We start from the raw sequence: 55,777 nt of genomic DNA, 5'->3' as shown, positions 1-55,777 counted from the left end.
TGCGCTGTTCTCCGCGCAAGGGCCCGCGATCGCCGCGGCGCTGATCGCCGGCTTCAACCAGATGCTCTATGTGCAGGCGCGCATCGCGATGCTCGACATCTTTGCGCTCGGCTTCGGCCTGCTTGCGATCGCCGCCTTCATGCATGGTTTTCGAAGAGAGCGGCCGCAGGCGATGTTTGCCGCCGCAGGCGCCCTGTTCGGGCTTGCCGCGGCATGCAAATGGAGCGGCCTGTTTCCGCTGGGCGTCTGCATCGTCATCGTCGCGGTGATCCGCCTGATGCAGGGCTGGCGCACGCTGTTCGCGGACGCGAGGCCGGACGACTGGTATCGGCCGGAGCTGTGGCCCGCCCTGAAGCTGCATCACCTCGCGCTCTGCTTCGCGGTCCTTCCGATGGTGGCTTATCTTGCCGCCTTCGTTCCGCTTCACGGATTTTCGCTGGCTGGCCTGATCGAGGCCCAGCGGCGCATCTTTGCCGACAACACCACGACCGCCATCGCAGGCCACACCTATATGAGTTCATGGCCGTCCTGGCCGCTGCTGGCGCGCCCGGTTTGGTTCCTGTTCGACAAGACCGCAGAGGACCACGTCGCTGCGATCGCCTTTCTGGGCAATCCGCTGGTCCTATGGCCGGCTCTGCCTGCCCTCGCCGTGGCGCTGCGCGATTTCGTCGTGGCGCGGCGCTGGGATGCGTTTCTGATCGCAGCATTCTATTTCGGCCCCTGGCTCGCCTGGGCATTGCTGCCGCGCACGCTGGGCTTCATCTATTACTATCTGCCCGCAGCGACCGCGGCCTCGCTCGCGCTGGTCTATGTGCTGCGCCGCGAGGGGCTGCCGCGGTGGCTGCTGTGGGCCTATGTCGGCGTCGCCGCGGCCGGCTTTGCAGTCATGCTGCCGATTTCCGCAGCGTTCGTCGGCACCTCGATGAGGTGGTTCAACCGGCTGATGTTGTTCCAAAGCTGGATCTAATGCCCGCTCGCGTGCATTGGCCCGGCAAAATTGGGCTTGCGTGAATCAATCGGCGCGTGTGGATTACCCGACATCGCCGGGATCGGAGAAACAGCAGGTGGGCACGAGGGACGGCGTTGCGGGTCCGGATCATTCCAACGCGGACTGGCTGCGTGCCGTGGTCGACACCGCCGTCGATGGGGTGATCCTGATCGACGCCCGGGGCGGCATCCTGATGTTCAATCCGGCCTGCGAGAAGTTGTTCGGCTATTCCGCCGGCGAGGTCATCGGACGGAACGTCAAGGTGCTGATGCCCTCGTCTTACCGCGACGCCCATGACGGCTATCTTCACAACTATCATGTCAGCGGCGAACGCAAGATCATCGGTATCGGCCGCGAGGTGGTGGGACAGCGCAAGGACGGCTCGACCTTCCTGATGCATCTGTCCGTCGGCGAGACCAAGCAGGCGTCGGGCGAATCGATCTTCGTCGGCATAGTCCACGACCTCACGGAGCGCGAGCGGGTCGAGCGCGAGTTGCGCGAGAGCGCGGTGCGGCTGCGTGCGGTGGTCGACACCGCCGTCGACGGCGTGATCCTGATCGATTCCAACGGCACCATCCTGAAGTTTAATCCGGCCTGCGAAAGACTGTTCAAGTACCGGGCCGACGAAGTTCTGGGAGAGAACGTCACGATCCTGATGCCGGAGCCCTACCGATCCGAGCACGACGGCTACGTCCGCAACTTCCTGACCACCGGTGAGAAGAAGATCATCGGCATCGGCCGCGAGGTGGTGGGCCGGCGCAAGGACGGCACGACCTTTCCGATGGACCTTTCGGTCGGCGAGGCGGAGCAGGACGGCTCGCCGATCTTCGTCGGCATGATCCACGATCTGAGCGACCGCAAGCGCACCGAGGCCCAGCTGATCCAGGCGCAGAAGATGGAGGCGGTCGGCCAGCTCTCCGGCGGCATCGCCCACGACTTCAACAATCTACTCACCGTGATCGTCGGCAACGCGGAATTCCTGGCGGAGCAATTGCTGTCGCGCGCCGACCTGAAGCGGCTCGCTGAGGACATCTGCAGCGCCGGCGAACGCGGCGCCGAGCTCACGCAGCGCCTGCTCGCCTTCAGCCGCAAGCAGTTGCTGCGGCCGGTCGAGACGGAATGCAACAAGCTCGTCGAATCCATGCACAAGCTGCTGCGGCGGACGCTGCGTGAGGACATTGCCATCGCTACCCAGACCGATCCCGCGCTCCGACACGCCTTTGCCGATCCCGCGCAGCTCGAATCGGCGATTCTCAACCTCGCGCTGAACGCCCAGGACGCGATGGGATCAGGTGGACGTCTGACCATTTCGACGGCGAACGCATCGCTCGATCCGGGCGATCACAACGCTCATCCCGAGGTCGGGCCGGGCGAGTATGTCGTGATCGCGGTGACCGACACCGGTTCCGGCATGCCGAAGCCGGTGCTTGAACGTGCGTTCGAGCCCTTCTTCACCACCAAGGAGGTGGGCAAGGGCAGTGGGCTGGGGCTCAGCATGGTCTACGGCTTCGCCAAGCAGTCCAACGGCCATGTCACGATCTACAGCGAGCCCGGCCTGGGGACGACGGTGCGGATCTATCTTCCGGCCGTGCTGGCGAAGACGCAGGACGTACCGCTTGCGGTCGAAAAGGAGGTGACAGATAGCGGATCCGAGACCGTGCTGGTCGTCGAGGACGATCCGTTCGTCCGATCCTACGCGGTCATGAGCCTGGAGAGCCTGGGTTACAAGGTCGTCTCCGCCGTCGACGGCAGGGAGGCTTTGCAGACGCTTGCGACGACGGCGCACATCGACCTGCTATTCACCGATGTGGTCATGCCCGGCGGAGTCAATGGCTGGGAGCTCGCGGGGGTCGCACGCAAGGACAGGCCTGAGCTGCGCGTGCTGCTGACGTCGGGCTACGCGCTCGAGACGCTGGCGGCAAACGGCCATGTCCGGCAGGGCGCTCTGATCCTGGAAAAGCCCTACCGCAAGGCCGAGCTCGCACGGCTGGTGAGAGAGGCGCTCGTCGCGCCGGTGCCGGTGTGAGCCGCCTGCCGGTGGGCGGCAGGCGGCGAACCCTCGAGTGATCACTTCGACGCGGTCTTGGTGTCCATGTTGACGACCTGGACGCGGCGGTTGGCTGGGTCGGTGCCGTTGGCGGCATCCTTCAGCTTGGTCTCGCCGTACCCGACGGTGACGAGATCGGTACCGTTGAGGCCGTAGTTCTGCATCAGGTATTTCTTGATGGTGTCGGCGCGCCGTTCGGAGAGCCCCTGATTGTACTGTTCGCCGCCGGTCGCATCGGTGTGGCCGGCGACCACGATGGTCGAGCCCTTCAGCGCCGGATCCGACAGCGCCTTGCCGAGCGCCTGCACCGATGCCATCGAAGTCTTGGCGATGTCGGCCGAGTTATAGTCGAACTGGATCTCCAGATCGATCTTCGGCTTGGTCGCAGCTAGCTCGGCGATCTGCTCGCGCTCGCCGGTCGAGAGCGACCGGGTCGAGCGGTTGCGCACGGTGTTCAGGAAGCTCGCTTCCTTGGCCTGCACGGTCGTGTCGACCTGCGGCGCAACGGACAGCCCGCGGGTCAACGGCTTCGGCTTCAGCGCATCGACGATCTGGCCGGCGGTGACGTTGTTGTCACCCGCCAGCGCAAGGCCTGCCGTCATCGTCAGGGCGGCGGAGAGAGTTATCGCCTTCAGTCCAAAAAACTTATCAAAACGGGTCATTGTCGTATCCTCGCTGTTACGCCTGATGGCGATTTGATGCTCTGAGCCTAGCGCAGGTTCAAAGGCCTCGATGTGACTTTCGTCACGCTCGGGCAGAACTCCGATCAGGTTCGATCGTCTGCGCCTGGTCGGGGGCAAGAAGCTCGAACCTGCGGGAAGGCCTCCAGTGAGCCTGAAGTCGCAATCGGCAGCGTCGGGGAGCGCCCAAAAGTCGCACGCTGAAAGCGGTCTAATGCGGCAACGCAGCAACGAAACTGTCTTCTCCTTGAAAAGTTTGTCGCTGAAAAATGACCGGCGCGGTGGCCGGCATCAAGCCGGCTTCCTTTTTGGAGGAGAGAATTTGATGAAGACCCTGTTACTTGCGACGGCATTCGTGGCACTCGCTCTGACTCCCGCATCGGCCGCCAAGATGGCGTGCACAAGTGCAAACATGGCAAAGCTCGTTGCCGGGATGGGTGGCGAAGACACGCCGGGCAAGATCGCAGCGAGGAAGTCGATGGCGGCGGCCAATTCCGACATGAGCAAAGGCAACATGCGCGGCGCCTGCAAGCATTACATGAGCGCCGAAAAGGCGATGGCGATGAAGTAACGTCCGCCGATTTCCCACGTCATGGCCGCGCTGGCAGCAGATGGCAGCGCGGCTTTTTCGTGTCCCTTGCGTCTTTGCCTCGGCACGAATCCCGCTACATTACCGCCTGCAATGTCCCGTACGTCGAAACCGTTTCCGATCACCACGACAGAAGCTCGGCGGATCTGGCTGCACGCCCAGCGGCTCGACGAGCGTACCCCGTTCGGCGATGGCACGCAGGCCGTTGCGGACGCGGTCGCGCATCTCGGCTATGTCCAGATCGACACCATCAACGTCATCGAGCGCAGCCATCACCACATCCTGTTCAGCCGGATCCCGTCCTACCGCCGCGCCGATCTGCGCCAGGCCCAGAGCATCGACAAGAGCGTGTTCGAATACTGGACCCACGCGCTCTCCTACGTGCCGGCGAACGACTTCCGCTTCTTTCTCCCCGCAATGCGCGAGCACCGTCGCGAGGGTCACAAATGGTTCGCTTCCGTGACGCCGGCCGACATGCGCAAGGTGATGCGGCTGCTGCGCGCCGGTCCGCTGACGATCCGTGACATCGAGGACGACGTGCTCGTCGAGAAGGAGCATCTGTGGCAGAGCCGAAAGCCCTCGAAGCGGGCCTTGCAGCTCGCCTTCTATACCGGCGCGGTCACCATCAGCGAGCGCCAGGGCATGCTCAAGACCTACGAGCTGATGACGCGCCATTTCGACTGGGACAAGCTGCCGAGGCCGGCCTCGAGCAGGGAGATCACGGCCTATCTGCTCGATCGCGCGCTGCGCGCGCAGGGCGTGGTCAGCCTCGATTCGATCTGCCATCTCGACGCGCCGAGCAAGAAGCCGGTCGCACGCCTGATCGCTTCGCGCGTCCGCCGCGGCGAACTCGTGCCCGTCGCGATCGACGGCTCCAGCAAGCAGGAGCATTGGGCCGCGCCTGCGGCGCTCGAAGCGAGCGGCGAGGTGTCGCCGGATCTCGTCCACATCCTCTCGCCGTTCGACCCCCTGATCATCCAGCGCAAGCGCACCAATCTCATCTTCGGCTACAATCATCTGTTCGAAGCCTATGTGCCCAAAGCCAAGCGCAAGCTCGGCTATTTCGCGCTGCCCGTGCTGGTCGGCGACGAGATCGTCGCCGCGCTCGATCTCAAAACCGACCGGCAGAACAAGAAGCTGTTGATGCAGAAATGGACCTGGGTCGGGCAGGGCAGGAAGACGGCGGGACGCAAGGAGCTCAAGCGGAAGATCGAGGAAGAGCTCGATCGCTTCGAGCGGTTTCAACTGGCGGAGTGACACTCGGCTTCGGTCTTGTAGGGTGGGTAAAGGCGCATTAGCCGCCGTGCCTACCATCTGCTCGTGGTGGGCACGCTGCGCTTTGCCCACCCTACAAGAGCGTGCATCGTGGCGAGTCGCTCGATCCAAACGCCGAACGCAATCCCGACCGCATAGGCCACCAGGTTCCACGGCGAGAAGAGGCGCCCGAGCAGCAATGCGCCGGCCGTCGTCAGCCGGAATGCATCGAGCCAGGGCGTATGCACCAGGCGCGAGAATTCCACGACCACCGCGATCAGCGTCGCGATCACCACAAGCTGGCCCCGCGTCAGCCGTGGCAACAAGGCTCCGACCAGCAGAAGCACCATGGTCGCCCACAGCAGCGAGCCGCCGTACTTCACGACTAACGCCGGCAGCCCGAGCGGGAATCCGTACCAGCGCAGCGACAGTCCGCAGACGATCACGGCGAGCGCGAGGGTGGCGCGGCGCAGCGACGTCCGTACAGGCGCAACAGGCGTGCCCGGCTGCGTCTCGTGCATTGCTTGCTCCATTGACTCTTTGCTCTCGATGCTGAAAACGGCCGCAGACCCGAAAAAAGCAACAACCCCGGGGAGGAAGCCATGAGCCAGACCACCACCTATGCCGGTTCCGCCGGCGGCGCCAAAAACTTCAACAAGTCGGAGATCGAAACTTCGACGATCCGCGCAATCTCCTGGCGCCTGATTCCGTTCCTGGTCCTGGCCTACTTCTTCTCCTATCTCGACCGCGTCAATCTCGGCTTCGCCGCGCTGACCATGAACGCGGACCTGAAATTCACGCCGCTGATCTTCTCCTGGGGCGCCGGCATCTTCTTCATCGGCTATTTCATCTTCGAGGTTCCGAGCAACCTCGCGCTGGAGAAATTCGGCGCGAGCCGCTGGATTGCCCGCATCATGGTGAGCTGGGGCATCATCTCGGCGCTGATGGCGATGGTCAGCGGCGTCACGAGCTTCTATGTCCTGCGCTTCCTGCTCGGCGTTGCCGAGGCCGGCTTCTTCCCCGGCATCATCCTCTATCTCACCTATTGGTATCCGGCCGAATATCGCGCCCGCTTCCTGGCGGCCTTCGCCATCGCCGTGCCGGTCTCGACCGTGATCGGCGCGCCTATCTCGGGCCTCTTGCTCGGCCTCGACGGCATGATGGGGATGAAGGGCTGGCAGTGGCTGTTCATCATCGAGGGCATCCCTTCCGTGCTGCTCGGCATCGTCACCTGGTTCTATCTCACCGACAGACCGGAGAAAGCGGACTGGCTCTCGGCCGAGCAGAAGGCCTGGCTCAAGGCCAAGCTCGATTCGGAAATAGCGGCCAAGCAGGCGGTGAAGCATTTCTCGCTCGGCGAAGCGCTGTCCTCGCCGAGGGTGATCGCGCTCAGCCTGATCTATTTCGGCTTCGTCGGCGCACTCTATGGCATGCAGTTCTGGCTGCCGCAGATCGTCAAGGCGTTCGGCCTCACCAACGCCCAGACCGGTTTCGTCACGGCGATCCCGTATCTGTTCGGCACGCTCGCCATGATCCTGTGGGCGCGGCACTCCGATGCGACGCGCGAGCGCGTCATGCATGTCGGTGCGCCGCTGCTGCTCACGGCGGTTGCGCTCGGCGCGTCCTCCTATCTCACCGATCCTACGGCGACGATGGCGGTGTTGACCGTCGCCGCGATCGGCGTGTTCTGCTGCTTCGGCGTGTTCTGGACCCTGCCGACCGCGTGGCTCTCCGGGACTGCAGCCGCCGGCGCCATAGCGCTGATCAACTCGATCGGCAATCTCGCCGGCTTCGGCGGGCCGTATCTGATCGGCTGGGTCAAGGAAGCGACGGGCCAGACCTCGACCGGGCTCCTGGTACTCGCCGTGCTGCCTCTGATCGCAGGCATCCTCACCTTGATCGGAGGCCACGACAGCAAGCACGAGTTCGTCGGGCAGGGACGGTGAGGCAATAGGCTCGTAGAAGGGACAAAGGCGCGCCGTTGCGCGCCGTGCCTACCAACTTCTTTCTCTGACGCTGGCTGGGTAGGTGGGTAGGCTTCGCTTTGCCCCGCCTACAATTTCACTTCCCTGATGATCGCCTCCTAATCGTTACCACCCTTTAACGATCACGGATTCCTGATGACTGACGATTATTGACTTTTATCAGTGATTATTCGACATTCCTCTCATTCGAGAGGAGTGTCCTTCATGTTCGTCCGATCCGTTTTGTCGAGCTATTCCAGGCTGTTGGCAGGCGTTTCGCTGGCCTTCATGGCTGCAGCCCTTGCTGGGTGCAATGACACCGTTGCCGAAAAGGCGGAACCGCCGCGGCCGGTTTTGGTCGCGACCGCGCATTATGGTGCAGAGACGCCGGAGCGCAGCTTCGTCGGCACCATCCGCCCCAGGATCGAGAGCGATCTCGGCTTTCGCGTCGCCGGCAAGGTCGCAAAGCGCCTCGTCGAGGTCGGCCAGACCGTCGAAGTCGGCCAGCCATTGGCGACGCTCGATGAGATCGACCTGAAGCTCCAGGCCGAGCAGTCCGTCGCCGAGCTGACTGCGGCGACTGGCGTCCTGGCCCAGGCCGCCGCCGCCGAGCAGCGCGCCAAGGACCTGAAGGCCAAGGGCTGGACCACCGATGCGCAGCTGGATTCGAGCCGTGCCGCCGCCGACGAGGCCCGTGCCCGCCTGAACCGGGCCGAACGGTCGGTCGAACTGACCAAGAACTCTCTTTCCTACGCGACGCTCAACGCCGACGCCCGCGGCGTCGTCACCGCAACGCTGATCGAGCCCGGCCAGGTGGTTGCCGCGGGCCAGGCTTCGATCCGCGTCGCCCGCTTTGCCGAAAAGGAAGCGGTCGTCGCGATCCCTGAGACGCTGGTCGGACGCGCCAAGTCGGGCGTCGCCAGCGTCACTCTTTGGTCCGAGCCGAACAAGAAGTATATGGCCAAGCTGCGCGAGATCGCGCCGGCGGCCGATCCGGCCACGCGCACTTATCTCGCAAAGTTCTCGCTTCCCGAGGCCGACGACAAGGTCGCGCTCGGCATGACGGCGACGCTGACGCTGTCGGATGCAGCATCTGAGCGCGTCGCCCGGCTGCCGCTCTCGGCTTTGTTCAATGAAGGCGGCAAGCCGTCCTTCTACGTCGTCGACGACAGCGGAGGCGTCTCGCTGAAGCCGGTGACTGTGAAGTCCTATGAGAGCAAGGACGTCGTCATTACCGGCGGCGTGGAAGAGGGCGCCAAGATCGTTGCACTCGGTGTGCAGAAGCTCGATCCGGGTCAACGGGTGCGGATCGTATCGTCGCTTTCCTTTTAACTACCGTCATTCCGGGGGCACGCGCAGCGTGAACTACGGTGCGCAATTGCGCACCTGAGAAACTTGAGATTCCGGGTCTGGTCGTTCGGACCACCCCGGAATGACAAAGAGAAATAGAGCTACGTCGTGCGAGGCGAGTTTCTGCCTTTGTCCCTAAGCAAAGGCTGAAGCGGCGAAGCGATCCAGAACCTGCCCAGCCCCCTGGATTGCTTCGCTGCCTCGCGACGACGGTTTGAGCAGAGCGGCTGTCCTTGTTGCAACTGGATCGTCTTTCGGAGAGTGCGATGAAGCGCTTCAACCTTTCGGCCTGGGCAGTCAGCCATCCGACGCTGGTTCTCTTCCTGATGATCGTGCTCGGCGCTGCCGGCTTCTTCTCCTATGAGAAGCTCGGCCGTGCCGAGGATCCGTTCTTCACGGTGAAGGTGGTCAACGTCTCCGTGATGTGGCCAGGCGCGACCGCGCAGGAGATGCAGACCCAGGTCGCCGACCCCATCGAGAAGAAGATCCAGGAGCTGCCCTATTTCGAGAAGGTGCAGACCTATTCCAAGCCCGGCTTCACCGCGCTGCAGGTGACCTTCCGCGACAACACGCCGCCGAAGGACGTGCCCTATCTCTTCTACTTGCTGCGCAAGAAGCTGGTCGACGTGCAAGGCCAGCTGCCGTCCGGCATCCTCGGGCCCGTCGTCAACGACGAGTTCTCCGACGTCGATTCCATCCTCTACATGTTGACCGGCGAGGGCGCCGATTATGCCCAGCTCAAGAAGGTCTCGGAAGGTTTTCGTCAGCGCCTCCTGAAGGTGCCCGGCGTGACCAAGGTCGACGTCTACGGCAACCAGGACGAGCGCATTTTCGTCGAGTTCAGCCACGCCAAGCTCGCCACGCTCGGCATCACGCCGCAGGCCCTGTTCGACTCGCTCGCCAAGCAGAACAACGTGACGCCGGCCGGCACGGTTGAGACCTCCTCGCAGCGCGTGCCGCTGCGCGTCACCGGCGCGCTGGACGGCGCCAAGGCGGTCGCCGAGACCCCGGTCGAGAGCAACGGCCGCGTGTTCCGCCTCGGTGACATCGCCACCGTCACCCACGGCTTCGTCGATCCGCCGAGCTTCGTCGTCCGCCAGGAAGGCAAGCCCGCGATCGGCATCGGCGTCGTCACCGCCAAGGGCGCCAACATCCTCGATCTCGGCAAGGAGGTCCAGAAGGCGACGGACGACTTCATGAAGGCAGTGCCGCAGGGCATCGACGTCAAGCTGATCGCCGACCAGCCCAAGGTGGTCGAACACGCCGTCGGCGAGTTCGTGCGCTCCTTCATGGAAGCACTCGTCATCGTGCTGTTCGTCTCGTTCCTGGCGCTGGGCTGGCGCACCGGCATCGTGGTCGCGCTGTCGGTGCCCTTGGTCCTCGGTATCGTCTTCATCGTCATGAACGCGATGTCGCTCGACCTGCATCGCATCACGCTCGGCGCGTTGATCATCGCGCTCGGCCTGCTCGTCGACGACGCCATCATCGCGGTCGAGATGATGGTGGTGAAGATGGAGCAGGGCTGGGACCGCATGCGCGCGGCGTCTTTTGCCTGGGAATCAACTGCGTTTCCGATGCTCACGGGAACGCTGGTCACGGCCGCTGGCTTCCTCCCCATCGGCTTTGCCAATTCCGCGGTCGGCGAATATGCCGGCAGCATCTTCTGGATCGTGGCGATCGCGCTGGTCGCCTCCTGGTTCGTGGCGGTGATCTTCACGCCCTATATCGGCGTCATGCTGCTGCCCGAGATGAAGGCGCATCACAATCACGATCCGCATGCGGTCTACGAGACTCGCATGTATCGCGGCCTGCGCGCCGTCGTGCAATGGTGCGTCAACCACCGTATCACGGTCGTCGTCGCGACCGTCGTCGTTTTCGTCGCCTCCATCGTCGGCTTCGGTAAAGTCCAGCAGCAGTTCTTCCCGTTGTCGGAGCGGCCCGAGCTGTTCTTCCAGCTGCGCCTGCCCGAGGGCACCGCCTTCAACGTCACCGAAAAGGCGGTGAAGAAGGCCGAGACCCTGCTGAAGGATGACAAGGACATCGAGACCTACACGTCCTATGTCGGCCAGGGATCGCCGCGCTTCTGGCTCGGCCTCAACCCGCAGCTTCCGAACGAGGCCTTTGCCGAGATCGTCATCGTCGCCAAGGGCGTCGAGGCGCGTGAGCGCATCAAGGCCAAGATCGAGAATGCGGTCGCCGACGGCATGCTGACCGAGGCCCGCGTTCGCGTCGACCGCTTCAATTTCGGCCCGCCGGTCGGCTTCCCCGTGCAGTTCCGCGTGATCGGTCCGGATGCCAACAAGGTGCGCGAGATCGCCTACCAGGTCCGCGACGTCATGCGCGAAAACAAGAGCGTCAAGGACGTTCAGCTCGACTGGAACGAGCAGTCGCCCTACCTCAAGCTCGTCGTCGACCCGGACCGCGCCCGTGCCATGGGCCTCACGCCGCAGGACGTCTCGCAGGCGCTGGCGATGCTGATCTCCGGATCGCAGGTCACCACCGTGCGCGACGGCATCGAGAAGGTCGGCGTGGTCGCCCGCGCGATCCCCTCCGAGCGTCTCGACCTCGGCGGCGTCGGCGATCTCACCATCACCTCGCGCAATGGTGTGGCCGTGCCGCTGCAGCAGATCGCCAGGATCGAGTACGCCCATGAGGAGCCGATCATGTGGCGGCGCAACCGCGACATGGCGATCACAGTGCGCTCCGACGTCGTCGACGGCGTGCAGGCCCCTGATGTCACCAATCAGATCACGCCGAAGCTCAAGCCGATCATGGATCACCTCGAGCCGGCCTACCGGATCGAGCCGGGCGGCGCATTCGAGGAATCAGCCAAGGGCAATGCCTCGATCTTCGTCCTTTTCCCGATGATGGTCATGGTGATGCTGACGCTGCTGATGATCCAGCTGCAGAGCTTCTCGCGCCTTATCCTGGTGTTCCTGACCGCGCCGCTGGGCATCGTCGGCGCCTCGCTCGGCCTCAACGTCGCCAACGCACCGTTCGGCTTCGTGGCGCTGCTCGGCCTGATTGCGCTCGCCGGCATGATCATGCGCAACACGGTCATCCTGGTCGACCAGATCGAGACCGACGTCAGCCACGGCCTGCCCCGGCGCGAGGCGATCGTGGAAGCCACCGTCCGCCGTGCCCGTCCGGTGGTGCTGACGGCGCTCGCCGCCATCCTTGCCATGATCCCGTTGTCGCGCTCGGCCTTCTGGGGGCCGATGGCGATCACCATCATGGGCGGCCTGTTCGTCGCGACCTTCCTGACCCTGCTGTATTTGCCGGGCCTCTATGCACTTTGGTTCCGCAAGAGCCTGGACGAGGCGGGTTCACCCGAGCAGCCCGCCGCATCGCAGCATGGCAGCGATGACCATCCGGCAATTCCGCTTGCTGAAGCGGCTGAATAAGTGAGATGAAGTGCTGATTGATGAGTCCTGACTGATGGCCCTTATTTCGGAACATATCGAAGGCGACACCCGGGACCGCATTCTCGAGGTGGCCGAGCGGCTGTTCCGCCAGATCGGCTACCAGAAGACCACGGTCGGCGACATCGCCAAGGAGCTCAGAATGAGCCCCGCCAACGTCTATCGCTTCTTCGAATCGAAGAAGGCGATCCACCAGGCGGTAGCTCGTTCGCTGATGGGCGAGGTCGAGCTCGAGGCCCAGCGGATCGTGGCGGAGCCGGGTCCGGTCAAGGAGCGCTTCCGCGAGCTGCTCACCACCATCCATCGCATGAACACCGAGCGCTATGTCGGCGACAACAAGCTGCACGAGATGGTCGCGATCGCGATGGAGGAGGACTGGGACGTCTGCGTCGCCCATATGGAGTGCATCGCCGGCGTCGTCGGCCACATGATCGGGCAAGGCGTCGCCTCCGGCGAGTTCGAGGCGCCGGACCTGCAGCTGGCCGCGCTCTGCTCGTGCACCGCGATGCTCCGCTTCTTCCATCCCCAGATGATCGCCCAGTGCGCCACCAAGCCTGGCCCGACCATCGACCAGATGATCGATTTCGTCATCGCCGGTCTGTCCCCGCGCCACTGACGGGGCGGGAAGTTTCTCCTATAACGTCCTTGCCGTCATTCCGGGGCGGTCCGTAGGACCGAACCCGGAATCTCGAGATTCCGGGTTCGATGCTTCGCATCGCCCCGGAATGACGGAGAGCGGAGAGCCAGCGTGACCGACAAAGACCTGTATTTCTACGAGCCCTCCAAGGGCCACGGCCTCAAGCACGATCCCTTCAACGCCATCATCGCGCCGCGGCCGATCGGCTGGATCTCCTCGCGTGACAGCAAGGGCCACGTCAACCTCGCGCCCTACAGCTTCTTCAATGCGTTCTGCTACGTGCCGCCGATCATTGGGTTTTCTTCCACCAACTGGAAGGACACGGTCTCGAACATGGAGCAGACCAGGGAGTTCGTCTGGAATCTCACCACCATGGATCTCGCAAAGCACATGAACGCGACCGCCGCGCATGTCGGGCCCGAGGTCGACGAATTTAAGCTCGCCGGCCTCACCGCTGTGCCCGGCAAGCTCGTCAACGTGCCGCGCGTGGCCGAGAGCCCGGTCGCCTTCGAGTGCAAGGTGTCCGACATCGTCCGCCTCAAGGGCGCCGACGGCAAGGAGGCCGACGCCTGGCTGACGCTCGGCGAGGTCGTCGCCGTCCACATCGACAAGACATTGATCAAGGACGGCGTCTACCAGACCGCTGACGCCCGCCCGATCGTCCGCGCCGGCCGCCGCGGCGACTATTTCGAGATCAAGCCGGAAAACATGTTCGAGATGGTGCGGCCGGATTAGGCCGCTTCGTCATTCCGGGGCGACGCGCAGCGTCGAGCCCGGAATCCATTCATCCACCGACACTGCCGCCTGATGGATTCCGGGCTCACGCTTCGCGTGCCCCGGAATGACGGCGGAGAGACATTCAGCTCCCCACCCCCTCCCGGAACTGTCGTCGCACCCTGGCCGTTAGGGTCCAGGGCCGCTTGGCCGCGTCAATTTTGCAGCCGAACCTGTCACGCACCCCCGCCACTTTCCGCTAAAATGCCCCGCAACCGCGCCGATGCATGAGGTCCGCGATGAGCTTCCGCCGCGACAAAATCACAAAGCCGATCTTCTCCTGGGCGCGCGGCGTGCTGCCGGCGATGTCCGACACCGAGCGCGAGGCGCTGGAAGCCGGCGACGTCTGGTGGGATGCCGACCTCTTCACCGGTGATCCGGACTGGTCGAAGCTGCTGAAGGTCCCGCAGGCGACGCTGACGGACGAGGAGAGGGCCTTTCTCAATGGCCCCGTCGACGAGCTCTGCGCCATGCTCGACGAGTGGAGGATCTTCTGGGAATGGCGCGACCTGCCGCCGGACGTCTGGCACTTCGTCAAGCGCGAGAAGTTCTTCGGCATGATCATTCCGAAGGAGTTCGGCGGGCTCGGCTTCTCGCCCTATGCGCATTCGGAAGTCGTGCGCAAGATCTCGACCCGCTCGATTGCCGCCGCTGTCACCGTGATGGTGCCCAACTCGCTCGGGCCCGGCGAGCTCCTGATGCGCTTCGGCACGAAGGAGCAGCAGCAGCGCTGGCTGCCGCGCCTCGCCGACGGCCGCGACATTCCCTGCTTCGGCCTCACCAGTCCTGAAGCGGGCTCCGATGCCGCCTCGATGGTCGACACGGGAATCATCTGCAAGGGCGATTTCGAGGGCCGCGAGGTGGTCGGCCTCAGGCTCAATTGGCACAAGCGCTACATCACGCTCGGCCCGGTCGCAACGCTGCTCGGTCTCGCCTTCAAGGCCTATGATCCCGATCATCTCGTCGGCGATCAGGACGAGCTCGGCATCACCGTGGCGCTGATCCCGACCAATCTGCCCGGCGTCGAGATCGGCCAGCGCCATCTGCCGTCGATGCAGGTGTTTCAGAACGGCCCGAACTGGGGGCGCGACGTCTTCATCCCGCTCGACTACGTCATTGGCGGCAAGGAGCGCCTGGGGCAGGGTTGGAAGATGCTGATGACGGCGCTGGCCGCCGGCCGCGGCATCTCGCTGCCGTCGCTGTCTGCCGCGGGGGCCGCCTATGCGGCGCGCACCACCGGCGCCTATGCCCGCATCCGCGAGCAGTTCGGCATCTCGATCTCCAAGTTCGAAGGCGTCGAGGAGCCGCTCGCCCGCATCGTCGCGACCGCTTACCAGCTCGATGCGGCGCGGCGGCTGACCTGCGCGGCGCTGAATGCCGGCATTCATCCCGCCGTCATCTCCGGCATCATGAAGCTGCACGCGACCGAGCGGATGCGCATTGCGGTCGACGACGCCATGGACATCCATGGCGGCAAGGCCGTGATCGACGGTCCGCAAAACTATCTCGGCAATCTCCATCGCGCCGTACCGGTCGGGATCACAGTGGAAGGCGCCAACATCCTGACCCGCAACCTGATTGTGTTCGGGCAGGGCGCGATCCGCGCGCATCCTTTTCTGCTCGACGAAATGAACGCGCTGGCGGACAGCGACCGCGATCGCGGGCTCACCGCGTTCGACAAGGTGTTCTGGAAGCATGTCGGCCATAGCGTCCGGACGCTGTTCCGCGCCTTCGGGCACAGCTGGACTTTTGGCGCATTCGCGCCGGCGCCCGACGCGGGCGGTGCCACGCCGTTCTATCGCCAGCTCTCGCGCTACTCCGCAGCCTTCGCGCTCTGCGCCGACATGGCGCTCTTGACTCTCGGCGGCGCGCTCAAGCGCAAGGAAATGCTGTCGGCCCGTTTTGGCGACATCCTCTCCGAACTGTATCTGCTCTCGGCTGCGCTGAAGCGATGGCAGGACGAGGGTCGGCAGAAGGAGGATTTTGCCGCGCTGGAATGGTGCATGGCGAGCGGCTTCAAGACCATCGAGAACCGGTTTGCCGAAATTCTCGCCAACCTGCCGAACCGCTTCGTCGCAATTGTCCTCAAGCTCGTGGTCCAGCCGTTCGGCGCCCGCGTGCTGGGCCCGTCCGACCGTGTCGTGCATCAATGCGCCGGCATCGTGCTGGAGCCCTCGGCGGCCCGCGATCGCCTGACCCCGGATCTGGCCCATGTCGACGACGACGGCGGCTTTGCCCGGCTGGAGCGGGCCTTCAAGCTGGTCGTCGGTACGGACGCTATCGCGAGGCGCCTGCGTGCCGCGCAAATCCGCGACTGGAAGGAGGCGGTCGCCAAGGGGGTGATCACGCAAGCCGAGGGCGAGCAGCTCGCCGCGGCCCGCGAAGCCGTCAATGCAGTGATCGAAGTCGACGATTTTGCGCCGGAGGCGCTGTCGCCGATTTACAAGAAAGCCGGCGATGTGCATCAGTTCTTCCAGGAACTCGGTGAACAGAGGGCGGCGAGCTGATGGCACGACCGGTTTTCATCGTCGACGGCAGCAGGACGCCGTTCCTGAAGGCACGTTCGGGACCCGGTCCGTTCACGCCGGTCGATCTTGCCGTGCAGTGCGGCCGGCCGCTGCTGGCGCGCCAGCCGTTCTCGCCCGAGAGCTTCGACCAGGTCATCCTCGGCTGCGTGAACGTGATTGCGGACGAGATGAATCCGGCCCGGGTCGCCGCGCTTCGGCTCGGCATGGGCGAGGACATGGTCGCCTTCACCGTGCAGATCAATTGCGGCTCCGGCATGCAGTCGATCGACACTGCCTACCGCTACATCCGTGAAGGCCATGCCGATATGATCCTTGCCGGCGGCACCGAGGCGCTGAGCCACGCGCCGCTGGTCTGGCCGAATTCCGGCGTGCGCTGGTTCGCCGGCCTCGCCACCGCCAAGGGCGTGGCCGCCAAGCTCGCGGCGGCCTTCAAGCTGCGCCCGCGCGATCTCAAGCCGGTCATCGGCCTCGAGCGCGGGCTGACCGATCCCGTCACCGAGCTGAACATGGGCCAGACCGCCGAGGTGGTCGGCCATCTCTTCGGCATCACGCGCGCACAGTCCGATGCCTATGCCGCCGAGAGTCATCGCCGCCTCGCGCATGCGCAAGGCGCGGGTTTTCTCAAGGGCGAGGTCGAGACCGCGTTCTCCCGCGACGGCAAGTTCTTCGACCATGACGACGGCGTGCGCCCGGATTCCACGGCCGAGTCACTCGCAAAGCTTCGACCAGTCTTCGAGCGCCCCTGGGGACAGGTCACCGCCGGCAATTCCTCGCAGATCACAGACGGTGCCTCCTGGGTAATCCTGGCCTCCGACGCCGCCGTGGCAAAACACAAGCTGACGCCGAAAGCGGCGATCGTGGACAGCAATTGGGCCGCGCTCGATCCCAGCATCATGGGACTCGGTCCGGTGATGTCGGTGACGCCGCTGCTCCAGCGCAACGACCTCACCCTCAAGGATGTCGAGACCTGGGAGCTGAACGAGGCGTTCGCAACGCAAGTGCTCGGCTGCCTCGCCGCCTGGAACGACGACAAATTCTGCCGCGAGATCCTCGGGCTGGACGGCGCCGCCGGTGAGATCGACCGTGACAGGCTCAACGTCGACGGCGGCGCCATCTCGCTCGGCCATCCTGTCGGCACCTCCGGCAATCGCATCGTGCTGCATCTCGTCAATGCGATGAAGCGGCTTGGCACGCGGCGCGGAATTGCCACCGAGTGCATCGGCGGCGGGCTCGGCGGCGCCATGCTGATCGAGGCGGTGTGACCATGGATTCCAGGATCATGACCGCGCTCGGCGATCGCGTGCTGGAGCTCGGGCCCAAGCCCGCCACGGACAGTCCGTACAAGCATTTCAAGCTGACGCGCGATGCCGATGGCATCGCCTGGCTGCTGTTAGACCGTGCCGATGCCAGCGCGAACACGCTGTCCTCGGATGTGATGGAGGAATTCGACGCCGTGCTCGCGGCGATCGAGACCGAGCGCCCCGCCGGTCTCGTGATCCGCTCGGCAAAGCCGTCCGGCTTCATCGCGGGCGCCGATGTCAACGAGTTCCGCGGCGCATCCGACCCGGGCATGGTGGAGACGCGTATCCGTGCCGCGCATGCGGTGGTCGACCATCTGGAAGCGCTCAAGCTCCCGACGGTCGCGGTCATCCACGGCTTCTGCCTCGGCGGCGGGCTCGAGGTGGCGCTCGCCTGCCAGGCCCGCATCGCGATCGACGGTGCGCGTTTCGGATTCCCGGAGGTGATGCTGGGCCTGCATCCCGGCCTCGGCGGTACCGCGCGTTTCACCGCGCTGGTCAATCCGACCCAGTCGATGGCGCTGATGCTGACCGGGCGCACCGTCGATGCGCGCCGTGCCAAGGCGCTCGGCCTCGTCGATACCGTGACGCAGGAACGCCATGTCGAGGGCGCCGTGAAGGACGCGCTGTTCGGACGCCTGAAGCAAGCCAAGCCCGGCTGGCTCACGCGCGCCGCCAATCTCGGCCCGGTGCGTGGTCTGCTTGCCAAGCGCATGCGCTCGGAGGCGGCGAAGGCTGCCTCGCGCGAGCATTATCCAGCGCCTTACGCGCTGATCGATCTCTGGGAGGCGCATGGCGGCAGCAAGGTCGCGATGCTGAAGGCCGAGCAGGCCTCCTTCGCCAGGCTGATGGTGACGCCGACCGCGCAGAATTTGATCCGCGTCTTCCTCCTGCGCGAGCATATGAAGAAGACGGCCGGCTCCGGCAACGCGGTCAAGCATGTCCACGTCATCGGCGCCGGCGCCATGGGCGGCGACATCGCGGCTTGGGTCGCCGGGCAGGGCTTTCGCGTCTCGCTCGCTGACATGAAGGCGGGGCCGATCGCGGGCGCGGTGAAGCGGGCCAATGGGCTCTACGGCAAGATCATCCGCAAGCGAACCGAGGTGCGCGACGCGCTCGACCGCCTGATCCCGGACATGGACGGCGAGGGCGTCCGCAACGCCGATCTCATCATCGAGGCGGTGCCGGAGAAGCTGGAGCTGAAGCAGAAGGTCTATGCCGGCCTTGAGCCACGTATGAAGCCGGACGCGATCCTTGCGACCAACACGTCCAGTATTCCGCTGCAGGACCTGCGCACCACGCTGGCGCGGCCGGAGCGGCTGGTCGGCCTGCATTTCTTCAACCCGGTGTCGCGGTTGCAGCTGGTCGAGGTAGTCAGCCATGACGGCAACGATGCACAGGTGCTGAAACAGGCGCTCGCCTTCGTCGGCGCGATCGACCGCCTGCCGCTTCCCGTGAAGAGCTCGCCCGGCTTCCTCGTCAACCGGGCGCTGACGCCCTACATGCTGGAAGCCATGGTCATGCTGGACGAGAAGATCGACCAGCGCCTGATCGACGCCGCCGCCGAGCAGTTCGGCATGCCGATGGGGCCGATCGAGCTCGCCGATCAGGTCGGGCTCGACATCTGCCTCGACGTCGGCGACATGCTGCGCTCCAAGTTCGGCGATCTCCTGCCGCCGACGCCGGCCTGGCTGCGCGAGAAGGTGGCCAAGGGCGAGCTCGGCCGCAAGACTGGCAAGGGCTTTTACACCTGGAAGGACGGCAAGGCGGAGAAGGCCCAGCTTCCCGAGACCGGGCCGCGCGTCACCGACCAGATGATCGACCGCCTGGTGCTGCCGATGTCCAATGTCTGCGTCGCGGCGCTGCGCGAAGGCATCGTCGACGATGCCGACGCGGTCGACGGCGCCATGATCTTCGGCACCGGCTATGCACCGTTCCGCGGCGGCCCGCTGAACTATGCGCGCACGCGCGGCGTCGAGAACGTCGTATCCACCCTGCGCGCGCTGGCCGAGCGATTTGGCGAGCGCTTCGCGCCTGATCCGGGCTGGGACAATTTCAAGTGAGAGCGATATGAGCGAACAAGCCACGGCCGGGCCGAGCGGCGATCTCTGCATCCGCACGCTGGCGATGCCGGCCGACACCAATGCCAACGGCGACATCTTCGGCGGCTGGCTGCTCAGCCAGATGGACGTCGGCGGCGGCGTGTTCGCCTCGAAGGCTGCGCGGTCGCGCACGGTGACGGTCGCGATCGAGGCGATGAACTTCCGCAAAGCGGTTTATGTCGGCGATCTCGTCTCGGTCTACGCCAATCTCGTGCGCGTCGGACGCACCTCGCTGACGGTGCATCTCGAGGCCTGGGCATTGCGGCGCAAGGAGCTGCATCCCTTCCTCGTCACTGACGGCAACTTCACCTATGTCTCGATCGACGACCAAGGCCGGCCGCAGCCGATCGAGCGAAACGATCCGCCCATTGCGACGTAATCGCGCGCGGCGCTCTGCCTCATCTCGCGACGTGGCGGCGCAGTTCGCAAAGGCGGCGCATCCCGCCACTCCCGTCGGGGCTTCGCCAAAAACCAGTCAAGAACCAGTCATAAAACGGATGAGGTCCCCGTGTACTACCTAGCGTGTCGATTCGGGGTTGGGTACGGCCTCTAATGCCTGGGAACCTTCAGGCACGATTGCCGTTATTTGCCCGCACTGAGGGATCAACGGACCATGCCGGACAGCTACATCATCGAAGTCAATTCGCAGACCGCAGGTATCGTCGTTCGCTCTCAAGGAGGCTATTGCTTTTTTGCCTCATCCCATCGCTTCAACCGCCTCGAAGGCCAGCTCTTCCGCAACGCCCGCGAAGCCGAGCGCGCCGCGCGCAAGCTGGTTAACGGCGATTTGAAAGAGGCGGCGTAGCTGCCGTCATTCCGGGGCGCGCGGAGCGCGAACCCGGAATCTATCGTGCTGCAGAAATTGCCGACCAATGGATTCCGGGTTCGCGCTCCGCGCGTCCCGGAATGATGTCGTTGGTCACAACTTCGTCGCAGCCCGCGACAGCAGCTTCCAGTCGTCGCCCTGCTTCTGCCAGTTCATCAGGATGTGAAGATTGGTCGACACTTTCTTCCCGTCGGCAGCCATTTCCTGCTCGCCCAGCCAGTGAAAACGCACGATCGCCGCGGGGCCGACGACCTTGATGGTCGGGTCCTTGTATTCGATCGAAAGGAATTTCGACTTGCCGTCGGTGGCGTTGGCGATGAAGGTTGCCTTGTCCTCGACCTTGCCGCTGGAATGACTGTAGCTCAGCTCCTCCGCGCACAAGCCGCCCAGCGCCTTCGGATCGGCCGCGATCTGGGCAAGGCGGAAGGCCTCAACTTTCTTTGCAACGGCTTCCTCATCCGGCGAAGCAGCGAGCGTGGGCGTCGCAAACGCCAGTGCGGAGACGGCGAGGGTCGAGAGCGCCAGATCGCGTCTATTGATCGTCATGGTTTCCTCCTTTTTGATCTTGCACCGAGTGTTGCAGTCGCGTGCGGCTTTGTCGAGTGTCGCATGGCCGGTCATGCGCATGCGTCGTTGCGCGATCGGGGCGGTATTGATACGTCTTCCGCATCGATGTGCCGCGCATTCGGGAAAGTACGGAAATGATCGAGGCCAAACATGATGCGATGGGCAAGGCGTTGCTGTTCGACATCGACGGCACGCTTGCCGACACCGATCCGTTGCACTTGCAGGCTTTCAATCAGGTGCTCGGCCCTCACGGTCATGTGTTCGATCACGCGCGCTTCTCCAGGGAGCTGCAAGGCTTCGCCAATGTCGCGATCGGCGAGCGCTTTCTGCCGGATGAGGCGCCGGAACGGCGCGCCCTGATCCTCGACGAGAAGGAGGAGGTCTTCCGCACGCTGGTGGCCGGGCAGATCGCACCGCTGCCGGGCCTGATGGCGCTGCTTGATCGCGCCGACGGCGCCGGCATTCCCATGGTCGCCGTGACCAACGCGCCGCGTCTCAACGCCGAACTGCTGCTCTCCGGCCTCGGCATCACGCATCGCTTCAAGGCGCTTGTGATCGGCGCCGAGCTGCCGCACGGCAAGCCGCATCCGCTGCCCTATCAGGAAGGGCTGCGCTTCGTCGGCGCGAGCCCGCAAGCCTCGATCGCATTCGAGGACTCCCGCACCGGCGTGCAATCCGCAACGGCGGCGGGAATCCCGACCATCGGCATCCGTACCAGCCTCAGCCATGCTGACCTAGTTGCAGCAGGCGCGGTCACGTCCGCCAGTGCCTTCGACGACCCGGCGTTGCTTGCACGTCTTGCGAGCGCCATGGGGTGGTAAGACATGGCGTGGCAAGAAGCGGCCCTTCATTCGTTAACCGTGATCGGCGCGCATTGACCGAAGGCGCAAACCGCCGCACCATGCGTCCCCTGATTTGAGGCCGTTGCCGTGACCGGATTGACCCATCGCCAAGCTGAAATCCTCAACCTCGCGCGTGCTTCCGGCCGCGTCATGGTCGAGGAGCTCGCGCGCCGCTTCGAGGTCTCGGCCCAAACCATCCGAAAGGATCTCAACGATCTCTGCGAGCGGAGGTCGCTGACCCGCATCCATGGCGGCGCCATCATCGCCTCGGGCGTGGAGAACCTCGCCTATGAGGCGCGCCGCTTTGTCGCCGCCGACGAGAAGAAGGCGATTGGGGCTGCCGCCGCCTCGCTGATCCCGAACGGCTGCTCGCTGTTCATCAACATCGGCACCACGACGGAGGAGGTCGCGAGCGCGCTGACCTCGCACGAGGACCTGCTCGTCATTACCAACAATCTCAACGTCGCGATGCTGCTCTACCGCCATCCCCGCATCGAGGTGGTGGTCGCCGGCGGCACGGTGCGGCGCGCCGATGGCGGGGTGGTCGGGTCGACCGCGACGCAACTGATCGGTCAGTTCAAGGTCGACTATGCCATCATCGGCGCGTCCGCGATCGACGAGGAGGGCGCCTTGCTCGACTTCGACTATCGCGAGGTGCAAGTGGCGCAGGCCATCATCGCCAATGCCCGCAGCGTCATGTTGGTCGCCGATTCGACAAAGCTCCGCCGCAGCGCGCCGGTGCGCATCGCCCATATCACTCAGATCCAGACCTTCGTCACCGACCAGGAACTGCCCGAGCGCCTCGCCACCATCTGCCACAGCAAGGGCATCGAAGTGGTGGAGGCGATGCCGAAGGGGGCGGATATCGATGATGCGCCGGCCGAAGTGCAGGATGCGGCGCCGGAGGCCGCACCGGTGGTGCGGCTGAGATAGGGGCTAAGCGTCGTCCCACGGATTGAGCAGCGCGACGCCGAAGGCCGCAAAATCCTTCACGTTACGTGTGACGAGCATGAGATCGTTGACCAGCGCAGTCGCCGCAAAGAAGCCGTCCATGACGGACAATGCGACGCCGCTCCTGCGGCTCTGCGCCATCAGGTCACCCCAGCGCTCGGCCACTGTCTGGTCTATCGGCAGGACGCGCTCGGCAAACCGCGCAGGCAAATCGTGGGCAAGCCAGGCGGCCAGCGCGGTGCGCCGGCGGCCGTCCTCGAGCAATGCGATGCCGCGGCGAAGTTCGGCGATCGAGGCGACGCCGATGAATGTACGGTCCTCATCGATCGTATCGAGCCACGCCACAACTTTCGGCGAAGGCACGGGCCGCTGAATCTCCGAGAGCACGTTGATGTCGAGCAACAGGTTCATGGCATTTCATCGCGTGGTGCGTCGTGCACGCGCTCAAGGTCGAGGTCCGCGCCGCGTTGCCGGGTGATCATCTGCGGGCCGGCTTGAGCGCGGTCGATCTTGTGCGTCTGACTATTCAAGGGCGCGGTTAGCCGGCGCCCCAAGGATTGAGCAGCGGAACGCCCGTCGGTTCGAAATCCCCCACGTTGCGCGTCACGACTGTCAAGCCGTGAACGAGCGCAGTCGCCGCAATGAGGGCGTCACGTTCGGCTCGCGGGTTGGGAACGTGGAGCTGTGCGCAGCGCTGAGCCACGGCCGTATCGATCGCCAGAATCCGCCCCTCGAAGCGGGCCAGAATTTGGCCATCGATCCAGGCGCGCAAGACAGCACCCTGCGTCGCGTCTTTGCGTTCAATCAGGCGTGCTCCGACTTCAATTTCAAGGATCGAGATGGCGGACATGAAGAAGTTTGTCGCAGGCACAGCGTTGGCCCAGGCGAGCACGTTGCGATCCGCTCTATCCGGCCGCCGCAGTTCGGAAATGACGTTGGTGTCCAGGAGGAACATCAGTCGAGATCAACGGGCTTGAATATTCCGCCGTCCATACGAGGCGGATCGAAATCGAAGTCCGCGTTCGCCTCCGCCAAAGCTTGGGCAAGGCTCATCTGTCCGCCGCTCAGGCGCAAATATTCCTCGATCGTCAGCAGGACATGGGCGGGGCGGCCACGATCCGTAATGAAGACTGGACCCTGCGAGGCCGCCTTTTTCGCGCCGCTCGTATCCTGATTGAATTCTCGGCTAGTCAGTGTGGTCACCATCCGTCAGCGCCTCTTTGCCTTCGCGTACCTCATGGCCCGAACTTATGTAGATATGTTTCTACATTCAAGACTCGGTGCGTGTCCGCAGGGGCCGGGCCGACGCCCTCCAGTTAAGTTTGCCTCGAATTGTGTCCGGCCTCCTGCTGATCTCTCCGTCTCGCTGCCGCGGCAAAGCCAATTCTTTCGCTTCCTTTCGCCTATCTTTCATCTTGCTTTCGTTTTTCGGTGTGATCTAATCAAAAACGAAAGTAGCCGCTCGACGGAACGAGCGGTCGCGGGGGGATGCGTCTGTTGGAGCGTATTTTCGATCTCGCCATCATTGGAGGCGGTGTTAACGGTTGCGGCATCGCGCGCGATGCGGTGGGCCGTGGCAACACGGTTTTCCTGTGCGAAATGAACGATCTGGCGAGCGGGACGTCGTCCTGGTCGACCAAGCTGGTGCATGGCGGCCTGCGCTATCTCGAATATTACGAGTTTCGGCTGGTCCGCGAGGCGCTGATCGAGCGCGAGATCCTGTGGGGCATCGCGCCCCATATCATCCGTCCCTTGCGTTTCGTTTTGCCGCATCACGCCGGCCTGCGCCCGGCCTGGCTGCTGCGGCTGGGTCTGTTCCTCTATGATCACATCGGCGGCCGCCATCTGCTGCCCCCCACGCGCTCGGTCGATCTTGGGCGTGACGAGGTCGGCAAGCCGCTGATCCCCAATCGCTACAGCCGCGCCTTCGAATATTCGGACTGCTTCGTCGACGACGCCCGTCTCGTCGTGCTCAACGCCCGCGATGCCGCCGACAAGGGCGCCGAGATCCGTACCCGCACGCGCGCCACCGAAATTCGCCAGTCGGAGGGCGCCTGGACCGTCAGCATGGTCAACACGCTGACCGGGGAGCGCTCGTCGATCCAGGCCCGCGCGCTCGTCAATGCCGGCGGTCCCTGGGTCGAGGACGTGCTCGGCCGCGGCGCCGGCATTAATGCGAAAGCCAAGGTGCGCCTGGTGCAGGGTTCGCACATCGTGGTCAAGAAGCTTTACGACCACGACCGCGCCTACATGTTCCAGAATGCCGACGGCCGCATCATTTTCGTCATTCCCTACCAGGACGATTTCACGCTGATCGGCACCACCGACCGCGACTACGACGGCGATCCCGCGAAGGTGAAGGCGACGGCGGAAGAGATCCAGTATCTCTGCGCTGCGGCCAGCGAATATCTCGCCAAGCCCGTGACGCCGGACGACGTGGTCTGGACCTATTCCGGCGTGCGGCCGCTTTATGACGATGGCGCGAGCGAAGCCAAGGCCGCGACGCGCGACTACGTGTTCGAGCTCGACACGCCCGGCGGGGTGCCGCTGCTGTCGATCTACGGCGGCAAGATCACGACCTATCGGAGACTCGCCGAAGAGGCCCTGGAACGCCTTGCGCCCTATCTTCGCAGTGCGAAAGCGCGCGAGGGCTGGACCGGAAAATGGCCGCTACCCGGCGGCGACATGAATGTGTCGGACATCGACGGCCTGATCGCCGAGCTCCAGCGCGGCTATCCGTTCCTCAGCCACGAGCATGCGCGGCGGCTCGCGCGCGCCTATGGCACGCGGGCGATGAAGCTGCTCGGCGATGCGAAATCATTGGCCGATCTCGGCCAGGCTTTCGGCGCGACGCTGACCGAGCGCGAGGTCCGTTATCTCATGGCCCATGAATGGGCCGTCACCGCCGAGGACGTGGTCTGGCGTCGTTCCAAACTCGGCCTGCGACTATCTGCCGACGAGATCGCGGCGCTTGACGACTGGATCAGGAGCCATGCCGTGCAGCAAACTCCCCTGCGGGAAGCGGGAGGACGCTCATGACCGTGACACTCGATCACGTGACCCGGACCGTCGAGGGTATCGAGCACATCCGCGATGTCTCCCTGACTCTCGAGAGCGGAACCCTCAACGTCCTGCTCGGGCCGACGCTGTCGGGCAAGACCTCGATCATGCGGCTGCTCGCCGGGCTCGACAAGCCGAGCACCGGCAAGGTGGTGGTCAACGGCAAGGACGTCACCGGCGCCGACGTCCGCAAGCGCTCGGTCGCCATGGTCTATCAGCAGTTCATCAACTACCCCTCGCTGACGGTCTACGAGAACATTGCTTCGCCCTTGCGCGTGCAGGGCAAGCCGCGCGACGAGATCGAGGCGCGGGTCGCCGAGGCGGCGAAGCTGCTCCGGCTCGAGCCGTTCCTGAAGCGCACGCCGCTCCAGCTCTCGGGCGGACAGCAGCAGCGGACCGCGATCGCGCGTGCGCTGGTCAAGGGCGCCGACCTCGTGCTGCTCGACGAGCCGCTCGCCAATCTCGACTACAAGCTGCGCGAGGAGTTGCGCGCCGAGCTGCCGCGGATCTTCGAGGCCTCGGGCGCGATCTTCGTCTATGCCACCACCGAGCCGACCGAGGCGCTCCTGCTCGGCGGCAACACGGTCTGCATGTGGGAGGGCCAGGCGCTGCAGATAGGCGAGACCACCAGCGTCTACCGCCGGCCGCAGACCTTGCGCGTCGCGCAGGTGTTCTCCGATCCGCCGCTCAACCTCGTCGGCATCGAGAAGAAGAACGGCTCCGTCCAATATGCAGGCGGCACGGCCTCCCCGGCCTCCGGTCTTTACGCTGGCCTTGCCGACGGGACCTATCGCGTCGGCTTCCGGGCGCATCAGCTCGCCCTCGCCAATGGCGAGGCCGATCGTCATGCCTTCCACGCCACCGTCACCGTGACCGAGATCACCGGTTCGGAGAGTTTCGTGCATCTGACCCGGGGCGGGTCGAACTGGGTGGCGGTGCTGCACGGCGTGCACGAGTTCGAGCCCGGCCAGACGCTCGATGCCGTGCTCGACCCCAATGATATCTTCGTCTTCGACGCCGCCGACCGCTTGGTCGCGGCTCCCGGCATGGCGTTTTCAAGCGAAGCGCCTAGCGGTTCGCGCGAAGAAAACGCCTCAACAGTCAGAAGCGCCTGAGGGAGATGCGCCATGGCCCGCATTGACCTCGTCGATCTCGCCCATTCCTACGGCGGCAACGATGCGCCGCCGGAAAGCTTTGCGCTCAAGCCTGTAACCATGACCTGGCGGCAGGGCGGCGCCTATGCGCTGCTCGGGCCCTCCGGCTGCGGCAAGACCACGCTGCTCAACGTCATCTCCGGCATCATTACGCCGTCGCGCGGGAAGATCCTGTTCGACGGCAAGGACATCACGCCGCTGTCGACCCAGAAACGCAACATCGCCCAGGTGTTCCAGTTTCCGGTGATCTACGACACAATGACGGTGGGGCAGAACCTGGCGTTCCCGCTGAAGAACCGCGGCGTGCCGAAGGCCGAGATCGACAAGCGCGTCGCCGAGATTGGCCGCCTGCTCGATCTCGAGCCCTATCTCAATCGCAAGGCGACGCGCCTCACCGCCGACGCCAAGCAGAAGATCTCGCTCGGCCGCGGCCTCGTTCGTTCCGACGTCGCCGCCGTGCTGTTCGACGAGCCGCTGACGGTGATCGACCCCGAGCTGAAATGGCAACTGCGCTCCAAGCTGAAGGCGCTGCACCGCGAGCTCGATCTCACGATGATCTACGTCACCCACGACCAGACCGAGGCGCTGACCTTCGCCGACACCGTCGTCGTCATGCATGATGGCCGCGTGGTGCAGAGCGGCACCCCGGCCGAGCTGTTCGACAAGCCGGCGCACACTTTCGTCGGCTATTTCATCGGCTCGCCCGGCATGAACATCCTGCCGGCCGAGGTGAGGGGACGCGAGGCGAAGGTCGGCGGTCACGTCATCGCGCTGAACCGCGCCTACGACAATCTGCCTTCAGGCGCGAAGATCGAGATCGGCGTGCGTCCCGAATTCGTCGAGGTCGTTGCGGCGGCGCCCGGCCTGCTGACGGCGAAGATCGAGCGCCTCGACGATCTCGGCCGCATCCGCTTTGCGCGCGCGCGCTTCGGTGACGCCAAGCTCGCTGCACGCGCGCCGGCCGGCTTCTCGAGTGCGGACGGCAATGCCGGGCTGAAATTCGATCCGTCCCACGTTCACGTCTATGCCGACAGCCTTCTGGTGGAGGGAGCCGCCTGATGGACAAGACCGTCAACCAAAAAGCCTGGTTCCTGGTGCTGCCGGTGTTCCTGGTCGTCGCCTTCTCGGCGGTGCTGCCGCTGATGACCGTGGTGAACTATTCGATGCAGGACACCTTCGGCAACAACCAGTTCTTCTGGAACGGCGTCGGCTGGTTCAAGGAGCTGCTCGATCCCTCGACCGATCTCGGGGGGCGCTTCCTCGCCTCGCTCGGCCGCAACCTGTTCTTCTCGCTGGTGATCCTCGCGATCGAGGTGCCGCTCGGCATCGTCGTTGCGCTGTCGATGCCGCGCGAGGGCTGGACCGTCGCGGCCTGCCTGGTGATCCTGGCGCTGCCGCTGCTGATCCCCTGGAACGTGGTCGGCACGATCTGGCAGATCTTCGGCCGGCCCGACATCGGGCTGCTCGGCTATACGCTCAACGCCATGGGCATCGACTACAACTACGTCTCCAACGACGTCGACGCCTGGGTCACCGTCATCGTGATGGATGTGTGGCATTGGACCAGCCTCGTCGCGCTGCTCTGCTACGCCGGCCTGAAGTCGATTCCGGAGGCCTATTACCAGGCGGCCCAGATCGACGGCGCCTCGCGCTGGGCGGTGTTCAAGGCGATCCAGCTGCCGAAGATGAATCGCGTGCTGCTGATCGCGGTGCTGCTGCGCTTCATGGACAGCTTCATGATCTACACCGAGCCGTTCGTCGTCACCGGCGGCGGGCCCGGCAACTCCACGACCTTCGTGTCGATCGAGCTCGTCAAGATCGCGCTCGGCCAGTTCGACCTCGGCAAGGCCGCGGCGCTGTCGCTGGTCTACAATCTGATCATCCTGATCGTCTGCTGGATTTTCTACACCGTCATGACCAACGCCGGCACCGAACGCGCCGTCAAGGAAGGAGCCGCGTGATGCATTCGATCCCCGGCCGCCGCCTCATCATGGGGCTGTTCCTGGTCTTCCTGCTGTTGCCGATCTACTGGCTCGTCAACATGAGCTTCAAGACCAACAGCGAGATCGTCTCGACGATGACGCTGTGGCCGCACACCCCGACGCTGCAGCACTATCAGCGCATCTTCACGGACGAGAGCTGGTATTCCGGCTACATCAACTCGCTGACCTATGTGGTCCTCAACACCGTCATCTCGATCGCGGTGGCCTTGCCGGCGGCTTACGCCTTCTCGCGCTACCGCTTCCTCGGCGACAAGCATCTGTTCTTCTGGCTGTTGTCGAATCGCATGGCGCCGGCCGCGGTCTACGCGCTGCCGTTCTTCAACCTTTATTCGGCGATCGGCCTGTTCGATACGCCCTGGGCGGTCGCGCTGGCGCACTGCATCTTCAACGTTCCGCTCGCGGTGTGGATCCTAGAAGGATTCGTCTCCGGCGTGCCGCGCGAGATCGACGAGACCGCCTTCCTCGACGGCTATTCCTTCCCCCGCTTCTTCATCAAGATTCTGGTGCCGCTGATCGCGAGCGGCATCGGCGTCGCCGCCTTCTTCTGCTTCATGTTTTCGTGGGTCGAGCTCTTGCTCGCGCGCACGCTGACCTCGGTGCATGCCAAGCCGATCGCGGCGATCATGACGCGCACGGTGTCGGCGGCCGGCATGGACTGGGGTCTGCTCGCGGCGGCCGGCGTGCTCACCATCATCCCGGGCGCGCTCGTGATCTGGTTCGTCCGCAATTACATCGCGCGCGGTTTCGCGCTCGGCCGGGTCTAAGGAGGCGATCATGGAGTCAATCGCATGGATGGCCTGGACGTTGCCGACGGCGATCTTCTTCGCCGCGCTCGGCTGCACGCTCGCGGTCATGACCTGGCTGGCCGCGGTCTATCCGGAGGCCGAGCGGGTCGGCGTGCTGCGCATCCCGACCACGCGCGGCGATCGCCTGTTCGTCTCGTTGATCGTGGCCGCCGTCATTCACCTCGCGTGGATCGGTCTCGTCGGCACGGATCCGCTCGCCACGCTGCCGATCGGCGAGGAGGGGTTCGAGATTTCGAGCCTGTGGCTCGCAAGTGGAATTTCGCTTGTAACGGCCGTGCTCATCTTCCGCACGGTCTGAAGCTCGCGAAGGGACGGCCAGGTCCGGGACCAACCCGGGCCTGTATAAAAGTTTGTCGCTGCAACGGAGGAACACCATGCGACAGTTTAGGAGAAGGAAAGGTCCATTGACCAAGAGCAGTTTTCTGACGATGTCGAGCGCTGCCGCGATCGTTGCGGTCTCGTTCGCCCTCTCGGCTCCGGTTCGCGCCGCCGACGAGGCGACGATCCAGAAGTGGATCGCCGAATTCCAGCCCTCGACGCTGTCGAAGGAAGACCAGAAGAAGGAGCTGGAGTGGTTCGCCAAGGCCGCCGAACCCTTCAAGGGCATGGAGATCAACGTCGTCTCCGAGACCATCACAACCCACGAATACGAGGCACAGACGCTCGCCAAGGCATTCTCCGAGCTGACTGGCATCAAGCTCAAGCACGACCTCATCCAGGAAGGTGACGTCGTCGAGAAGCTGCAGACCCAGATGCAGTCCGGCAAGAACGTCTATGACGGCTGGATCAACGATTCCGACCTGATCGGGACCCACTTCCGCTACGGCCAGACCGTCGCGCTGTCGGACTACATGACCGGTGAGGGCAAGGACGTCACCAATCCGATGCTCGACGTCAACGACTTCATCGGCAAGTCGTTCGGCACCGGGCCGGACGGCAAGCTCTATCAGCTGCCCGACCAGCAGTTCGCCAACCTCTACTGGTTCCGCTACGACTGGTTCACCAACCCCGACTACAAGGCCAAGTTCAAGGCCAAGTACGGCTACGAGCTCGGCGTGCCCGTGAACTGGTCCGCCTACGAGGACATCGCCGAGTTCTTCACCAACGACATCAAGGAGATCAACGGCGTCAAGGTCTACGGCCATATGGACTATGGCAAGAAGGACCCCTCGCTCGGATGGCGCTTCACCGACGCCTGGCTGTCGATGGCCGGCAACGGCGACAAGGGCATTCCGAACGGCCTGCCGGTCGACGAATGGGGCATCCGCATGGAAGGCTGCCGCCCCGTCGGCTCCTCGGTCGAGCGTGGTGGCGACACCAACGGCCCGGCGGCGGTCTACTCGATCACCAAGTACCTCGAGTGGATGAAGAAGTATGCGCCGCCGCAGGCGCAGGGCATGACGTTCTCCGAGTCCGGCCCCGTGCCGGCGCAGGGCAACATCGCCCAGCAGATGTTCTGGTACACCGCCTTCACCGCCGACATGGTGAAGCCGGGCATCGCCGTGATGAACGCGGACGGCACGCCGAAATGGCGCATGGCTCCCTCGCCGCACGGCTCCTACTGGAAGGAAGGCATGAAGCTCGGCTATCAGGACGCGGGCTCCGTGACGCTGCTGAAGTCGACACCGCCGGACCGCCGCAAGGCGGCCTGGCTCTATCTCCAGTTCATCGTCTCCAAGACGGTGAGCCTGAAGAAGAGCCATGTCGGTCTCACCTTCGTCCGTGAATCCGACATCTGGGACAAGTCGTTCACGGAACGTGCGCCGAAGCTCGGCGGCCTGATCGAGTTCTACCGCTCGCCCGCCCGCGTGCAGTGGACCCCGACCGGCAACAACGTGCCCGACTATCCGAAGCTCGCGCAGCTCTGGTGGCAGAACATCGGCGACGCGTCGTCCGGTGCGAAGACGCCGCAAGCCGCAATGGACGCTTTGGCTGCCGCGCAGGACTCCGTCATGGAGCGCCTGGAGAAATCCGGCGTGCAGGGTGCCTGCGGTCCGAAGCTCAACAAGAAGGAGAAGCCGGAGTACTGGTTCGCGAAGGCCGAGAAGGACGGCACCATCGCGCCCCAGCGCAAGCTCGCCAACGAGAAGCCGAAGGGCGAGACGGTGGACTACGACACCCTGATCAAGTCGTGGCCCGCCACCCCCCCGAAGCGCGCGGAAGCGAAGTAGGCGGCGCGTAGCATCTCCAAATACGAAAGGCCGGGAGCAATCCCGGCCTTTTTTCTTTTGGCGCTTGTGATGGCAAGCTTGTGGCACGCACGTTCTGCATTCTCGGTGTCATTGCCCGCCTGGTGCGCAATGGCGCACAGGGGCGGGCAATCCAGCACGCCGCGACCCATCGGTTGAATCTCGCCACCGGTGATTACTGGATGCCCCGCCTTCGCGGGGCATGACAGCGTCATGTGTGGAGAAGAAACTACTCCGCCGGCTCGGCCGCCAGCGTCGGATAATCGGTATAGCCCTTGGCGCCGCCGCCGTAGAACGTGTTCTTGTCCCAGTCATTCAGCGCGGCGCCCTGCTTCAGCCGCTCGACGAGGTCGGGGTTGGAGATGAACGGCTTGCCGAAGGCGATGAGGTCGGCCGCGTTCGCGTCCAGCACCTTGGTGGCGAGATCGAAGTCGTAGCCGTTGTTGGCGACGTAGGCGCCCGAGAAGCGCTTGCGCAACGACGCATAGTCGAACGGCGCGACGTCGCGCGGCCCGCCGGTGGCGCCTTCGACCACGTGGAGATAGACCAGCTTTAGCGCGCTGAGGCCGTCGACGATGTGATCATACAGCGCCTGCGGGTTGGAATCCGAGATGTCGTTGGCCGGCGTCACCGGCGAGATGCGGATGCCCGTACGCTCGGCGCCGGCTTCAGCTGCCACCGCCTTGGAGACCTCCAGCATCAGTTTCGCGCGGTTCTCGATCGAGCCGCCATAGGCATCTGTGCGCTTGTTGGCGCCGTCCTTGGCGAATTGCTCGAGCAGATAGCCGTTGGCCCCGTGGATCTCGACGCCGTCGAAGCCGGCCTCCAGCGCGTTCTTCGCCGCGCGCTTGAAGTCGTCGATGATTGCAGGAATTTCGGAAAGCTCGAGCGCACGGGGCTCGGAGACGTCGGCGAAACCGCCGTTCACGAAGGTCTTGCCCTTGGCGCGGATCGCGCTCGGCGCCACCGGGGCTGCGCCATTCGCCTGGAGATCGACATGCGAGATGCGGCCGACATGCCAGAGCTGGATGAAGATCTTGCCGCCGCGCTCATGCACCTTGTCGGTGACCTTGCGCCAGCCGGCGACCTGGTCCTTGCTGTAAATGCCGGGGGTGTCCTGGTAGCCCTGGCCCTGTTGCGAGACCTGGCTTGCTTCGGTGATCAGGAGCCCGGCGGAGGCGCGCTGGGCATAATAGTCGGCGGCGAGCGGGCCGGGCACGAAGGTGCCGGGTACGGCGCGGTTTCGCGTCAGCGGCGCCATCACCAGGCGGTTGGCCAGCGTGATGGGGCCGAGCTTGTAGGTCTCGAACAATTTGGTCGAACGGCTCATGGGCAATGCTTCCAGGCGGTGAGAGGTCCCGAACACTTGTGCATCGCGGCATCGGGCGCAAGGGACGAGCCATACGGAAAGTGCAGGCGAGCTACGCGGCGGCGCCCCCGTAGCATAATTCATGTGCAATTCCGGGGACGGCAGCAGACTTCCGCTACCGATCTGATGGATCAGTTCGTGCCCATGAAATCGCGTTTTCCGATCTCGACGCCGTTGTGGCGCAGGATGCCGTGGGCGGTCGCGGCGTGGAAATAGAAGTTCGGCAGCGAGAAAGAGCTGAAGAATTGCTGGCCCTTCATGGTGATGGATTTGTCCGGGCCTGCCGGAAAGGTGACGTCCCTCACTTCGGCACCTTCAAACTGCTCGGGCTTGAACGACTTCACGTAGTCGATGGTCCTGGCCAGCCGCTGCTTCAATTCCGCAAAACTGGTCTCGGTATCGGGCGTTGTCGGCACCTCGCTGTGGGTCAGCCGGGCACAGCCCTTGGCGGCGAAATCGCTGACCAGCTGGATCTGCCGCGACAGCGGCAGCATGTCCGGAAACAGCCGGGAGCCCAGCAACACGCTCGGGTCGATCTTCCTGGCCGCGCAATGCGCCTCAGCCTTGGTGAGCAGCCCGGTCACGCTGTTCAGCATCTGCAAATAGGCGGGGACTACGGCGTCGTAGAAGGACATGTGATGCTCGCTTCAAATGGTGGGGAATTTCAGGAGAAAACCTGAGCCACTCACATGGGAGCCTCATGGAAAAATACAATCGCAGAGCGCGGCTTGTGCGATGCGAAAATTCTACGGCGTCATCCTCGCTGTCATCGCCCGGCCTGACCGGGCGATCCAGTACGCCGAGACAGTTTGGGTTGAATCGATAAGCCGCGGCGTACTGGATGCCCCGGTCGAGCCGGGGCATGACGGAGGAGGGTTTAGCGGATCGTCGCCAGGGGCGGCGCCTGGGCCGTGCCGCCGCGCATGCGGGCGAGCAACTCGGCGGTCGGCCAGGAATCCGCCGGCAGGCCGTACTTGATCTGCATGGCCTTCACGGCGGCGCGGCTCTGCTGGCCCAGCACGCCGTCGATCTTGCCGACATTGAAGCCGGCGCGAACAAGCAACTGCTGCAATTCCTTGAGCTCGTTGAACGGCAGCTGCGCCACCGGCGTCGACGGCTTGCGCATCGGCGCCGCGCCGGCAATGCGCGAGGCCAGATAGCCCGCGGTCGTCGCGTAGATCAGCGAGTTATTCCACTCGGTGTAGGCCGCGAAATTCGCATAGGCCAGGAAGGCCGGACCAGTTCGCCCCATCGGCAGCAGCACGGATGCGGCGAGACTGTCGTTTGGCAGCGGCCGACCGTCGGGATAGGTGACGCCCAGTTGCGCCCATGTCGAACGCGGCTCGCGCACGGTGAGATCGGTTTTGTCCCACGGCAGGTTCGGCGGCACCCTGATCTCTTCCAGCCACGGCTCGCCGCGCCGCCACTTCAAGCCGTTGGCGATGTAGTTCGCGGTCGAGCCGATCACGTCGGCCGGCGAGCGCAACAAATCGCGGCGCCCGTCGCCGTCATAATCGACCGCGTAGTTAACGTAGTGCACGGGCAGGAATTGCGTCTGGCCGAGCTCGCCGGCCCAAGAGCCGATCATCTCGTCGGGATGCAAATCGCCGCGGTCGATAATCTTCAGCGCCGCGATGGTCTCGCCCACGAACATCTCCGAGCGGCGGCAGTCATAGGCCAGCGACACCAGCGATTTCAGCGTCGGCAGGTTGCCCATGTTGGCGCCGAAATCGCTCTCCAGGCCCCAGAACGCTGCGATCACGGCGGGCGGCACGCCGTATTCCTTTTCCGCGCGCGCGAATGCAGCCGCGTATTGCTTGATGTGCTGCTGGCCGTTCTGCATGCGATAGGGCGCGGCCATACGGCCGGCAAACTCGGTGAAGAGCTGACCGAACACGCGCTGGCCGCGGTCGCGATTGACGATGCCCTGGTCGTAGACGAGGTAGGGTGAGGCTTCCGCGATCGTGCGCTGCGACACGCCGGCGGCGACTGCCTGCTGCTTCACCTCGGCCAGGAAGCGGTCGAAGCTCGCGCCATTGTGGCAGGAGGCCGCGCGCGGCACGGAGGCTTTTGGTGCTGCCGGCTTGGCGGATGGCGGGGGTAACTGGGCGGATGCGGGAAAGGACAGCGCAGCGAAAACAACGGCCGCGATCGCAAGTCGGGTCTGGAGCATGAAGTTTCCGGCGGGGAGGGGACGCTTGGATTCTGAATGAAGCTTAATGGAAGTGGGCTGCGCAAGCCATCTCTTCGTCATTCCGGGGCGCCCGTAGGGCGAACCCGGAATCTCGAGATTCCGGGCTCGATGCTGCGCATCGCCCCGGGATGACACTGCCGAGTGCCGCGGCTCCGCGACGCACCTTGAAACCTTGCAGGTGGGCCGGTGTCATCCCTACCTCATGCCTGCCGGCCTGCTGGCGCTTCCAGCCTGCCATGGCCGGCCAGGAGAGAGGGCCATGAACTATCTTCGTACTGCAATGTTGCTGGCAGGCCTGACCGCCCTGTTCATGGGCGTCGGCTATCTGATCGGCGGCGCCTCGGGCGCCATGATCGCGCTCGTCATTGCCGCTGCGACCAATCTTTTCACCTACTGGAACTCCGACCGCATGGTGCTGTCGATGTACGGCGCCCATCAGGTCGACCGTTCGACCGCGCCGGAGCTGTTCGGCCTCGTCGCCGAGCTCGCGGGCCGTGCCGGCCTGCCGATGCCGCGCGTGTTCGTGATGGATGAGGTCCAGCCCAACGCGTTCGCCACCGGGCGCAATCCGGAAAACGCCGCCGTTGCCGTAACCACCGGCCTGATGAACCAGCTCAGCCGGGAGGAGCTCGCCGGCGTGATTGCGCACGAGCTTGCGCATATCAAGAACCACGACACGCTGCTGATGACGATCACCGCGACCATCGCCGGCGCGATTTCGATGATCGCCCAGTTCGGCATGTTCTTCGGCGGCAATCGCGAGAACAACAATGGCCTCGGTATCGTCGGCTCGATCCTGATGATGATCCTCGCCCCGCTCGGCGCCATGCTGGTGCAGATGGCGATCAGCCGGACCCGCGAATATGCCGCGGACAATCTCGGTGCGCGGATCGTGGGACAGCCGATGTGGCTGGCCTCGGCGCTGGTGAAGATCGAGGGCGCCGCGCATCAGGTGCCGAACTACGAGGCCGAGCGGAATCCGGCGACGGCGCACATGTTCATCATCAATCCGCTGTCGGGCCACGGCGTCGATAATCTGTTCGCCACCCATCCGTCGACGCAGAACCGCATCGCGGCACTCCAGCAACTCGCGGCCGAGTTTGGGCGGGGTGCGCCGTCGGTCGGTGCCAATGAGAACTATCCGTCGCGCAGTCCGTGGGGCCGCTCCTCCTCCCGTGGGCCTTCCCGCGGGCCCTGGGGCTGACGGAACCGCAAGCTTATGCGTGCGGCTTTGTGACCTGGCGCACACAAAATCCCCGGCGCTGGTGTTAACACCCCAGCGAGACCAATTCTTCGAAAGGGGATGCGTGGCCGGCCCGCTGCCGGCCATCGTCGAAGATGACCAGAATTGTGGTGCCATTGCTGATCGTCCTGTGCGTGCTCATCGGCCTGTCCACGCACATGGTCGTCAATTGCGGCGACGAGGACGATCCCGATATCTGCTCGGCGGTGATCGGTTTCTCGCCGCTGCGCGGCTCGCTGATCGCCTTCGCCTATGCGGGGCGCGGGCGGATCGCGCTACGTCGCGGCGACTTCGGGCGGGCGATCGCCGATTTCGACGAGGCCATCCACCTCAATCCGAACCGCGCTTCGCTCTATCGCGACCGGGCGCTGGCGCGTCGGCAGAATGGCGACCTCGAGCTTGCCGTTGCCGATTACGACGAGGCGATCGCGCATGATCCCAAGCGCGCCGCGCCCTATCACCAGCGCGGACTGGCGCTCGCCGCCATGGGCGATCTCGACCGCGCCATCCTGAGCTACAACACGGCGATCCGTCTCGACCCCTCAGACGCGCAGGCCCGGCTCGACCGCGGCCTCGCGTTTCTCGCCCGCGGCCAGCTCGACGACGCCCGCGCCGATTTCGAGAACGCGCTGGCGCTGCCGATGGGCAAGGACGACCGTGCCCACGAGGCCGCACGCGCCAGGCTCGCCGAGCTGGCGAGCGTCGAGTCAGTGCAGGTGTCGGCGCCGAGAAGGTAAGCAGAGCTCTCCGCGACGCCCGGACTCGTAGGGTGGGCAAGGGCGCACTTGCGCCGTGCCCACGATCTTTTCAGTGCAGTAACAGACGCGTAGGCACGCTTCGCTTTGCCTACCCTACGAGGCTGATTGTGTGGAGAGCTGACCGAAGCTCTCGCTTTGGGAGGGGAAGATGAAAGAGCTTACTTCGCCTTCTTCGCTTTCGCCTTCTTCGCCTTGGCGGCCTTCTTCGCCGGTTTCTCGCCCTTCGCCTTCTCCACCTTGACCGTAACAGGCGTGCTGGCGGCGAGCCGCATCGACCGGGCGTAGCTGTCGGCGACGTTGTCGGCCGACATCTGCAGGCGCTTGGCGGCGGCGGTGGCCTGCTCCATGGTGGCCTTGGCCATCATCTTGAAGCGCTCACCGGTCTCCTTGCCCTTGGCCTTGGCCGCAAGGCCATTGAAGCGATCCCGCCGCTCCTTGGCGCGGGTCATCAGGCCCGTATGCAGCTGTCTGGCCAATTGCCGGATCACGACATCCAGGTCGGCGTCCGCCATGTTCTCTCATCCCCTTCGAAAAACGGTATCGATGCGGCGGAACTATGCAGATCACGCCCCTGCTTGGCAATTGCCGCGAGCGCGTCATCCGCAGCTTCCGGCCCACGAAGCAAAAAGCCGCGCTGTTCGCGCGGCTCCGATGCAGTCCGGCGCAGGCAGCTCGCTTTGGACTTATTTCAGCGAGGCCACCGGGCCGTTCGAGGCCGCCGGCTCGGGGTCGAAGCCGAACACGCCGACCAGGTATTTGTAGTAGTCCGGCATCTTCTCCTTGAGCGCCTCCCGCGACTTCGGATCGTGGAATTCGCTTTTTCCGGCCAGGAAGATGCTGGCGGTCACGGCGAAGAACTCCATCGGGTTCTTCATCGCATAGGACTCCTTGGGCAGCATGTCCTTGGACTTGGCCAGGGCGTAATAGGCGATCACACCCTTGTTGGCATAGCCGTCCGGCAGCAGCCGCGCGTGATAGGCATGCAGGAGTTCGTGCAGCAGCACGGCCTCCTTCTCGTAGCGCATCATGTCGGGACGCAGCATGATCACGCCGAGCCCCGAATCGACCGCGAGGTCGACGGCGTTCGGATTGGTCCAGCGCTGCTTGTTGTGGTCCCACACCGTGAGCGTCCGCGGCACGCGGCGCTCGACGTTGGGGGCTACGCGGCCGTAGCAGGCGGTCGCGGCACCTTCGTCGAGGCACGCGAGCTCGCTCGCGATGATCGGCACGGTGCGGAAGAAGCGCAGCACGCGTGGCGACAGGCCGGTCGCTTCGACGGCGTCGATCTGCTGCTTCAGGTTGTCGGTGATCTTGTCGACGTCCTTGCGATCGGAATTTTCCGACAGGTCGAACATGTAGCCGCGATAGTTCTGGAAGCCCGGCGGCAGCGACGGTGATGCGCCGGCATCAAGCGAACCGGCATGGGACGGACCGGCGAAGAACGCACCGACAATGGTTGCGGTCAGCAGCAACGCCATGCGCATGAGTGAAACCCCCTGATGTCACTTCGCCCGGCAGAGTAAGCCGTCGCCGTTTGCGAAAAGTGAGTGGGGTGAGAGTAGGGCACCGATGTTGAAGCGAGTTTAATCGCTGGTTGCAGATCGTCGCGCCGCGTTAAAGCCCCATTTACCAAGGCTGCACTCCTCGGTGTTCGGTTGCCGCGCCGGCGTTGATGCTGGTCAGGTCATCCGGCCTGCAAGGCTGAGCTCCATGAGCGCGATCCTCTGCAAGACAGACACGTCGCGTTCTCCGGAGCTGGCCGTACGAAGAATCGATTGAGCAAGCACGTCGACGTGCCCCGAGTGCAACGGCTCCGGCAGCGTTGCGATCGCGGCGCCAAGAGCGGCGGTCATTGCCGCGATCACGTCCGGGGCAAAGGAGGCATTTGAGAAGTTTTTCATGTTCCGACCGGCGCGGCACATGTGCGGCGCGGCCCTTCTTCAGGGACAACACCGCAAAAAAAGGGAAGTTCCGGCTGTCTTACGAAGCGCGCGTCGATGACGACGCGCGGGCGACCTACAGCTCCCTTGCATTGGAGAACGCGAACGAGCTCACCCGCCGCGTGGTCTCGTCCAGGATCAGCGTGCGCGTGATCGGCGGCTCGGCGCGCTGGGCGCAGTTTTCGCGCTCGCAGAGGCGGCAATTGACGCCGATCGGCGTGCCCTCGGTCTTCTCAAGGTCCATGCCGCTGGCATAGGTCAGGCGTGCGGCGTGACGAATCTCGCAGCCTAGGCCGATGGCGAAGCGCGGCTGCGGCAGCGGATGCGGGGCGACCGGACGGCGCACCATCTGCGCGATGGAGAAATAGCGCGTGCCGTCGGGCAGCTCGATCACCTGCTTGAGCAGGCGATCCGGCGTGTCGAAGGTCGAGTGCACGTTCCAAAGCGGGCAGGTGCCGCCGAATTTGGAGAACGGGAAGGTGCCGGACGAGAAGCGCTTGGAGACATTGCCCGCATTGTCGACGCGCAACAGGAAGAACGGAATGCCGCGCGCGTTCGGCCGCTGCAGGGTGGTCAGGCGATGGCAGACCTGCTCGAAGCCGGAATTGAAGCGCTGCGCCAGCACGTGGATGTCGTAGTTGAGCGCCTCGGCGGCGGCGAGGAAAGCCGGATATGGCATCATCACGGCAGCTGCAAAGTAGTTGCCGAGCGTGATGCGGAACAGGCGGCGCGGGGCGTCGTCGAGCGGGCCGGCGCGGCCGATGATCGTCTCCAGGGCTTGCGCGCATTCCACCAAGCCCAGCTGGAAGGCGAGCTGGAACGCGCGGCCGGGCGGATCGACCAGTTCGGAGATCAGCAGCTGGCGGCGGTGGCGGTCGAACCGCCTCAGCGTCTCGCGCATTACGTCGACCGGCATGGTGCGGGTCTGGATCGAATGCTTTTCCCGCAAGCGTGCGGCAAGCGCCGCGTAGAGTCCCTCCGCCGGAACGTTCAGCTCGTCGCGGAGATTTTCCGCGGCCTGCTCCAGCTCTGGAAAATAGTTGCGGTTAGCTTCGATCAGCTCGCGCACGCGCTCGACCGGATTGGCCTCATACCGTGTGCCGACGTCGCGGTCGGCCATCTGCGCCGCCGCCAGCGTTTCGCCCTGGCGCGCCTCGGTATAGGCGGCATAGAGCCGTTGCAGCGCATGGGTGACGCCGGGGCAAAGCTCGGCGAGGTCGCGCAGCTCCTGCTTGGGAACGTCGATCTGGCGAAACAGGGGATCGGAGAAGATCTCGTTGAGCTCGGCGAAGAAGCGGTCCTCGTCCGCGGTGGCGAGATCGCGCAGGTCGAGGTCGTAGGTCTCGGCCAGCCGCAGCAGGATCTGCGCCGTCACCGGGCGCTGGTTGCGCTCGATCAGGTTGACATAGCTCGGCGAGATCCCGAGCCCCTCGGCGATCTGGGTCTGTGACAGACCCAATTGCTGCCGGATCCTCCGGAAGCGCGGGCCGACGAACAGTTTCTTGCCGGTCTCCGCGGCCATGTCTCAGCACTCCATCAGATCAAGGACAGTCATCCTGACCTATTATTTACAAAATTTACAAATTAACATCTATTACATGTTCCGATGTTACATGACATCACCAATCAGAAGCAAGCCATCTGTACGAAGTTTCGGTTTTCGCGTTTAGCTCCTGACACGCATCTCGCAATGCAGTGTCAAGAATGTCGATGGCTAGCCATCGCCATCGCCATCGTCAGCGAAAGGAACAGGCTCATGAACTACCAGCCCCGCGGCATCAGCACCCTTCAGGGTCCGTCTTCGTATCTCGACGAGGTCAAGGCGGCCCAGGCGCTCCTCGAGACCCAGCCGACCTGGAACGGGGTGACGGCCGAGGCCGTCGCACGCATGCGCCTGCAGAACCGCTTCAGGACCGGCCTCGACGTCGCCCGCTACACCGCTGCGCTGATGCGCGCCGACATGGCGGCCTATGACAACGACCCCACCAAGTACACGCAGTCGCTGGGCTGCTGGCACGGCTTCATCGCCCAGCAGAAGCTGATCTCGGTCAAGAAGCACTTCGGCAAGACCGACCGCACCTACCTCTATCTCTCCGGCTGGATGATCGCGGCGCTGCGTTCCGAGTTCGGTCCGCTGCCCGACCAGTCGATGCACGAGAAGACCTCGGTGCCGGCGCTGATCGAGGAGCTCTACACCTTCCTGCGTCAGGCGGACTCCCGCGAGCTCAACGACATCTTCCGCCTGCTCGACAAGGCGCGCAAGGAAGGCGACAAGACCCGCGAGAAGGAGCTGATCGAGAAGATCGACAACTTCCAGACCCACGTCGTGCCCGTCATCGCCGACATCGACGCCGGCTTCGGCAATGCGGAGGCGACCTACCTGCTCGCGAAGAAGATGATCGAAGCGGGCGCCTGTGCGCTGCAGATCGAGAACCAGGTCTCGGACGAGAAGCAGTGCGGCCACCAGGACGGCAAGGTCACGGTGCCGCATGACGTCTTCCTCGCGAAGATTCGCGCCTGCCGCCACGCCTTCCTCGAGCTCGGCGTCGAAGACGGCGTCGTGGTGACCCGCACCGACTCGCTTGGCGCTGGTCTCACGCAGCAGATCGCCGTCAGCCACAAGCCCGGCGACATCGGCGACCAGTACAACAGCTTCCTCGACTGCGAGGAGATCACGCCGGAGAACGCCCGCAACGGCGACGTCGTCATCAACCGCAACGGCAAGCTGATGCGTCCGAAGCGGCTGCCCTCCAACCTCTACCAGTTCCGTCCCGGCACCGGTGCAGACCGCTGCGTGCTCGACTGCATCACCTCGCTGCAGAACGGCGCCGACCTGCTCTGGATCGAGACCGAGAAGCCGCATATCGAGCAGATCGCCAGCATGGTCGACCGCATCCGCAAGGTCGTGCCGAACGCCAAGCTCGCCTACAACAACTCGCCGTCGTTCAACTGGACGCTCAACTTCCGTTGGCAGGTCTTCGATGCCTGGAAGGAAGCGGGCAAGGACGTCAGCAAGTACAACCGGGCCGAGCTGATGAAGGCGGAATATGACGACACGCCGCTGGCGCAGGAAGCCGACGAGCGCATCCGCACCTTCCAGGCGGATTCGGCCAAGCGCGCCGGCATCTTCCACCACCTGATCACGCTGCCGACCTATCACACGGCCGCGCTCTCGACCGACAATCTCGCCCGCGAGTATTTCGGCGAGCAGGGCATGCTGGGCTACGTCAAGAACGTCCAGCGCGCCGAGATCCGCCAGGGCATCGCCTGCGTGAAGCACCAGAACATGGCCGGCTCCGACATCGGTGACGACCACAAGGAGTACTTCGCGGGTGAAGCCGCCCTCAAGGCTGGCGGCGCCCACAACACGATGAACCAGTTCGGCTAACGCAGCGCGCCATTCGAGAGGAGACTGACAATGACCAAAGGCAGCAATTTCTGGGTGATCGGCGGCGAGTTCGGTTCGATGAACTTCCACAAGCTTGTGGAAGGCTCGGCCCAGGTCAAAGGTCCGTTCAAGACCCGCAAGGAAGCCGAAGAGTGCTGGAAGGAGGTCTCGGAAGAGAGCCGCCACAAGGCCGGCGTCCGCTTCTCGATCGTGGAAGAGCCCTCGCGGGTCTCGGCCTGATCGCCCCGACTTAAGAAGACGTCCAAGGACGGATGGTCCCATCCAGGCGCTGCCTGGGTGGGATCGTCTGTTTTTGGTACAGCCAAAACGCCTGTGGGCGCGGTAAGTCTCTGGAATTGTGGGCCTTTGCGGAGGGTGTGGTTGCTGATAGGTTAATGTCGGAAAGAGGACGAGGCCGACAATGTCAGAGCCCGAGACCAGCGGGACCCCGCCCGGCCAGCCGCGCCCGGTAAGGCTGCGCGATGCGCTGCTGCGCGCGCGGATCGAGGCCGCCGATCGGACCGGCGTCGTGGTCGATCTCAGGGACGCCGAGGTGGCGCGGCTCGAGATCCTCAACGACGCGCTCGATCCCCTGTTCGCGCAGGTCCCCGACCAGATCGACCTGTTCGACCGCGGCGTCAGCCAGGGCGATACGCCGCGGCTGTGGATCGACGTCGTCGCCCATATCGTGATGGGGCGCGACAAGCGGATGTACCGCTTCGTCCAGGACACCCGCTTCGGCCGCATCGTGCTCGCCGAATCGCACGACACCGCCGTGATCGTCGAGGCCGTCACCGACTATGTCGCGCGCCGCATGGTCGAGCGCGAGCGGGCCATGGTGGTCGCCCCGGAGCCGCAAGCACCGGCCATTGCGCCGCCGCGCCGCTCGCGCGTCTGGCCGTTCGTGTTCGGCTTCATCCTCGGTGCGGCCGCCTTGTTCGGGGTCGCCGTATTGGCGGTGCTGCGGAACTGGTGAGGTATCCTCCGCCGTCAATCCGTGGCGCGCGAAGCGCGAACCCGGAATCCATTCATCAGTATGTTCTGCCGCCCGATGGAGTCCGGGCTCATGCTCCGCATGCCCCGGAATGACAGCCTCTAGATCAACCGCACATGCTTGATCTGCCCGACCTGAAATCCCGCCCCGAGGCTCCGTACCGTCTGCTCGCAGCGCCAGCCGGCATTGTCCTTCTCGATTCTGAAGAGATTGTACGCCGCCGCCGGATAATGCCCGTGTGCGAGCGCGGAAGCCGAGGGCACGCCGAGCACGGGAATATTGCCGTTGGGGCCTTCGACCCAGATCGTCGAATGAACGTGATCGTGCCCGTGCAGGACCAGCTCGACACCGTGCCGCTTCAGCAGCGCCAGCAATTCCGGCGCGTCCGTCATCCGCTTCTGGCGCGCGCTGGATTTCAGCGGATGATGCACCAGCAGCACCCGGAAGACGTCTTCATGTGCGAGCCGTTCGAGCACCTCGGCGAGCGCTGTGAGCTGATCGCGCCCGAGCGTGCCCGTCGCCATCAGCGGCAGGGTCGGCACCGCCGTGGACAGGCTGATCAGCGCCAGGGGTCCGCGACGGCGCACCGCGGGAAAGGCCGCAGCACCCGGCGCATCCGCGGCGATATAGGGCAGGAAGGTCTCGCCGAAGCGATGACGCGTCGCGCGGACATAGGCGTCGTGATTGCCGGGAATCGCGGTCACGCGGTCGGGCGGGCCGACGCTTTCGAGCCAGGCCAGGGCCGGCGCGAATTCCGCCTCCAGCGCCAGATTGACGAGATCGCCCGTCACGGCGACGTGGTCGGGCGCCTGCGCCTTCATGTCGGCGACGAGGGCGTCGAGAACTTCCCGGCGCTGATATTTATGGCGGTTGCGCGTCCAGTTGAGGTAGCCGAATGCGCGCTTGCCCGCGAGCTCGATCAGCCGCGGCTTCGGCAAGGGCGCCAGATGCGGATCGGACAGATGGGCGAGCGTGAAGGGGGCCAGCGGAGAGGAAGTCATGGCGCGCGATTGCCTCGCTATTGCTCCACTGTATTGGCAAGGTCGCACAGAACGCGCAAGCTGGGCCTGTCGCGAGGCGCCGGGGGAGGCTGATGGGAGAACGTCTGAACCGGGTGCGACGGAGAGCCGAGCCGCTGTTCCGCCAAATCTCCCACGCCTATTTCCTGCTCGCCCGCGGCATGACGCTCGGCGTCCGCGCCGTGGTGCTGGATGCCGAGAACCGGGTGTTCCTGGTCAGGCATAGCTATGTCAGCGGCTGGTACCTGCCTGGCGGCGGCGTCGATTTCGGCGAGACCATGGAAGAGGCGCTGCGGCGCGAGCTCAAGGAGGAGGGCGAGATCGACGTCACCGGTGATGCGATCCTGCACGGCATCTTCCTCAACAGCCACGTCTCCCGCCGCGACCACGTCGCGGTCTACGTGGTCAGGCAGTTCAGCCAGCGCCGCGTCCCCGAGCCCAACCGCGAGATCGTCGAATGCGGGTTCTTCGACAACGCCGCGTTGCCCGAGGGCACCACGCCGGGCACGCGGCTGCGCATCGCCGAAGTGCTGGACGGCATGCCGTTGATTGCGACGTGGCGCTGAGCGCGGCCTGTGCTAGTCAATGCAGCGAAACCGAGGGCTGCAACGCACCTCTCTGCACGGAAGGATCCCGGAGTGCCGTCGCGATGACTTCAACGCAACTTCGCATCGCGGTGCTGGTGCCCTGTTACAACGAGGAGGCGGCGGTTGCGACCGTCGTTGCCGACTTCCGCAAGGCACTGCCCTCGGCGGAGATCTACGTCTACGACAACAATTCGCGCGACCGGACCGCAGCGGTCGCGCGCGAGGCCGGCGCGATCGTGCGCAGCGAGCGGCGGCAGGGCAAGGGCCACGTCGTCCGCCGCATGTTCGCGGACGTCGAGGCCGACGTCTATGTGCTGGTCGACGGCGATGCCACCTATGATGCGCCGAGCGCGCCGCGCATGATCGACAGGCTGCTCGACGACCATCTCGACATGGTGGTCGGCCTTCGCGTCGATCAGGTCCAGGCCGCCTACCGGCTCGGCCACCGCACCGGCAACCGCATGCTGACCGGCTTCCTGTCCTCGACCTTCGGTCACACTTTCAAGGACATCCTGTCCGGCTACCGGGTGTTCTCGCGCCGCTTCGTCAAGTCCTTCCCCGTCCTCTCCGACGGCTTCGAGATCGAGACCGAGCTCGCGGTCTATGCGCTGGAATTGTCGCTGCCGGTCGCGGAGGTCGAGACACCCTATTACGCGCGCCCCGAAGGCTCGTTCTCCAAGCTCAACACCTGGCGCGACGGCTTTCACATCCTCGGCACCATGCTGAAACTCTACCGATCGGAGCGGCCGCTGCGCTTCTTCACGGGGATCGGGATCCTGATCGCGCTGGCTTCGATCATCCTCGCGATCCCGATCGTGATCACTTTCATCGAAACCGGCCTCGTGCCGCGCCTGCCCACCGCCGTGCTGTCGATGGGCCTGATGATCATGGCCCTGCTGTCGGTGTCCTCGGGGCTCGTGCTCGACACCGTGACGCGCGGACGGCGCGAGATGAAGCTGCTGGCCTATTTGTCCCAGCCGGCGCCGAAAAGGAACTGAGCGCCCTCGCTGCCCGATGGACCGCGGTGCGTTCAGGTGCTATCCCGCGAATCGACATGAACGATCTCTCACTGACCATCCTGCCCGAAGCTGCCGGCGACGCCCAGGCGATCGAGCGGCTTCACGAACGTACCTTCGGTCCCGGCCGCTTCGTGCTGAGCGCCTACCGGATTCGCGAGCATGTCGACCATCTGCTCGAACTCTCCTTCACGGCCCGCATCGGTACGCTGCTGGTCGGCTCCGTCAGGCAATTGCCGATCCTGATCGGCGACACGCCGGCGCTGCTGCTCGGGCCGCTCACGGTCGAGCCGCCGTTCCGCGACCGCGGCATCGGCCGCCGGTTGATGGAGCGCGCGCTGAAGGACGCGAGGGAAAAAGGCCACCGCCTCGTGCTGCTGGTCGGCGACGAGCCCTATTACGGCCGCGTCGGCTTCAAGCAGGTTCCTAAGGGCCGCATCGCCATGCCTGGCCCGGTCGACGCCGCCCGCGTCCTGGTGTTCGAGCTCGCCGACGGCGCCTTCGAGGGCGTGTCGGGTACAGTCGGCCCCGACTGGAGCAAGGCGCGGGGGTAGCTGCTGCCGCAGCTCGCTCCGCTCGATCCCGGCTACGAGGTTTCTCCAGGGGATCTGACGACACCGATCGTCGCGAGAAGGGCGGCAAGCTCAGCCTGACCTCTCGTGTCGGTTTTGGCAAAGACTCGCCTGAGATGCGTCTTGACCGTATTGGCGGACAGCCCCAGCATGATTGCTGCTTCGGATGTCGTCCCGCCGGAGGACGCTGCAACTGCCACGCGTGCTTCCGCCCTGGTCAGGCCATATGCGTCCGTCAATTGCTGCGAGCTCGCCGTTCCTCTTTGCGAGGGATCGATCACGAAGGCGGCGCAGGCCGCGTCGCGGATAAAGGCACCCAGCATCCGGGCTTCTTGGCCGCGCAGTCCGACGACGACAATGGTCAGAAGCCGCGTCCCCTCCACCGCGGGAACACTCATCGTTCCGCCGGCTCCGCCGGCCAATGTCGACCTGACCAGGTTCGCGAGGCGTCTTGAATGCGGGGCTGACCAGGTCGCCATCGAAGGCCTGAGCTTGAGCGTCCCTTCCGCTTCAAGCGCACAGGCGGTCTGGTTTGCAAAGACGACATGTGCCCTGGGACCCATGACGACGACGCCGTCCGCCAGCTGATCGATCACGTCGAACGCGGCTCTCCTCAGTGCTTGATACCCGGTCAGGCGAAATCCCAATGTGACGGATCTCCGCAGATGAGGAGCCAGCATTTCGATGTGCTTGCGGTTGGCTGCGTCGAATTCTCCGCGGCGCCTGCTGCGACACATGTTAAAGGCCACACGGAAATCGTCCTTCGCTGCCAGCGCAATCATCGCGTTGTGTCCGAGGCCTTGCGGCCTGAGGACCTCGTCGTAGAAGCCCGATTTTTCGAACTCGCGCAGCGGCACCACCTCGTCCGAGAGGACCACTTGCCCAACCGGCTTTTCCTCCATCGCCTCCGCCCAGACGTTGTGCATATGGCGTTCCTGGTAGGCCTGATTGCATTGCTGGTTCAGGCGGCCGGTGAAATCGAAATAGACCTGCTCGGCCGTGAGCGATTGTCCGAACAATACCCCGCCTTCGCTTCCCGTAAGATCGGCGATAGCGGTGAGAACGGCAGGCCAGAGATCTTGTTGGCCGGCGGCGTCGTAGATCAGATCGAGGATGCGTTCCATGGTTGCGATCCAGGATGCGCCAGACAGGCCCTTCTATTTCTTCGGAGATGCGGGAGGCACGTTCGTACCTGCCATTTGCACGTCGCGACTGGTTGTCAGCGCCAGCACCAGCATGACGGCCAGCAGCGATCCATAGAAGCTGACAACCGCAAGCCGCCATTTGCGCACCACGGGGCGGTCTGACTGGAGGAGGTCATGTCGGAATTTCTGCATGATAATCCCAAGCTTCAGAGGGGCCTGACGAAACTGATCCCGGCAGCCATCAGCAGCAGGCCCACGATCCGGTTGAACGTGGCGGTATCGACGCGGTTGAAGATCATCAGCCCGACATGGGCGCCGAGCACGGCGGGGGCTGCATAGAAGAGCAGGCCGAGCGGCATCGCCTCCGACGGCCGCAAGACCATCAGCAAGGACAGGGACAGGAGCTGGTTGACCAGGATGAAGGGCTGGATGATTGTGCGGGCGCGGTGCTTGTCGAAACCTTGGACATGGCACCACATCGAAACGAAAGCGGCAGGAAATGCCGCAAGGCCTCCGGTAATGCCTCCCAACGCGCCAACCATGATGCGTCCCCACAAGGGATCTTTCCCGGACCGAAGCGTCGGCTTCAGCGCCGTGAAGGCGCCGTAGGTGATCAACACAGCTCCCAGGATCGGCAGCAAGGTGGACGCCGAAGTGTTGCAGAGGAGATAAAGACCGATGGGCAACGTCAAGATGCTGCCGAAGAGGTAGGGAGCGCACCGGCGCATCTCGATCGATTCACGCAAGCGCCAGACGCAGTAGACCTGCTGGGCGATCGAAGCGACCAGGAGAATCCGGACGATCGTGATCGGCTCGCTCAAGCTGTGGAAGAGGAAGGCGCCGGCGATCGGAGAGAATGCGAATCCCGCGATGCTCGAAACCAGCGCGGATAGCAGCACGACCCAGCATGCTGCTTTCGTCGTACTGGACGAGACAGCAAGCGCGACGGCGAAGAGTCCCAGGCAGACCGTGGGAATTGCCGGAAGTGATCTGAACACGGAGAAGGCGGAAGCTGCCTTTGGATCGACAGGCGGCATGAAAACCTCCGACAGCGAGACTTTGGTGGCAATCGCGGGTATCGATCTCCAATGACCCTACTCGCGCGGCAGAAAAATGCGTGTGAACCAATTCACGACGTCGAGCCGAATATCTGGCTCGGTGTTTCCGATGCTAATGACTGCGAAGCAACGCAGCGTCACCCGACCGGGTGACAAATGGTGGAACACCCGCAATCAAATATGCATGTCAAATGCAGCGTCGCGTTGCCGAAAATTGAGCGCTTTGGCGCAAATCTGAACGTTCGACGGAATTGTGCAGTGTCGATCTACAATCAGAACGATAGTCCGTTCCCGGTCATGGTTTGGCTGCTTAGTTTGGCAGCAGAACCCATGTTCGCGCCGACGATGCGGGCGCCATGATGGCGGTGCCGCACTGCCGAGAGCCGGCCGACGGCCATCACAAGGGCCTTCGCCACGCGCACTGCTTCACGCGGGAAGGATAGCCCCTCCCGCGCAGTTCACGGCCTGATCAGCGCTAGAACCTGAAGTTCGCGAACGCCCTGACGCCGATGCCGGGCAGCAGTACCTGGTCCTTGTTGAAGGAGACGGCATTGCGGATGTTCTCGTTCAGCAGGTTGTTGCCGACGAGCCCGACATGCATCTCGCGCGCGCCGAACCAGCTTTGATCGAGCTTGGTCTTGTAGCTGACCTCGGCCCTTAGCAGGTTGTAGCCGGGCGTCGGCGTCTCCGCGATCGGTGCGATGTCGTTTTGCGCGAACGCGTGCAGCAGGTTGATCCGGGCAAACCAGTCGGCGTCGCGATAATACACACCACCGCCCAGCCGCTGGGGCGGAATGCGTGGCACGTTGGTGCCGTCGTCGAAGGTCGCGCGCACGATGTCGTATTGCCCCTCGATGCCCCAGATTCCGTTCCAGACCGGCATCACGTCGTACTGGAACTGGAATTCGCCGCCACGAAAGGTCGCGTCGCGCTGCGAATAGACCGCCTGATTCAGTTCGAGACCCGCGCCGAGCTGGCAAGCGCCGTCCTCGCACGTGTTGCCGGTCAGGCGCCGATAGATGAATCCGTTGAACTTGGTGTAGTAGCCGGTGATTTCGAAGCGAAGCGGCCCGACCGCCCGTCGCAGTCCTGCCTCGACCGACTTGGCGGTCTCGATGCCGAGATTGGGATTGCCGATGTCGAACGTGGTGGTGGCATCGTGGCCGCCGCGCGAAAACAATTCCGCCGGTTTCGGCGCACGCTCGACATATTGGCCGGTGATGCTCGCGACCAGATCCCAGGGAAGGTTGTGGATCAGGCCGATGCTGCCGCTCATCGGCGTGAAGTTGCGGTTGACCGCCGTTGCGGGGCCGATCGCGGCCGGATCGACGGCGAGGTCGAACACATCGGGGACGAAGGCCGGCGCCGTGCCGCTCAACCTTGCGCTCTCGACCCGCCCGGCGATCTGAGCCTTGGTCACTTCGTTGAACTTGAACTCGTTGAAGATGTAGCCGGCGACCTTCGTGTTCTTGTTCGGATCGAACAGTCCGTTGATCGGGCTGCCCGGATCGTCCGGACTCGGCGCGGTCAGCTTCTGGTGCGAGGCCTGAACGCCCACAGCGGTGGTCAGCGCAGCAAAGCGGACGTCGAACGGCGCAAGCTGCACCTCGACGCGGCCTTCCTGTTCCTTGTTGGTGAAGGTTTGTCTCACGCCGAGGGAGGTGAGATCGGCGGAATCGGCGAGCCCGACCTCATCGTGCTTATAGTCGGTGGCCCCAGCCCAGAACCGGATCGCATCGATCGCCGCAGCGTCCGGCCGATACTCACCTTTTGTCGTGAATTTCGTTTGCCTTCCGTCGATCCGCGTCAGGAACTCGCTGCCCTCGATACCGGGAATGTGGTAGAGCGCGTTGTGCTGCGTGATCGCCGCGCCAACATAGCCGCCATCGAAGATGTAGGATCCGCCGACGGATCCGCCGTAGCTCTGCGATGCCGAATTCGGCTGGCGTCCGTTGAACGGCAGCGTCGGATCGGTCAAGAACGGGTAGCTCGGGATGTTGTAGTCGCCGGCCTTGCGGCCAAAGGCATCGGCATGAACGGCAAAGTTGCCGCCGCCGGCGTCGAGCAGCAGGGCACCTTCGACCCCGCGATCGACGGAGGTCACTGCCGTCCGTGTTTCCGCGGTGACGCAGCCCGGGGATCCCATGTTTGCCAGCGGCGCCTTGGTCGGGAGTCCGTAAGTCGGAAAGGGCGCCGTGCAGGCCGGCAAGGCATCCGGAATTCGATTGTTGGTTGCGCTGACCACGCCGCCGATCGCGGTGGAGCCGTAGCGCAGCGTCGCCGGTCCGCGGATGACCTCGACCTGGTTGGTTGCCAGCGGGTCGATCGGCACGAAGTGATCCTCGCCGAGATCGGACGCGCCGTTGCTGCCCGTTCCGTTCTCGACAATGCCGACACGATTGGTGTCGAGGCCGCGAATGATCGGGCGGCTGGACGCGCCGGGTGCGTATTCTGAGCCGGTGATGCCGGGCTTCGAGAACAGGAGGTCGCCGAGCGTGCCGCCGCCGTTGCGCCGGATCTCCTCGTTCGGCACCACGGTGACGGTTGCGAACTGATCGGTCACGACGGGCAGCACGCCTTGCTGAGGCGCGGCAGCCACCGGGGCTGCCGGCGCTGCGTCAGCCGTTTGCTCTCCCCTGCGCACCCGCGCGGTCCGCGTGCCCCGGCCGGCGGTGCGGGACGGCACCACTGCCCGACGTACGATCGGGCTCGGAGCGGTCACGGTGACGGCGGGAAGCTCGGTCGATGATTTGTCCTGCGGCGCTTGCGCGAAGGCGGGCGTGGCGGCAGCGCCGAGCAGGAGCAGGCTTGCTCCGCCAAGGCGATGCGCGCGTCGCGATTTGAATGACATGGTCCTGATTCCAGTCAGGCGCCGTCCGGATGATGGTTTGCTGATCGGAGGCGGCCTGCCGTCGCGGCGCGACGGAATTCGACTTCAACTTGTCCCGGACATTCGCCGATGCGCGGCGAGGCTGGGCGTGATCAAGCGTTGGAAGTCAGGAGGCAGGAGGGCCGCGGGGCTGGAATGCCGTGCCCGCGGATTTCAATTGGATGAATTCGGCGTCCAGGGTGCGTTGGAGCAGCGCGATCGCCTGCGGCAGCAGCAGCACGGGGGGCGTTGCCGAAATGACGGTGCCGGCCATCGCAATGATGGCGCAGATCGCGCAACTATCCTCGCGAGAATGCTCGCGGTCGGGACTTGAGGGCGATAGCTTCTCGACGGCGGCGCCGCCGGGCGCTGCAACGTCCTTGGCGCCGCCTTCAGTGTGCTGCGCCGAGGATTGGGCGAGGGGCGCGGCCTGCGCAAACCAGTGGCTGTGCCCGAATGTCAGGGCGAATTGCACCAGCATCGCGAACAATGCGAGCCGGGCGCCGTGCCTGACCTTCGACCGGAACCACTTCATCTGAAAACGCCACCCCCACACCGGGCGTCAATCCCAGGACGCCGCGATGTTATAGTGTAACATCGCGCGGCCGGATGGCAGATGTCAACCGCCGCCGATCCGCGCAGGCGATCCAGTCATACGATGTGTCGTTCAGGCAACTAGCGCGAGTTACGTACGCCGTGGAGGGCTTGTGATCGGTGAGGATAGCGACGGCGGCGGACTGCTGTGGATTGCGATCATCCGCTGGGCAATGATGCCGTAAACCTTCCGCCAGGCCTGCTCCACCTCATCGGTCCAATGCGCGCCAAGACCGCGCGCAAAGCTCCAGATCAAGGCTTCGGCGACGACTGGGTAGTGCTCAGGTCTCACGCCATAGCGCAGGTGATTGCGGCCGAGTATGTCGGCACCCGACAACAGGCCAGTCGTCTCATCGAGGCTGCCAACCAACACCGCGAGCTTCGAGATGAAATCATGCTTGAGATTGGTCATGTCGGCCGGAAACATCGGGCGGATGTCCGGCGCAAGTTCGAACACCCGATCGTAGAACGTCGTCGTCATGTCGGTCGCGTTCGCGAACACCCTGTCGAAGGAAGACTTGACACGAACGATCTCCTCTACGGTCAACATCTCAATTGCCATTTGTAAAATCCAGCGACAGGGACTGCTGAGTGGCCACGACACTTGCCCCGTAGGCCTCAACATTCGTTCCGTATGACACCGGCGCAAAAATTCTAAAGAATTCCCCGGGTTCCGCAAGCCGGTATGACCGGCAGCGAACCGCATGAAGTTGTGCCGCGCAGCGGATCATCTCGCCCGCGCGCACGACTCATGTTCATGAGCTTGTCATCCGACGGTGGACGGATTCAGAGAGCTTTCGTCAGCAGCGTTCAGCGCCCCTCGCGTACCCACGTCGCCGCAAACGCGCCCAGCAGCAGCAGCAGGCCGATCACGCCGGCGAAGATCGGCAGCACGCCGACGCCCTTCACCACGCTGGCGTCGCGCATCCGCACGCCCATCCAGCCGTCGCCGTGGAACATGCCCACCGAGCGCACCGGCAGGATGCGCGGCAGCTCGACGCTGGAGCGGTCGGCCACGCGCACGGCGTTGCCGCCCGTGGCTTGGGCCAGCGGCCTCAAGGTGTCGACCGTGGAGGTGACTTCCGAGAATTCCTTTGGATTGGTCGGGCCGACATTGATCAGCGCCTTCAGCGTGCCGTCGGTGGCCTGCCACAGGCCGAGCTCGCTGGCTGGCAGGCTGGCGCGCCACTCGCCGGGATCGGCGGACGCCAGCGTCAGATCGTGCGATACGCCGGACGGCGAGGTCACGCTGACCGGCTGGACGCTGTCCGCCATGGTCTGGCGCACCACGACGAGGTCCTTGCCCTGCACCTGGAGGCGCAGCGCCTCCTCGTCCAGATCGGGCTGCTTCATCAGCCAGTGCGACGTCCGCCTGAGCAGATCGAGATGCGGCCCGCCGCCCTCATAGCCGCGCGCCCACAGCCAGATGTGGTCGGACAGCAAGAGCGCGACGCGGCCCTCGCCGAAGCGCGAGAGGAACAGCAGCGGCTTGCCGTCGACGCCGGTCATCACGGGCGGGTTGACCGCGTTGCGGGTATCGACGGTGCGGAAGAAGCGGCTCCAGCGCGGCGGCTCGCTGGCCGAGCCTTCCAGCCCGCGCGTGACCGGATGGCGTTTGCCGGTGTCGGACAGATGCGCATAGAACGGCTTTTCCGTCACGCCGACCGGCTCGGCCGGCAGCACCGAATCCAGTGGTGTGCGCCAGATGCTGGTGGTGGAGGCGTAGTCCGGGCCGGCCGAGACCAGCACCGCGCCGCCGCCGCGCACATAGCGCGCGATGTTGTCGAAATAGGCGATCGGCAGCACGCCCTGGCGGGCGTAGCGGTCGAAGATGATCAGCTGGAATTCGTTGATCTTCTGCTGGAACAGCTCGCGGGTCGGAAACGCGATCAGCGACAATTCGTTGATCGGCGTGCCGTCCTGCTTCTCCGGCGGACGCAGAATGGTGAAATGCACGAGATCGACGCTGGCGTCGGACTTGAGCAGATTGCGCCAGGTGCGCTCGCCCGAATGCGGCTCGCCCGAGACCAGCAGCACCCGCAGCTTGTCGCGCACGCCGTCGATGGCGACGACGGCGCGGTTGTTCACCGGCGTCAATTCGCGCTCGAGCGGCGAGGCCTCGATCTCGACGATGTTGGCCCCGGCATGCTTGATGTCGACGTCGACGCTGGCGGCCTGGCCGCTCGACAGCGTGCGCTCGTTGATGACCTCGCCGTCGCGGCGGACCGTCACCCTGGCGCGCTCGCCGGAGACGCCCTGGTCGTCGAGGCGGTAGGAGATGGTCTGGCTCTGCCCGACGATGCCGAAGCGCGGCGCGGCGGTGATGGCGATGCGGCGGTCGCGCTCGTCCTTCTGCCCGGTGATCAGTGCGTGCACCGGCGCCTGGAAGCCGAGCGCGGCGGCGCTCGCGGGAATGTCGTGGACGCGGCCGTCGGTGATCAGGAACGCGCCGGCGACGCGGTCGACCGGCACGTCCGCCAAGGCCGAGGCCAGCGCCCCGAACAATTTCGTGCCGTCGGTCTCGCCGTCGGCCTGTCCGGCCTCGACGACGCGGACTTCGAGGCCCTTGATCTTCTTCAGGCTGTCGACCAGCGCTTCCTGCGCTTGTGCGGCCTCGCGGTTGCGGTTGCCGAAGTTCTGGCTCGGGCTCTTGTCGACGACGACGGCCGCGACCGAGGTGAGGGGATCGCGGTCCTCGCGCGTGAAGGAAGGATTGGCGAGCGCCAGCAGGAACAGCGCGAGCGCGGCCACGCGCACCGCGGCACCGCGTGCGCGCGCCATCAGCAGCACAATGGCGATGACGACGATCGCGGTCAGCGCGAGCCACAGCACGAGCGCGGGAACGAGCGGCGTGAATGCGATGCCGTAGTTCATGAGATGGACCCATCAATGTCATTCCGGGGCGATGCGAAGCATCGACCCCGGAAACTCGAGATTCCGGGTTCGGCTCTTCGAGCCGCCCCGGAATGACGGAGTGTGTGGATCGACCGCGTCATCCGC

53 protein-coding genes (1 of these 53 cut by a window edge) are annotated in these 55,777 nt (G+C 64.5%); 32 read left to right on the top strand and 21 right to left on the bottom strand.

What is annotated here, in order from left to right:
- Both AC3WLX_RS10985 and AC3WLX_RS10980 read left to right on the top strand, forming a co-directional pair.
- Positions 1-967: the 3' portion of a phospholipid carrier-dependent glycosyltransferase gene (locus AC3WLX_RS10985; RefSeq protein WP_492335844.1), read on the top strand. The gene continues 464 nt to the left of window position 1, outside the view; 967 of the gene's 1,431 nt are visible here — the last part of the coding sequence; the start codon falls outside the window, past its left edge; it ends in the stop codon at positions 965-967.
- 97 nt (positions 968-1,064) lie between these two features.
- Positions 1,065-3,014, top strand: a complete 1,950-nt coding sequence (locus AC3WLX_RS10980; protein WP_492335843.1) for a hybrid sensor histidine kinase/response regulator — start codon at positions 1,065-1,067, stop codon at positions 3,012-3,014.
- 41 nt (positions 3,015-3,055) lie between these two features.
- Here AC3WLX_RS10980 and AC3WLX_RS10975 read toward each other — a convergent pair whose 3' ends face one another.
- Entirely contained in the window at positions 3,056-3,697 is a 642-nt protein-coding gene (locus AC3WLX_RS10975; protein WP_492335842.1) for an OmpA family protein, read from the bottom strand.
- Between the two features lie 166 nt (positions 3,698-3,863).
- Between AC3WLX_RS10975 and AC3WLX_RS10970 the strand changes: the two genes are divergently transcribed.
- Together AC3WLX_RS10970 and AC3WLX_RS10965 are read left to right on the top strand one after the other, a co-directional pair.
- On the top strand, positions 3,864-4,286 hold the full coding sequence (locus AC3WLX_RS10970) for a hypothetical protein (RefSeq protein WP_492335841.1): 423 nt from the start codon (positions 3,864-3,866) through the stop codon (positions 4,284-4,286).
- A gap of 111 nt (positions 4,287-4,397) precedes the next feature.
- On the top strand, positions 4,398-5,561 hold the full coding sequence (locus tag AC3WLX_RS10965) for a winged helix-turn-helix domain-containing protein (protein WP_492335840.1): 1,164 nt from the start codon (positions 4,398-4,400) through the stop codon (positions 5,559-5,561).
- Positions 5,562-5,611: 50 nt separating this feature from the next.
- Here the strand turns inward: AC3WLX_RS10965 and AC3WLX_RS10960 are convergent, their stop codons facing one another.
- The gene (locus AC3WLX_RS10960) at positions 5,612-6,079 is read right to left on the bottom strand and encodes a ribosomal maturation YjgA family protein (protein ID WP_492335839.1); all 468 of its coding nucleotides are present in this window, start codon (positions 6,077-6,079) and stop codon (positions 5,612-5,614) included.
- 81 nt (positions 6,080-6,160) lie between these two features.
- Here AC3WLX_RS10960 and AC3WLX_RS10955 point away from each other — a divergent pair, with 81 nt between their 5' ends.
- The 10 genes from AC3WLX_RS10955 to AC3WLX_RS10910 all read left to right on the top strand — a co-directional run bounded on the left by AC3WLX_RS10955 (position 6,161) and on the right by AC3WLX_RS10910 (position 20,438).
- Positions 6,161-7,504 carry an MFS transporter gene (locus tag AC3WLX_RS10955; protein ID WP_492335838.1) on the top strand — a complete coding sequence of 448 codons (1,344 nt, stop codon included), beginning with the start codon at positions 6,161-6,163 and terminating at the stop codon, positions 7,502-7,504.
- 243 nt (positions 7,505-7,747) lie between these two features.
- Positions 7,748-8,854 (top strand): efflux RND transporter periplasmic adaptor subunit, encoded by a 1,107-nt coding sequence (locus AC3WLX_RS10950; protein WP_492335837.1) that lies wholly within the window; start codon positions 7,748-7,750, stop codon positions 8,852-8,854.
- A gap of 284 nt (positions 8,855-9,138) precedes the next feature.
- A complete protein-coding gene (locus AC3WLX_RS10945; protein ID WP_492335836.1) occupies positions 9,139-12,276 on the top strand; it encodes an efflux RND transporter permease subunit in 3,138 nt (1,045 codons plus the stop codon).
- 34 nt (positions 12,277-12,310) lie between these two features.
- Positions 12,311-12,910: a TetR/AcrR family transcriptional regulator gene (locus AC3WLX_RS10940; RefSeq protein ID WP_492335835.1), complete on the top strand. Its 600-nt coding sequence runs from the start codon at positions 12,311-12,313 to the stop codon at positions 12,908-12,910.
- Between the two features lie 132 nt (positions 12,911-13,042).
- Positions 13,043-13,666 (top strand): flavin reductase family protein, encoded by a 624-nt coding sequence (locus AC3WLX_RS10935; protein WP_492335834.1) that lies wholly within the window; start codon positions 13,043-13,045, stop codon positions 13,664-13,666.
- A 278-nt stretch (positions 13,667-13,944) separates the two neighbouring features.
- Positions 13,945-16,212 (top strand): acyl-CoA dehydrogenase, encoded by a 2,268-nt coding sequence (locus AC3WLX_RS10930; protein ID WP_492335833.1) that lies wholly within the window; start codon positions 13,945-13,947, stop codon positions 16,210-16,212.
- Complete coding sequence (locus AC3WLX_RS10925; RefSeq protein WP_291621051.1) at positions 16,212-17,495, top strand: acetyl-CoA C-acetyltransferase; 1,284 nt, start codon at positions 16,212-16,214, stop codon at positions 17,493-17,495. The genes AC3WLX_RS10930 and AC3WLX_RS10925 overlap by 1 nt, the downstream gene beginning before the upstream one ends.
- Positions 17,496-17,497: 2 nt before the next feature.
- Positions 17,498-19,594 carry a 3-hydroxyacyl-CoA dehydrogenase NAD-binding domain-containing protein gene (locus AC3WLX_RS10920; RefSeq protein WP_492335832.1) on the top strand — a complete coding sequence of 699 codons (2,097 nt, stop codon included), beginning with the start codon at positions 17,498-17,500 and terminating at the stop codon, positions 19,592-19,594.
- Between the two features lie 7 nt (positions 19,595-19,601).
- Complete coding sequence (locus tag AC3WLX_RS10915; RefSeq protein ID WP_291621047.1) at positions 19,602-20,012, top strand: acyl-CoA thioesterase; 411 nt, start codon at positions 19,602-19,604, stop codon at positions 20,010-20,012.
- Between the two features lie 234 nt (positions 20,013-20,246).
- Positions 20,247-20,438, top strand: a complete 192-nt coding sequence (locus AC3WLX_RS10910) for a hypothetical protein (RefSeq protein WP_291621045.1) — start codon at positions 20,247-20,249, stop codon at positions 20,436-20,438.
- Positions 20,439-20,552: 114 nt separating this feature from the next.
- Here AC3WLX_RS10910 and AC3WLX_RS10905 read toward each other — a convergent pair whose 3' ends face one another.
- Positions 20,553-21,005 (bottom strand): nuclear transport factor 2 family protein, encoded by a 453-nt coding sequence (locus AC3WLX_RS10905; RefSeq protein ID WP_492335831.1) that lies wholly within the window; start codon positions 21,003-21,005, stop codon positions 20,553-20,555.
- Positions 21,006-21,160: 155 nt separating this feature from the next.
- On the opposite strand from AC3WLX_RS10905, the gene AC3WLX_RS10900 reads away from it, so the two are divergent.
- Entirely contained in the window at positions 21,161-21,847 is a 687-nt protein-coding gene (locus AC3WLX_RS10900; protein ID WP_492335830.1) for an HAD family hydrolase, read from the top strand.
- A gap of 108 nt (positions 21,848-21,955) precedes the next feature.
- Positions 21,956-22,801: a DeoR/GlpR family DNA-binding transcription regulator gene (locus AC3WLX_RS10895; RefSeq protein WP_492335829.1), complete on the top strand. Its 846-nt coding sequence runs from the start codon at positions 21,956-21,958 to the stop codon at positions 22,799-22,801.
- 3 nt (positions 22,802-22,804) lie between these two features.
- Here AC3WLX_RS10895 and AC3WLX_RS10890 read toward each other — a convergent pair whose 3' ends face one another.
- The 3 genes from AC3WLX_RS10890 to AC3WLX_RS10880 all read right to left on the bottom strand — a co-directional run bounded on the left by AC3WLX_RS10890 (position 22,805) and on the right by AC3WLX_RS10880 (position 24,025).
- Complete coding sequence (locus AC3WLX_RS10890) at positions 22,805-23,230, bottom strand: type II toxin-antitoxin system VapC family toxin (RefSeq protein WP_492335828.1); 426 nt, start codon at positions 23,228-23,230, stop codon at positions 22,805-22,807.
- Positions 23,231-23,357: 127 nt separating this feature from the next.
- Positions 23,358-23,774: a type II toxin-antitoxin system VapC family toxin gene (locus tag AC3WLX_RS10885; RefSeq protein WP_291621036.1), complete on the bottom strand. Its 417-nt coding sequence runs from the start codon at positions 23,772-23,774 to the stop codon at positions 23,358-23,360.
- On the bottom strand, positions 23,774-24,025 hold the full coding sequence (locus tag AC3WLX_RS10880) for a type II toxin-antitoxin system Phd/YefM family antitoxin (protein ID WP_291621034.1): 252 nt from the start codon (positions 24,023-24,025) through the stop codon (positions 23,774-23,776). The genes AC3WLX_RS10885 and AC3WLX_RS10880 overlap by 1 nt, the downstream gene beginning before the upstream one ends.
- A gap of 282 nt (positions 24,026-24,307) precedes the next feature.
- Here AC3WLX_RS10880 and glpD point away from each other — a divergent pair, with 282 nt between their 5' ends.
- From glpD to AC3WLX_RS10845, 7 genes are all read left to right on the top strand, one after another.
- Complete coding sequence (glpD, locus tag AC3WLX_RS10875) at positions 24,308-25,858, top strand: glycerol-3-phosphate dehydrogenase (RefSeq protein ID WP_492335827.1); 1,551 nt, start codon at positions 24,308-24,310, stop codon at positions 25,856-25,858.
- Complete coding sequence (locus AC3WLX_RS10870; RefSeq protein WP_492335826.1) at positions 25,855-26,994, top strand: ABC transporter ATP-binding protein; 1,140 nt, start codon at positions 25,855-25,857, stop codon at positions 26,992-26,994. Before glpD ends, AC3WLX_RS10870 begins: the two co-directional genes overlap by 4 nt.
- Positions 26,995-27,006: 12 nt before the next feature.
- A complete protein-coding gene (locus AC3WLX_RS10865) occupies positions 27,007-28,092 on the top strand; it encodes an ABC transporter ATP-binding protein (RefSeq protein ID WP_492335825.1) in 1,086 nt (361 codons plus the stop codon).
- Positions 28,092-28,994: a carbohydrate ABC transporter permease gene (locus AC3WLX_RS10860; protein WP_492335824.1), complete on the top strand. Its 903-nt coding sequence runs from the start codon at positions 28,092-28,094 to the stop codon at positions 28,992-28,994. The genes AC3WLX_RS10865 and AC3WLX_RS10860 overlap by 1 nt, the downstream gene beginning before the upstream one ends.
- Positions 28,994-29,800: a carbohydrate ABC transporter permease gene (locus AC3WLX_RS10855; RefSeq protein WP_492335823.1), complete on the top strand. Its 807-nt coding sequence runs from the start codon at positions 28,994-28,996 to the stop codon at positions 29,798-29,800. Before AC3WLX_RS10860 ends, AC3WLX_RS10855 begins: the two co-directional genes overlap by 1 nt.
- A gap of 10 nt (positions 29,801-29,810) precedes the next feature.
- Positions 29,811-30,140, top strand: a complete 330-nt coding sequence (locus AC3WLX_RS10850; RefSeq protein ID WP_291621025.1) for a DUF2160 domain-containing protein — start codon at positions 29,811-29,813, stop codon at positions 30,138-30,140.
- A 130-nt stretch (positions 30,141-30,270) separates the two neighbouring features.
- Positions 30,271-32,013 (top strand): ABC transporter substrate-binding protein, encoded by a 1,743-nt coding sequence (locus AC3WLX_RS10845; protein WP_291621057.1) that lies wholly within the window; start codon positions 30,271-30,273, stop codon positions 32,011-32,013.
- A gap of 247 nt (positions 32,014-32,260) precedes the next feature.
- Here AC3WLX_RS10845 and AC3WLX_RS10840 read toward each other — a convergent pair whose 3' ends face one another.
- The 3 genes from AC3WLX_RS10840 to AC3WLX_RS10830 all read right to left on the bottom strand — a co-directional run bounded on the left by AC3WLX_RS10840 (position 32,261) and on the right by AC3WLX_RS10830 (position 35,573).
- Positions 32,261-33,361 carry an alkene reductase gene (locus tag AC3WLX_RS10840; protein ID WP_492335822.1) on the bottom strand — a complete coding sequence of 367 codons (1,101 nt, stop codon included), beginning with the start codon at positions 33,359-33,361 and terminating at the stop codon, positions 32,261-32,263.
- A 170-nt stretch (positions 33,362-33,531) separates the two neighbouring features.
- The gene (locus AC3WLX_RS10835) at positions 33,532-34,035 is read right to left on the bottom strand and encodes a DUF1993 domain-containing protein (RefSeq protein ID WP_291621020.1); all 504 of its coding nucleotides are present in this window, start codon (positions 34,033-34,035) and stop codon (positions 33,532-33,534) included.
- Between the two features lie 242 nt (positions 34,036-34,277).
- On the bottom strand, positions 34,278-35,573 hold the full coding sequence (locus AC3WLX_RS10830; protein WP_492335821.1) for a lytic murein transglycosylase: 1,296 nt from the start codon (positions 35,571-35,573) through the stop codon (positions 34,278-34,280).
- A gap of 280 nt (positions 35,574-35,853) precedes the next feature.
- On the opposite strand from AC3WLX_RS10830, the gene htpX reads away from it, so the two are divergent.
- Positions 35,854-36,798, top strand: coding sequence for a zinc metalloprotease HtpX (gene htpX, locus AC3WLX_RS10825; RefSeq protein ID WP_492335820.1), 945 nt, complete (start codon positions 35,854-35,856; stop codon positions 36,796-36,798).
- 134 nt (positions 36,799-36,932) lie between these two features.
- The gene (locus AC3WLX_RS10820; RefSeq protein WP_492335819.1) at positions 36,933-37,574 is read left to right on the top strand and encodes a tetratricopeptide repeat protein; all 642 of its coding nucleotides are present in this window, start codon (positions 36,933-36,935) and stop codon (positions 37,572-37,574) included.
- A 179-nt stretch (positions 37,575-37,753) separates the two neighbouring features.
- Here the strand turns inward: AC3WLX_RS10820 and AC3WLX_RS10815 are convergent, their stop codons facing one another.
- The 4 genes from AC3WLX_RS10815 to AC3WLX_RS10800 form a co-directional block, all read right to left on the bottom strand.
- A complete protein-coding gene (locus tag AC3WLX_RS10815) occupies positions 37,754-38,107 on the bottom strand; it encodes a hypothetical protein (protein WP_291624327.1) in 354 nt (117 codons plus the stop codon).
- Between the two features lie 171 nt (positions 38,108-38,278).
- The gene (locus tag AC3WLX_RS10810) at positions 38,279-39,079 is read right to left on the bottom strand and encodes a hypothetical protein (RefSeq protein ID WP_492335818.1); all 801 of its coding nucleotides are present in this window, start codon (positions 39,077-39,079) and stop codon (positions 38,279-38,281) included.
- 195 nt (positions 39,080-39,274) lie between these two features.
- Positions 39,275-39,496 (bottom strand): hypothetical protein, encoded by a 222-nt coding sequence (locus AC3WLX_RS10805; protein WP_291624323.1) that lies wholly within the window; start codon positions 39,494-39,496, stop codon positions 39,275-39,277.
- Between the two features lie 115 nt (positions 39,497-39,611).
- Entirely contained in the window at positions 39,612-41,057 is a 1,446-nt protein-coding gene (locus tag AC3WLX_RS10800; protein ID WP_492335817.1) for a helix-turn-helix domain-containing protein, read from the bottom strand.
- 234 nt (positions 41,058-41,291) lie between these two features.
- On the opposite strand from AC3WLX_RS10800, the gene AC3WLX_RS10795 reads away from it, so the two are divergent.
- The 3 genes from AC3WLX_RS10795 to AC3WLX_RS10785 all read left to right on the top strand — a co-directional run bounded on the left by AC3WLX_RS10795 (position 41,292) and on the right by AC3WLX_RS10785 (position 43,899).
- A complete protein-coding gene (locus AC3WLX_RS10795) occupies positions 41,292-42,923 on the top strand; it encodes an isocitrate lyase (protein ID WP_291624318.1) in 1,632 nt (543 codons plus the stop codon).
- Positions 42,924-42,953: 30 nt separating this feature from the next.
- Positions 42,954-43,163, top strand: a complete 210-nt coding sequence (locus AC3WLX_RS10790) for a DUF4170 domain-containing protein (RefSeq protein ID WP_036013800.1) — start codon at positions 42,954-42,956, stop codon at positions 43,161-43,163.
- 181 nt (positions 43,164-43,344) lie between these two features.
- Entirely contained in the window at positions 43,345-43,899 is a 555-nt protein-coding gene (locus AC3WLX_RS10785; RefSeq protein ID WP_492335816.1) for a hypothetical protein, read from the top strand.
- A gap of 119 nt (positions 43,900-44,018) precedes the next feature.
- Here the strand turns inward: AC3WLX_RS10785 and AC3WLX_RS10780 are convergent, their stop codons facing one another.
- Positions 44,019-44,903 (bottom strand): metallophosphoesterase family protein, encoded by an 885-nt coding sequence (locus AC3WLX_RS10780; RefSeq protein ID WP_492335950.1) that lies wholly within the window; start codon positions 44,901-44,903, stop codon positions 44,019-44,021.
- Positions 44,904-45,010: 107 nt separating this feature from the next.
- On the opposite strand from AC3WLX_RS10780, the gene AC3WLX_RS10775 reads away from it, so the two are divergent.
- The 3 genes from AC3WLX_RS10775 to AC3WLX_RS10765 all read left to right on the top strand — a co-directional run bounded on the left by AC3WLX_RS10775 (position 45,011) and on the right by AC3WLX_RS10765 (position 47,093).
- Positions 45,011-45,502, top strand: coding sequence for an NUDIX domain-containing protein (locus AC3WLX_RS10775; protein ID WP_492335815.1), 492 nt, complete (start codon positions 45,011-45,013; stop codon positions 45,500-45,502).
- Between the two features lie 83 nt (positions 45,503-45,585).
- Positions 45,586-46,521: a glycosyltransferase family 2 protein gene (locus AC3WLX_RS10770; protein WP_492335814.1), complete on the top strand. Its 936-nt coding sequence runs from the start codon at positions 45,586-45,588 to the stop codon at positions 46,519-46,521.
- Positions 46,522-46,577: 56 nt separating this feature from the next.
- The gene (locus AC3WLX_RS10765) at positions 46,578-47,093 is read left to right on the top strand and encodes a GNAT family N-acetyltransferase (protein WP_492335813.1); all 516 of its coding nucleotides are present in this window, start codon (positions 46,578-46,580) and stop codon (positions 47,091-47,093) included.
- A 32-nt stretch (positions 47,094-47,125) separates the two neighbouring features.
- On the opposite strand, the gene AC3WLX_RS10760 is transcribed toward AC3WLX_RS10765, so the two are convergent.
- The 3 genes from AC3WLX_RS10760 to AC3WLX_RS10750 are packed head-to-tail and all read right to left on the bottom strand — an operon-like array spanning position 47,126 to position 49,155.
- Positions 47,126-48,235: a helix-turn-helix transcriptional regulator gene (locus AC3WLX_RS10760; RefSeq protein ID WP_492335812.1), complete on the bottom strand. Its 1,110-nt coding sequence runs from the start codon at positions 48,233-48,235 to the stop codon at positions 47,126-47,128.
- 33 nt (positions 48,236-48,268) lie between these two features.
- Positions 48,269-48,448: a hypothetical protein gene (locus tag AC3WLX_RS10755; RefSeq protein WP_492335811.1), complete on the bottom strand. Its 180-nt coding sequence runs from the start codon at positions 48,446-48,448 to the stop codon at positions 48,269-48,271.
- 14 nt (positions 48,449-48,462) lie between these two features.
- The gene (locus AC3WLX_RS10750) at positions 48,463-49,155 is read right to left on the bottom strand and encodes a sulfite exporter TauE/SafE family protein (RefSeq protein WP_492335949.1); all 693 of its coding nucleotides are present in this window, start codon (positions 49,153-49,155) and stop codon (positions 48,463-48,465) included.
- On the opposite strand from AC3WLX_RS10750, the gene AC3WLX_RS10745 reads away from it, so the two are divergent.
- Positions 49,061-49,348 (top strand): hypothetical protein, encoded by a 288-nt coding sequence (locus tag AC3WLX_RS10745; protein ID WP_492335953.1) that lies wholly within the window; start codon positions 49,061-49,063, stop codon positions 49,346-49,348. The genes AC3WLX_RS10750 and AC3WLX_RS10745 overlap by 95 nt on opposite strands.
- 441 nt (positions 49,349-49,789) lie before the next feature.
- On the opposite strand, the gene AC3WLX_RS10740 is transcribed toward AC3WLX_RS10745, so the two are convergent.
- The 4 genes from AC3WLX_RS10740 to AC3WLX_RS10725 all read right to left on the bottom strand — a co-directional run bounded on the left by AC3WLX_RS10740 (position 49,790) and on the right by AC3WLX_RS10725 (position 55,651).
- Positions 49,790-52,165, bottom strand: a complete 2,376-nt coding sequence (locus AC3WLX_RS10740) for a TonB-dependent receptor (RefSeq protein ID WP_492335810.1) — start codon at positions 52,163-52,165, stop codon at positions 49,790-49,792.
- A gap of 145 nt (positions 52,166-52,310) precedes the next feature.
- Positions 52,311-52,718, bottom strand: a complete 408-nt coding sequence (locus AC3WLX_RS10735; RefSeq protein WP_492335809.1) for a DUF2946 family protein — start codon at positions 52,716-52,718, stop codon at positions 52,311-52,313.
- A gap of 150 nt (positions 52,719-52,868) precedes the next feature.
- Positions 52,869-53,339, bottom strand: coding sequence for a globin family protein (locus tag AC3WLX_RS10730; protein ID WP_492335808.1), 471 nt, complete (start codon positions 53,337-53,339; stop codon positions 52,869-52,871).
- A gap of 248 nt (positions 53,340-53,587) precedes the next feature.
- Positions 53,588-55,651 carry a hypothetical protein gene (locus tag AC3WLX_RS10725; RefSeq protein ID WP_492335807.1) on the bottom strand — a complete coding sequence of 688 codons (2,064 nt, stop codon included), beginning with the start codon at positions 55,649-55,651 and terminating at the stop codon, positions 53,588-53,590.
- Positions 55,652-55,777: the final 126 nt, after the last annotated feature.

This window comes from Bradyrhizobium sp. FW305-F6, from assembly GCF_058782905.1.
The sequence above is the reverse complement of the archived record's forward strand: the minus strand, read 5'-3'. Positions and strand labels throughout refer to the sequence as shown.

Coding starts and splice junctions, on each gene's coding strand:
- AC3WLX_RS10975 (WP_492335842.1), bottom strand. CDS start 3,697: ATGACCCGTTTTGATAAGTTTTTTGGACTGAAGGCGATAACTCTCTCC.
- AC3WLX_RS10965 (WP_492335840.1), top strand. CDS start 4,398: ATGTCCCGTACGTCGAAACCGTTTCCGATCACCACGACAGAAGCTCGG.
- AC3WLX_RS10960 (WP_492335839.1), bottom strand. CDS start 6,079: ATGCACGAGACGCAGCCGGGCACGCCTGTTGCGCCTGTACGGACGTCG.
- AC3WLX_RS10955 (WP_492335838.1), top strand. CDS start 6,161: ATGAGCCAGACCACCACCTATGCCGGTTCCGCCGGCGGCGCCAAAAAC.
- AC3WLX_RS10950 (WP_492335837.1), top strand. CDS start 7,748: ATGTTCGTCCGATCCGTTTTGTCGAGCTATTCCAGGCTGTTGGCAGGC.
- AC3WLX_RS10945 (WP_492335836.1), top strand. CDS start 9,139: ATGAAGCGCTTCAACCTTTCGGCCTGGGCAGTCAGCCATCCGACGCTG.
- AC3WLX_RS10940 (WP_492335835.1), top strand. CDS start 12,311: ATGGCCCTTATTTCGGAACATATCGAAGGCGACACCCGGGACCGCATT.
- AC3WLX_RS10930 (WP_492335833.1), top strand. CDS start 13,945: ATGAGCTTCCGCCGCGACAAAATCACAAAGCCGATCTTCTCCTGGGCG.
- AC3WLX_RS10925 (WP_291621051.1), top strand. CDS start 16,212: ATGGCACGACCGGTTTTCATCGTCGACGGCAGCAGGACGCCGTTCCTG.
- AC3WLX_RS10920 (WP_492335832.1), top strand. CDS start 17,498: ATGGATTCCAGGATCATGACCGCGCTCGGCGATCGCGTGCTGGAGCTC.
- AC3WLX_RS10915 (WP_291621047.1), top strand. CDS start 19,602: ATGAGCGAACAAGCCACGGCCGGGCCGAGCGGCGATCTCTGCATCCGC.
- AC3WLX_RS10910 (WP_291621045.1), top strand. CDS start 20,247: ATGCCGGACAGCTACATCATCGAAGTCAATTCGCAGACCGCAGGTATC.
- AC3WLX_RS10905 (WP_492335831.1), bottom strand. CDS start 21,005: ATGACGATCAATAGACGCGATCTGGCGCTCTCGACCCTCGCCGTCTCC.
- AC3WLX_RS10900 (WP_492335830.1), top strand. CDS start 21,161: ATGATCGAGGCCAAACATGATGCGATGGGCAAGGCGTTGCTGTTCGAC.
- AC3WLX_RS10890 (WP_492335828.1), bottom strand. CDS start 23,230: ATGAACCTGTTGCTCGACATCAACGTGCTCTCGGAGATTCAGCGGCCC.
- AC3WLX_RS10885 (WP_291621036.1), bottom strand. CDS start 23,774: ATGTTCCTCCTGGACACCAACGTCATTTCCGAACTGCGGCGGCCGGAT.
- AC3WLX_RS10880 (WP_291621034.1), bottom strand. CDS start 24,025: ATGGTGACCACACTGACTAGCCGAGAATTCAATCAGGATACGAGCGGC.
- glpD (WP_492335827.1), top strand. CDS start 24,308: ATGCGTCTGTTGGAGCGTATTTTCGATCTCGCCATCATTGGAGGCGGT.
- AC3WLX_RS10870 (WP_492335826.1), top strand. CDS start 25,855: ATGACCGTGACACTCGATCACGTGACCCGGACCGTCGAGGGTATCGAG.
- AC3WLX_RS10865 (WP_492335825.1), top strand. CDS start 27,007: ATGGCCCGCATTGACCTCGTCGATCTCGCCCATTCCTACGGCGGCAAC.
- AC3WLX_RS10860 (WP_492335824.1), top strand. CDS start 28,092: ATGGACAAGACCGTCAACCAAAAAGCCTGGTTCCTGGTGCTGCCGGTG.
- AC3WLX_RS10855 (WP_492335823.1), top strand. CDS start 28,994: ATGCATTCGATCCCCGGCCGCCGCCTCATCATGGGGCTGTTCCTGGTC.
- AC3WLX_RS10850 (WP_291621025.1), top strand. CDS start 29,811: ATGGAGTCAATCGCATGGATGGCCTGGACGTTGCCGACGGCGATCTTC.
- AC3WLX_RS10845 (WP_291621057.1), top strand. CDS start 30,271: ATGTCGAGCGCTGCCGCGATCGTTGCGGTCTCGTTCGCCCTCTCGGCT.
- AC3WLX_RS10840 (WP_492335822.1), bottom strand. CDS start 33,361: ATGAGCCGTTCGACCAAATTGTTCGAGACCTACAAGCTCGGCCCCATC.
- AC3WLX_RS10835 (WP_291621020.1), bottom strand. CDS start 34,035: ATGTCCTTCTACGACGCCGTAGTCCCCGCCTATTTGCAGATGCTGAAC.
- AC3WLX_RS10830 (WP_492335821.1), bottom strand. CDS start 35,573: ATGCTCCAGACCCGACTTGCGATCGCGGCCGTTGTTTTCGCTGCGCTG.
- htpX (WP_492335820.1), top strand. CDS start 35,854: ATGAACTATCTTCGTACTGCAATGTTGCTGGCAGGCCTGACCGCCCTG.
- AC3WLX_RS10820 (WP_492335819.1), top strand. CDS start 36,933: ATGACCAGAATTGTGGTGCCATTGCTGATCGTCCTGTGCGTGCTCATC.
- AC3WLX_RS10815 (WP_291624327.1), bottom strand. CDS start 38,107: ATGGCGGACGCCGACCTGGATGTCGTGATCCGGCAATTGGCCAGACAG.
- AC3WLX_RS10810 (WP_492335818.1), bottom strand. CDS start 39,079: ATGCGCATGGCGTTGCTGCTGACCGCAACCATTGTCGGTGCGTTCTTC.
- AC3WLX_RS10805 (WP_291624323.1), bottom strand. CDS start 39,496: ATGAAAAACTTCTCAAATGCCTCCTTTGCCCCGGACGTGATCGCGGCA.
- AC3WLX_RS10800 (WP_492335817.1), bottom strand. CDS start 41,057: ATGGCCGCGGAGACCGGCAAGAAACTGTTCGTCGGCCCGCGCTTCCGG.
- AC3WLX_RS10795 (WP_291624318.1), top strand. CDS start 41,292: ATGAACTACCAGCCCCGCGGCATCAGCACCCTTCAGGGTCCGTCTTCG.
- AC3WLX_RS10790 (WP_036013800.1), top strand. CDS start 42,954: ATGACCAAAGGCAGCAATTTCTGGGTGATCGGCGGCGAGTTCGGTTCG.
- AC3WLX_RS10785 (WP_492335816.1), top strand. CDS start 43,345: ATGTCAGAGCCCGAGACCAGCGGGACCCCGCCCGGCCAGCCGCGCCCG.
- AC3WLX_RS10775 (WP_492335815.1), top strand. CDS start 45,011: ATGGGAGAACGTCTGAACCGGGTGCGACGGAGAGCCGAGCCGCTGTTC.
- AC3WLX_RS10770 (WP_492335814.1), top strand. CDS start 45,586: ATGACTTCAACGCAACTTCGCATCGCGGTGCTGGTGCCCTGTTACAAC.
- AC3WLX_RS10765 (WP_492335813.1), top strand. CDS start 46,578: ATGAACGATCTCTCACTGACCATCCTGCCCGAAGCTGCCGGCGACGCC.
- AC3WLX_RS10760 (WP_492335812.1), bottom strand. CDS start 48,235: ATGGAACGCATCCTCGATCTGATCTACGACGCCGCCGGCCAACAAGAT.
- AC3WLX_RS10755 (WP_492335811.1), bottom strand. CDS start 48,448: ATGCAGAAATTCCGACATGACCTCCTCCAGTCAGACCGCCCCGTGGTG.
- AC3WLX_RS10740 (WP_492335810.1), bottom strand. CDS start 52,165: ATGTCATTCAAATCGCGACGCGCGCATCGCCTTGGCGGAGCAAGCCTG.
- AC3WLX_RS10735 (WP_492335809.1), bottom strand. CDS start 52,718: ATGAAGTGGTTCCGGTCGAAGGTCAGGCACGGCGCCCGGCTCGCATTG.
- AC3WLX_RS10730 (WP_492335808.1), bottom strand. CDS start 53,339: ATGGCAATTGAGATGTTGACCGTAGAGGAGATCGTTCGTGTCAAGTCT.
- AC3WLX_RS10725 (WP_492335807.1), bottom strand. CDS start 55,651: ATGAACTACGGCATCGCATTCACGCCGCTCGTTCCCGCGCTCGTGCTG.